A 57,671-nucleotide genomic window follows, 5' to 3' on the forward strand; every position below is an offset into this window, starting at 1 on the left:
GGGCTACCCCCGACCGGCATTCGTCAATCAGCGTATGCAAGACAAAAAGGCTGAGCACGCACAACACTGTGCAAGCTAATTTTGAGAGCAAGAGTTGGGCTGATAAATCGTTAGCCCAACCTACACTCTGATCGGCAATCTCAATAACCGATTGCACGAATCAAAAATAAAACCGACATCACCTCAAATCAACAATACGGCATACAACAAACGCCGTTGGGCTCCAGCCTGCGCTGGAGCGACGAAAATACGATTGCAGTTATCGATAAGGGGTAGTTTCTGTCAAAAATATTCTTACGCATTTTTTCCTGGCGGAACAAGAAGAGTGAGCCGCCACCAGGTTACCGTCGGCCGGCAATCGTCAATCAACGCACGCAGATTTAAAATAGAGAACGGCCAAATATCGGTTAAAAACAAAAATCACTGCCTATCATCGAAGCCCCATCCTCACCCCACCCCTCCCCTAGAAGGAGAGTGAGCTTTACGGCAACACTTTCATACCACAGCCAAGCAATCTCACAACAAATGCACATCTGCATCAGCTCAAAATGCAACCGATTGCAAGAAAGGCGCAGAAAACGTCAAAAAAACCAAAGAATCTTGCACACGCAAATTTGTGCACCACAACAAAGTACAAAGATCCGCGCAAAAATGTCGCATCAAAACTACATCCTGATAACATAGATATCAGGCAAATTCGCAAGCACAACAAATGCAAAAACCTAACCATCTCCCCATAGTACGCAAACCTTTGCCCAAAGCACGTCTGGCAGGTCAATCCGCATCAATATCAAATTACTTAAAAGAAACATAAAAGCCTGCTGCTGCACCGCATCTTTGCAATCGATTGCAAAGATTTTTATTTTGCACGATAATTCATCACACCTGCACCACAAAAGGTCACCAGCAACGTTTGCCACGGGCAAACCAGGGAATCGCAAACAAGCGCCATAGAGTACGACGGCTGTCCCCCAGCCTGCACGTCCAAAGAGCGCGGCGGAAATTGCCGGGGATTTTTTGTCACGCTGTATCAGCACACGCTGCTGCAAGCAAACAGGTAACGAGACATGGCAGCACAGCACACAAGCTGCACTGCCACACAACAATGATGAAAGCGGAGACAGCAATGAAATCATCACGCATCAAAATGACGCGCATGGCCAGCGTCATTTCCCTGGCCCTTTTGCAAATGAGCGCAGCCTGGGCACAGGACAATAGCAGCGCACAAGACAAGGACAAGAATTCCCTGAACCTGAATTCTGTCATCGTCACCGGTACACCAGTCGGCACATCGAAAATGAAGGCCAGTGTATCCATCAGTACGCTGGACTCTGACCAGATCGCCCAGTCAGCGCCGACCAATGCCGCAGAAATCCTGCGTTCCATCCCTGGTGTACGTGCTGAATCTTCGGGTGGTGAAGGCAATGCCAACCTGACGGTGCGCGGCGTGCCCATCTCTGCCGGTGGTGCGCGCTATGTGCAATTCCAGGAGGATGGCTTGCCGCTGCTGCAATTCGGCGACATCGCCTTCGTCACACCCGACATGTATCTGCGCGCCGATGGCAGCCTCAGCCACCTGGAAGTCGTGCGTGGCGGTACGGCATCCACCATGGCGACCAATTCACCCGGCGGCATCATCAACTTCATCAGCAAGAACGGCAGAGAAAAAGGCGGCAGCATAGGCATCAGCAAGGGTGTGGATTTTAGCCAGACCCGCTTTGACTTTGATTATGGTGCGGCACTGTCCGAGAAGACGCGCGCCTTCATCGCCGGCTATTATCGCAGCGGCGACAGCTCACGCCCAGCTGGCGTAACGGCAGAAGAAGGCGGCCAGTTGCGCGCCAATATCACACATGAACTCGACAATGGCTATCTGCGCCTGAGCTTCAAGCATCTGGACGACAAAACGCCGATGAACATGCCAGTGCCAGTACGCACGGTGAATGGCAATATCTCTGAACTACCAGGTATAGACCCACGCACTGCCAGTTTTTATTCGCCCTACTGGACACGCGATATTGTCCTCGACAAAAACAATAACAGGATAGCGACAAATGTGAACGACGGTCTGCATGTCGTCAATAATGCCTTTGGTGCTGAAGCATCGCTGAAACTGGGCGGCGGCTGGACACTCGATGAAAAATTCCGCAAGTCCAGTAACACCGGTCGCTTCATTTCCATCTTCCCTGCCGACGCGGGTGTCAGCGGCGCCATGGCAACGAATATGACTTACGCCACCGGCCCCAATGCAAGCAAGGCCTACACTGGTGCAGCTTTCACCGCAACCGTGTTCAATACCTCGATTGATGACCTGGGCAGCACCGTCAATGACATGAAGCTGTCACAGGTATTCAACACTGGCAGCGGCAAATTCACGACCACGGCAGGCTGGTATTCATCACTGCAAAACCTGGCTGTCACCTGGAACTTCAATCAATACCTGCTGCAAGCCAGCGGTGACAAACCTGCCCTGCTCAATTCGAATGGCACTGTCGCAGGCACACCGGGGCTGGTGGCCCAGGGTACCGATACCTGGGGTGGCTGCTGCAACCGCAACATCGATGCGCAATACAAGACCAATGCCCTGTATGCCAACCTGGGCTGGGAAAGCGGCAACTGGAACCTGGACGGCAGCCTGCGCTACGACAAGCAGGACGCCAGCGGCACCTTCAACCAGGCAGTCAACCAGAGCTACCGTGCAGCCAATACCAAATTCATCAGCTACGGTGTCAATCACACCTCGTATTCTTTTGGCGCAAACTATCGCATCGACAGCAACATCGCCGTGTTTGGCCGCGTCAGTGAAGGTATCGCCTTCAATGCCGACCGCATCATGTTTGGCAACCCGCTGGACGGTTCTACCCCGATCAGCACCAATATCGTCAAACAGACCGAGGCTGGCGTGAAGTGGAAAGCCGGCAGCTTCAGCAGTTTTGTCACGGTATTCCAGGCCAAGACAGAAGAATCCAACTTTGAAGCAACCACACAGAAATTCACTGCCAACAATTACGACGCCAAGGGTGTGGAAGTCGAAGCCAGCTATCGTTACGATGCCTTCCGTGTCAGCGGCGGCCTGACCTACACCAATGCCAGCATCACCGCAGCCAATGACAAGAGCGTGGTCGGCAAGACCCCGCGCCGCCAGGCCAGCTACACCTATCAGATTTCGCCCACCTACACCATGGGCAACGCCGTCATCGGTGGCAGTCTGATAGGCACAGGCAAGTCTTACGGTGACGACGCCAACACCCTGATCCTGCCCGCCTTCAACGTCTTGAACGCCTTCGTCAATTACAACATCAACGACCAGGTCCAGGTCTCGCTCAGCATCAACAACCTGACGAACAAGATCGGTTACACCGAAGTAGAAGGCGACGGCCACGCCGCCAGGTCCATCAATGGCCGCAGTATCAAAGCAGCACTTAAGTATAGTTTTTGATGCCTGGTTTTTTCAGTGTTTTTTAACGCGCAAATGTAAATGCTGATGGAGCGTAGCGAGCGGCGCTAGTTTGGGTTAAGAAGCGCAATCGTACTCCGGTACGATGAGCATCGCAGACCCAAAATCGCGTCGCGCAGTAGCTCCATCAGTATTTAAAAAGTCCCTGGTAGCACTTGGGCCCCTTTCATCCCCAACATGATGGGGGCCATTTTTCTTATTCAGTTTTCTAAGGCATCGCCTGCACCATGTCTGTACCGCTAAACCAACCCGCATGCCAGTCTGCACTCCTGAACGCGCTGCTTGCCGGCATCACGCCGAACTTGCATCAACGCATCACCACAAGATTTGAACAGCATTTCCCGGCACTACAACACGTACTGCAACAACTGTACGCCAGCCAGTTTGCCGACAGCAATGCATTCCAGCAATGGTTGATGAGCCTGTTGTCAGCCCTGGGTAACAGCATCACAATGCGGCCTGCCAACTTGCTGGAACTTGATCAGCAAAGAAGCCGGGACCGACAATGGTTCACCCGTCAGAACATGCTCGGCTATTGCTGTTATGCAGACCGCTTTGCCGGTGATTTAAAAGGTGTACAACAACGCATCCCCCATTTGCAGGAGCTGGGTGTCACCTATCTGCACCTGCTGCCTTTTTTAAAAGCCCGCGCAGGTGAAAACGACGGCGGCTTTGCGATAGCCGATTTTGATGCCATAGACCCGCGTCTTGGCAACATGCAGGATCTGGAAGATTTATGCGCAGCGCTGCGCCATGCAGGCATCAGCCTGTGTTCAGACTTCATCCTCAACCATGTCGCCGACGATCACCCCTGGGCACTGGCCGCCAAAAACGGCGACGCCAGCTATCGCGACTATTTCTATCATTACCCTGACCGGACAGAGCCTGACCGGTTTGAAGAACATCTGGGCCAGGTATTCCCCCTGGTTGCCCCCGGCAACTTCAGTTATGTACAGCAATTACAGGCATGGGTATGGACAACGTTTTACCCTTACCAGTGGGATCTTAACTATCGCAACCCCGCCGTCTTTGCTGACATGGCTGCTGCCCTGCTGCGGCTGGCGAACCGGGGTGTTGAAGCATTCCGCCTGGATTCGACTGCATTCCTGTGGAAAAGATCAGGCACTAAATGCATGAACCAGCCAGAAGCACACCAGATACTGCAAGCGCTGCGCTGCCTGGTTGATATTGCCGCACCCGGTGTATTGCTCAAGGCCGAAGCCATAGTGGAAACTGCCGAACTGCCTGCCTATCTGGGCACAGGCACTGAAGTACAGGAAAAGGAATGTCATCTTGCTTACCACGCCAGTCTGATGGCAGCCGCCTGGGCCGCACTGGCAGAACAGGACAGCAGTCTGGTACGCCGCGTTTGCCAGGCCACCCCTGCCTTGCCGGCGCAAGCCAGCTGGCTGACCTATGTACGCTGCCACGATGACATAGGCTGGAATGTCTTGCGACCCGAAGCTGCCCTGGAAGCCAGTGGAACAGAAGAGATACAGCATAGATTATCGGGCATATCGCGCTTCTATGGTAGCAACGACAGTTACGCGCGCGGGCAAAGTTTCCAGGCCAGTGATCCGGCTGCCGTCCATGGTACGGTGGGTATGGCATCTGCCTTGACAGGTTTTTCCAGCGCACAAACTCCGCAAGAGAAACAACTGGCCAGACAACGCCTGCTGCTGTTATACGGTCTGAGCTTTTGCTTTGGCGGCATGCCGCTGATCTATATGGGGGATGAACTGGCGCAGGGCAATGATGAAGCTTATACATGTGTCCCGGCACAGGCGGCAGACAGCCGCTGGCTGCACAGACCAGAGTGGAATGAAGACCTGTACAGCCAGCGTCATAGCTGTCTGGGTGACACCGGTGCGGTATTCAATGCGCTTTGCCACATGTTGCAGCTACGCAGGCAATTACCGCAACTGGCGGCAGATGCACCACGTCGGTTATTGCAGCCTGAACAGCCAGCCTTGCTGGCGTTTATACGCGGCACCGCTGAACAACCGCTGATGTTTATCGCCAATTTTTCCGATGAGCACATCAGCGTAGCCTTGTCCGATCTGCTGGCAGGCAGCGGCATGAAGGATTTGACGAGTATGGTCTGGCGGAATATGCTCGACAAGACCATCACTGGCCAGGCAGTGGAAGTGCCCGCCTATGGGCAACTATGGCTGATAGAGAAAACAACAATGCAAGGGACAACAGCATGAAAGACAGCAAAGCCATCGTCATCTTTGGCGAAATCCTGATCGATGAATTCCCTGACCAGGCTGTGGTTGGCGGTGCGCCCTTCAATGTCGCACGCACACTGGGCTATTTCGACTGCGCCCCGCTGATGATTTCACGGGTAGGCCAGGATGCCAATGCCGGATTGATACGCACCGACATGCAACGCTTCAAGCTCGCCACGGATGGCCTGCAGGTGGATCAACAGCACCCCACCGGCCGCGTCAGGGTGACACAACAAGATGCACATGACAAGACCAGCCATCGCTTTGAAATCCTGAACGAACAAGCCTATGATTACATAGACAGCGCACAGGCCATGCACAGCAGGTTAATGGCCTGTCCTGATCATGATACCGGTATATTCTACTTTGGCACCTTGGCGCAAAGAAGCGCATGCTCACGCCAGTGCTTGCACCATCTGCTGGAAAGCAGCAAGGCGACAAAATACCTGGATCTTAATCTGCGCGCCATGCAATACAGTCTGACGACAATAGAACAATCACTGCAATTTGCCGACATACTGAAAGTCAATGAAGAAGAATTGCAGATATTGGCAGAGCTGTACCTGGGCTTGCCAAAACAGGTCACGCCCCAGCCACTGGCGGATGCTGACATAGCATCGCATGCGGCCGCATTGATCGACATGTTTGACTTGCAGGCGGTAATCACTACCCTGGGTGAGCGTGGCTATGCCTATCTGGACAAGGCAGGTCGGTTCCTGCGCAATGCAGATGAGAAAACTGACATTGTCGTCGTCGACACCGTCGGCGGTGGCGATGCCTTCTCCGCCATCTTCTTGCTGGGCATGCAGCGTGGCTGGCCACTGACGGTCAGCCTGCAACGCGCCCACCAGTTCGCAGCGGCAATTTGCGGTGTACGCGGTGCAGTTGCCAGTGACGCCGGTTTCTATGAGCAATGGCAGGCGCGCTGGAATACAGAAACACACCGTGCCGGAGTCACCGCATGAATGCCCCCGCCCCAGCCCACACCATGCTGCACACGGCGCGCAAGCCCAGGCTGTCGTTCTGGCAAATCATCAATATGAACTTTGGCTTCTTTGGTATACAGTTCAGCTTTGGCCTGCAACAAAGCAGCATGAGCCCTATCTACGCCTATCTTGGTGCGGATGAAGCCAGCCTGCCCTACCTGTGGCTGGCCGGGCCGGTCACCGGTTTGCTGGTGCAGCCATTGATCGGTGCGATGAGCGACCGCACTGTCACCCGCTGGGGCCGCCGTACACCCTACTTTTTGATCGGCGCCATCCTGTGCAGCCTGGGTCTGCTGGCCATGCCCTTTAGTCCCACACTATGGATGGCAGCCGGTTTGCTGTGGATACTGGACGCCGCCAATAATGTGACGATGGAGCCCTACCGTGCCTTTGTCAGCGACAAGCTCGACGCCAGCCAGCATTCAACCGGTTTCCTGACGCAAAGCGCCTTCACCGGCCTGGGGCAAACCCTGGCCTACCTGACGCCATCGATCCTGGTCTTGCTGGGCATGAACAGCAATGCCGTCAACAGTCACCATATCCCGCATATCGTCATTGCGGCCTTTGTCATCGGCGCCGTGTTTTCCATCGCATCGATCTTGTGGACACTGAAAACCTCGCCAGAAATCCCACTAACGGCAGAGCAAATCGCCCACATACAAAAACAGGCGACAGGCTGGCGCGCCACGCTGGCAGAAATTGCCCTGGCCTTCAAGGAAATGCCGCCTACCATGCGCCAGTTGGCCCTGGTCAAACTGTTTCAGTGGTACGCGATGTTTTGCTACTGGCAGTACATCATGCTGTCGCTGGGCCGCACGATATTCCATACCAGCGACCCTGGTTCTGCCGGTTTTCGTGAAGCGGGTTTATTGAACGGGCAGATAGGCGCTTTCTATAACTTCATCGCCTTCATCGCCGCCTTTGCCCTGGTGCCGTACACGCGCCGTTTCGGCCCCAAAATCAGCCACGCCACCTGTCTGACACTGGCTGGCCTGTGCATGCTCGGCATACCGTCCATCCACACACCGGCCCTGCTGTTCATTCCCATGGTCGGCATCGGCCTGGCCTGGGCCAGCATCATGGGCAACCCTTACATCATGCTGGCGGGCAGCATACCGCCAGAACGCACCGGCGTGTACATGGGCATCTTCAACATGTTCATCGTCATCCCCATGATCATCCAGATTTTCACTTTGCCCCTGTACTACCATGCCTGGCTAGGTGGCAACCCGGAAAATGTGATCAGGCTGGCAGGCGGCCTGCTGATCTGCGCGGCGCTGGCGGTTGGATTAGTAAGAATACATAAAACCAATAATACCTGAGCATGCTCAACCGGGCTGAGCCACGTCAAGAGTTACTCCAGTTTTAAAAAGCAGCGCGAGTTGTGGAGATCAGGGGTGGCCGTCAATGCGTTGACGCGTGTTACGGCTTCCAAGCCTTCGTCAGTCAGGCTTCAAATTGAGCATGCCAGATCTCGATCCCGCCTTCTTTAAATGTGTACCACTGGAGTTTGGGCAGTGTCTGAATGGCTGCCTTGATTTCTGCACCTTTGGGACCAGGGACAGGAGCAACATCAAATGCATCGCCGGACATATGCCGCGAAAAGCCGCGCAGTTTGTCCTCCGCCCAGAGGGCCATGATTTTTTCAAGGCCAGCGGCTATTTGCACCGCAGTCATTGCCTCAGGATGATCGTCAACCCATTTTTGCAGGTCTGCTCGCTGAACTGTGTCCTTATAGGTCTGTTCTATCCATTTTCTATTTGCGGCGACATTCTTGGACATCGCTGATGCCTGCTGCTCAGCGCTTCTGCGTCCGCTTGTGAATCTGATATCGTTGGGAAACTGCTTAAGCAGCAACTGAGCGGCCTTTCTGGCATTCGGATTCAAATCTAGCCAGGCAACACCATCCACTGGCGCGGCCTGACCAACTGTAGTTACCTTCGTCACCATTATTGACCCCTTATTTCAATACCTGCAATGAAACCAGACGGTAAGCATTCTTCTTGTTTCTGGACGACAAATACACAAATCAGCAGAAAAGCGCAGCAGCCACAGCCGAAACTGCCCACCATGACATGCCATACTGCGCGCCACCAACGCAAACGGGCCAGCCAATGCAAAGCATGTGTTTGATTATAAAAACATTATTTCAACAAAAGATAGTCTTTTCATAACCTTAATTCAGCTCACCCCTGTTAATGTATTAAAATTGCAATAAAATAAAACAACAGCCTGCCAACATGACCAGTTTGCCTCATCGAGACCAGCCTTCTTCATGATTCAAATACAGTGGTATGGATACCAGTCATCCCGGAACGGAGAATCTGGCGCCTGCCAATGAATAGTCAATGAACAGTCAATGAGCCCTGGTGACGACAGAGATCGTATTGATACTTGGAGATGATTGCTTACAGGCAGCAAATTCCTGTTTCTTGCACAAGCTTTGCAGGCTTTTCGCGGCGTCCTTGTCACCATGGTCCCTGGCCACGCCATACCATTTCGCCGCCTCGGCCAGATTGATCTTGTAGCCGCCTAATCCACGTTCGTTGACTTGCGCAAAGTAACGTTCACCACTGGGGTCGCCATGTTTCGCACTCAATGAAAACCAGTTGGCAGCCCTGGTTTCATTTTTTTCAAAGCCATATTCGCCCCGCAAAGCGAACTGCCCCATCAGGGATTCAGAATAAGCAAACCCCTGATCGGCGGATGCCTTGATCAGGCGGGCAACATCAGCCTCGTTTCGTTTGATGGCAAAGCCATGATCTATCATGTAAGCCAGCTTGAACTGCCCCAGTGCATGCCCTTTGTCAGCCGCTTTTTTATAATGTTGCAAGGCCTCCTGGTGATCGACCTTGCCGTTAACACCATCCATGACAAGATCACCAACAATCACACTGGCTTGCAGATTGCCCAGCTCAGCGGCTCTGAGAAACCAGGCATATTGCTTCACTTTGTCAGCAGGTGCATATTTATTGTCACGATACAGCCAGCCAAGTCGATAGGCGGCCTTGTCATTGTCTGCACCTGCCACGCTTTGCAGTGAACGCACGGCCTGAGAAAATTTTTCCTTGTCTCCCTTACTCATGGACAAAAGGGTCTCTGCTTTTTGCATTCTCTGTTCCAAACTCAACATGGCATCGGGAGTATCAACAGAAAACGACATGTGGCTACCAGGTGCGAACTGACCGGGCTGATACTTTGGTGGTGATCTGTCTCTGTTGGTAAACATGCCAAACAGGACGATACAGACGATGACTATCCAATATACCGGCTTTACGCCAGTATCGACTTCTTTGGATAAAACCAGATCGTCACCGACAACATATTGCTTTTGCATTTCTTCTGCCTGCGCAAGCCACTGAACAAGATTTTCCTGACTCGTTACCATGCGTAACCAGGAAGGATAAGAACTCTGGATATGTCGCAGCAATCCCAGATTTGCTTTGAGATAATACCTGTTGGGAGAATCTCCTTTCCTGATCTTTTTCACCAGAGCCCATAGCATCGCCCGTGCTTTTTTATCCTTGCGATAAAAATCTGCTGCTTCCGTCAAGGCACGGTCAATTGCATATCCGGGGCTGCCAAGGTTAAGCAAACGCCGCCGGTCTTTTTCCCAGCCAAAGCTTTGCACTACCGTATCGAACAGCTCGCCATTGCCAGGCTGCCAGCCCTGCAACAGGTAATGCGCCAGCATGCTTTCAAAATGCAGACGTGTTTCCATGTGAAACAGGCGTGCATCGTCCAGCAGCAATATCAAGTTCTGTCCTGCAAAATCATCGTCGTCAACATGCAAACGCATGGCGTCCAGCATTTCACTGAAGATGGTTTTTGCCAGCTCTTCTGGTGTGAGTGATCTTTCAGCAATTTTTTTTACTTCCGCAACTTCAGGCTGCTGCGTTTCTGATTGCAGGGGTAGGCCAGTATCAACAACAAGTTCCGACTCTTGCTCTGGCGCACCACGACCGGTGTCATGCTCATGCGGTTCTGATGCAGGAGCATTCAATGACAAATCCTGCTGTAAAGGAGTGCCTTCAACATCTGCTGTAAGGACAGCGTCATCTTCGATCTGAACGAGTTCCTCTAATTGCAGGTGCTCCTGAAAACTGTCGCGACATCGCACCCAGGAAAGAGCGATCTCATACGAATCGCGTAAATCCTGAAACCCGGCACTATCAAGTTCCTGGTCAATTTTTTTCAGCTCCCTGGCATAGACGCGTTTGATTGCTCTTTCATCTGTATCTGCAGGCAATTCATAGTGCGTCAGAAAGCGGGGTAATTTTTGCATGAACTGCATACATTGATCTGTTTATATTCAGTGGTTGGGCAATGGAAAAACTTGTTTGCTGACACCAGCAGTTCAAGCTTTGCTTATTTCTTGCCCCTCATTTTTTGATGGCCGCCGCGAACTTAACCTGGCATTTTGTTTCATGCGCATGTTGCCAGACACGGTAAGGCACAAGTCAAAGTCAGGCGCCGCGACAAACTGTGTAATTGCCCTTTTTGCAGATAAGCTTCAACTTGTCCTGCGACGTTTTATCACCTTTCTTTGCTGCCCTGGCATACCAGGTACTGGCGCGGTCGAGATCAATGGCTTGCGTCCCAAACCCGCGTTCGTACATGGAGGCAAGCAAGCGTTGGCCCATTGTGCTATTTTGCTCAGCACTTCGCAACAGCCAGAAAGCAGCCTTATCCATATCTTTGGGTAAGCCATATTGCCCATTCAGGTAAAAATTACCCAGGTTCGCCTCAGCGTTGGCATCCTTGCTTTCAGCGGCTGACTGAATCAGGGCCAGGGCTTTCTCAGGATTTTTTTCTACACCAAGACCTTCATCGTACATGACAGCTAGTTGCACTTGCGATGGCGCATGCCCTTGTAAAGCCGCCATCTGATAAAAATGAAAGGCTTTGGCCATGTTTTTTGGCTTATCTCTTCCGTAGAAGTAATAATCTCCCAGCAAGGCCTGGGACCTGATGTTGCCCTGCTCGGCCGCGATTTCATACCATTTGTAGGCTTGAGCATGATCACTTCTTACGCCATTACCCAAATCCGTAATCCAGGCCATGTGATACGTCGCATTGGCGTAACCTTTGTCTGAAGCCAGTTTCCAATACCTGAAGGCCTCGCTGATATTGACCGGCATTCCGCCATGCCCGCTAAAATAGTCTTGCCCTTTACGAAAGAGGATATCCGCTGGCAGCAACTCATCGTTCACGCTCCAGCCTGTTTCGCCGGTGGATGTTGGTGTCACTGTTGAATTTCCTGAAAACAAGGCAACCAGGAGCATGCAGAGAAAAAAGCCCAGCAGAAATTTTTGCTTGCCTTTCGAACCAGTACCAGTCTGCTCAGACTGTTCAACATAGGCAACTTGCGGCTCGCTGATACGCACTTCTCGCTGGTGCATGGTTTCAACTACCTTATACCACTGCTCAATGTTCTGTTTATTCGACACCATCACTACCCAGGTCGGATAGAGGTCAACCATACGCTGTATCAGGCTGAAATGGACCTTAAGATAAGCGTGTTCAGGCACTGCTTCTGTACGTGCTTTTTTTAACAGCGCCCACTGCCCATCGCGGATGGTACTGCTCTTTTTATGGAATTCTGCCTGTTCAAAAAGGGCGCGGCTCAAGATATGTCCGGCTTGCCCCCAGTCCAGCAAACGCCTTCTGTCCTTCTTCCAGCCAAACTGTTCGACAGCAACGTCAAACAGTTCTCCATTGCCTGGCTGCCAGCCTTGTAGCAGGTAATATGCAATGACCTTCTCGAAATTCAGCCGCGTTTCCATGTGAATCAAGCGCTCATCGTCCAGTGTCTGCAAAAGGCGTTTGCCCGCATAGTCCTCATCATCCACATGTGCGCGCATATCCTTGAGCATTTCCTCAAACACCAGTTGCGCCATTTCTTCCGGGTCAGCTGCGGGCATGCTTTCCGGCACCGTAGTGCCATCCGTAGCGGGATGATGGCTACCCTGCTGCCCGGCTTCGGCACTGACGGCCTCGTCCATCTCAATTTCTTCCTGGGAGCCTGTCAATTCCCGCTGCTTCAACCAGGCCAGCGCTTCTTCATAATTCTGGCGCAGCTCCTGGAAACCAGTCAGATCATGTTCCTGATCTATCTTTTTCAGTTCCCTGGCATAGACGCGTTTGAGCGCACGCTCGTCCGCGTCTGCATTCAAGTCATACTGGTGAAAAAAAATTGGCAAACGCTGCATAGGATGATCAGGTATTTATTGAGGTGACGAATAAAGTGCGTTCTAAAAATTGCTGCATTCAGGCGATACCAATGACCTGCACAAATTCTTCATTTTGGCGTTGGCTTCGGTGTCGCCCAGGCTGGCAGCCTTGCGATACCATTTGCCGGCCTCATTGAGATCAACCGGGTATTTACCCAAGCCATATTCGTATACAGACGCAAGCAGACGCTGCGCCATGGTATTGTCCTGGTCCGCGCTTTTTTTCAGCCAGTACACTGCTTTTGCCACGTCTTTCGGCAAACCATGAGCACCGGTCAGGTAAAAATTGCCGAGATTGGCTTCAGCACCGGCATGATTGCTTTTAGCCGCAGACTGCAACAAGGGAAGGACTTTTTTGGGATTAGGAGCTACCCCCTGCCCCTGGTCATACATCGCCGCCAATTGTACCTGTGCACGTGGCACGCCATTCCTGGCGGCCATTTCATAGTAGCGAAATGCCTTGCCCATATTTATCACACCATGCATGCCAAAGTAATAGTAATCACCGAGACGACTTTGTGATTCCACATGTCCCTGATCGGCAGCTATTGCGTACCATTTATAGGCAAGTGTGCTATCCCGCATGCCGCCATTACCTGCATCATATGTCCAGGCCAATTTATATGACGCGGCGGCATTCCCCTTTCCGGATGCCAGTGTCCAATAATGCATAGCCTGCAGCAAATTACCCTGCTTCTCCATATACTGATTGCCAAACTCATATAATTGGCTGGCTGTCGCTTGATTAACATTCATATCCGGCACTGCCGTTTGTGCCGGTGCTGGCATCGAAAACGGTGCATTTATTGTCCCTGGGATAGAAGGACTTACAGTCTTCAATGCTGGAGAGTACCCCGTATGCGGCATTGGTTCAGTAATCGGCCGGTAGGCAGGTTTATCAGTACTTGTACTTGTCTTTGTATTTATCAGTCCGCCTAAAATCATCAGCAGCATGAAACAGCCAAAGAAGCCAGACCAGATTTTGATGTTGAAATAAGGACGCTCAGCCATCGGTACAAATGGCTCAGTGCCTGTTTGTCGATCTGCAGCCATCGCACTCTGTTGCTGAGCATCATAAACAAGGCACCAGTGTTCAAGGTTCTTGCGGCTCGATACCAAAGCGGTCCACGTCGGGTATCTTTCAATCAGGTGTAACAAGAGCGAAAAGTTCTTTTCCAGATAAAGTGGGTCGGGACTGCGCTCCTCCCTGGCTCTTCTCAGCAAATCCCATTCTGCCCCATGTGCTGCAACGTTATTTTTCTCAAATTCGGCCTGCTCCAAAAGCGCCTGGTCCAGGATGCCCCCTGCTTTTCCCAAGATGAGAAGCCGTCTTGCATCCGTTTTCCAGCCAAACAATTCCGTCGCGTTCTGGAACAATTCGCCATTACCCAACTGCCAGCCTTGTAACAGGTAAGCGGCAATAAACTGTTCAAACAACCGACGGGCATCCATATGGATCAGGCGCTCATCGTCAAGTGCTTGTGCGAAACGTATTTCTGTATAAGTTTGGTCATGCTGGCGCGCGCGCATGTCTTCAAGCATCTCTTCCAGTACTTGCTTCGCCATCACTCCAGGATCATCAGATAATGGCAGTGCTTGCCCAGACAGGATTTCATTAACAGGAGCGCCAACGTCTGCCGCAGTCGTTGCTGTGATTTCCGCAGCTTGCCTGTTCTTTTTCAAATCGATTTCTTGTTGCGCCTGCCCTACATCATCAGCAGTAAGGCTGGCATCTCTTTTCGATTGCTCGCTGGCTCTGCGCGCCAGCCAGGCCAGCGCCGCTTCGTAACTCTCACGCAATGCCTGGAAGCCGTTCAGGTCAACTTCCTGGTCGATGTTTTTCAGTTGCCGCGCATAGGTGCGCTTGACCAAACGTTCATCGGCGTCAGCAGGCAATCCGTGCTGCCGAAAAAATTGTGGGATATTCATGCGTCAATTCACGGACATCAATCACACTCTTCAATTTGGCTGCGGATCAAAATCTGAATGCAGGTGGCTGTCGCTTTCTATTGAATTGAGCATGTCTGAAAACTTGCTCCTGGCTGGATTGATGAGACGCGGATTCTGCGTCTCCAGCACTGCTTCAAACTCGGTAATCTGCATGCCAAGCCAGTTGCGCAAATCACCTCGCACCTGTTGGTAAATGCGGTCTGCCCTGGCCAGCAGGGTACGCATTTCAAGTGTATCGCGTGGATGCATCTTGATTTTTTCCAGTTCGATAAAGCGTTGCTTGATCTCGGCATCGCTGAGCATGCCGGGATTGCCCTCGATGATAAGGACATGGCTTTCCGTGCTCTTGTCGACATTGGCCCTGACTTCCAGCAATCCATTGACGTCATAGGTAAAACGTACATCTACTGCTTTTTCACCATCTTGCGGCAAGGGGACCTCCAGTTGCCCCAGCAGGATATTGTCCTTGACCAGGCGCGACTCGCCCTGATAGATACGCAGCAACACATAGGACTGGCGCGGATCAACGGCATGATAATGACCGACACGGCTGACCGGCACAGCGGTATTCCGTTCGATGACCGGCGAGAAGTGGCCATCTGAAGACTTGCCGTCGGCCAGGCGCACGCTGACAGCTACGCCGAGTGAATACGGCGCCACATCCGTCATGACGACTTCTTCCAGTGCGGCATCTTTCATCTTCAGGCCAGCCTGTACGGCTGCACCCATGGCGACCACTTCGTCAGGATTGATTTCAGCGGTGGGAAAGCGACCAAACATCATTGTCACCAGACGCCTGACGACAGGCATGCGCGTGGCGCCCCCTGCCAGCACGATGCTGTCAAGTTCATGGGCGCGGATATTGGTATCGCGCAGTGCACGTTCCACAGGCTCGCGCATGCGTTTGAGCAACGGGGCGCACAACTTATCGAGCACCTCTTCATCTATCTCCAGCAGCAGATCATTACCGTCAAGCTGTATCTGCACGCTGGCTTGCTGACCGCCCGACAGCGCTCGCTTGGCGGCCTCGGCAGAGGCACCCAGTCTTTGCATGAACATGGGGTTGTTGCGCAAGCTGCTGTCGAGTTTGTTACGCTGGAAGAACAGGTCAACGATGGCGCTGGTGACGTCTTCACCGCCCAGGTAATTGTCTCCAGCAGAGGCGCGCACTTCCATCACGCCTTCAAACAATTCCAGTATCGATACGTCAAAGGTGCCGCCACCCAGGTCAAACACCAGGAAGCGGCTTTCGCTGTCAAGCTGGTGCATGCCATAAGCCAGCGCGGCCGCGCTCGGTTCATTGAGCAGGCGCTCAACCTTCAGGCCAGCAAGAACACCAGCGGTACGGGTCGCCTTGCGCTGGGCATCAGAAAAATAGGCAGGCACGGTAATGACGGCCTCAGTCACCGGTTCCCCCAGAAAGGCTTCGGCATCGGCCTTGAGTGACTTCAATACAAAGGCAGACAGTTCTTCGGCGCGAAAATCACGCTCACCGAGCCGCACCTTCTTGTCGCTGCCCATGTAGCGCTTGAATACCGAGGCAGTACGTTCAGGATGTGTCTGCAAGCGTTCTTTAGCCGCCTTGCCGACCAGTACACTACCGTCTTCATCAAGACTGACACAGGAAGGTGTGAGCATCTCGCCCAGACCATTTGGCACAAGCTGGGATTTGCCGTCTTTCCAGACTGCAACCAGGCTATTTGTTGTTCCCAAATCAATACCGATAATCATGCTAAAACTACTCCCTGCGGACTATTCCACACTCAAGACAGACAAAGCCTCATACCATAAACCAAAATCGCCAATTTTTGCGCTTTGCAGCAAAAATAATTTCAGACAGGTTCAGGCATGAGCAATGCCCAACCCTTGAGTTGAACAAGCAGAGACAGGAATTACCTTAAAAATACCGGAAGAATAAATCAGGCAAACAGGAAAATGACTGGTTAAAGCATCCAGTCATTTTGATATGAAGAAGCTCTCAGGCGAGCATGCCCGGATTACCGCCGACACCAATCAGGCGCGGGGTATTGAGTTTGCGTGGGCTGATCTTTTTGTGCGTGCGCAACCATTGCCCCACCACATCCCAGACCGGCTCACCTTTGACGCCCTCCGCCACCGGCGCCCAGCCTGCCACCTTGTAGAGCTTGTCGGCGGCCAGGGCCTGGCCGCCCAGGCGCATGTCCTGTATGCGTTTGCCCATGGCGGCGGCCGGTTCTATCGCATACGTCAGGCCGCCTACGCGCACCATGTCGCCGCCCTGCTGGTAATACGGATCGGGATTGAACAGGTTGTCGGCCACGTCTTCCAGCACGGTCTTGATGGCAGCGCCGGTCATTTCTGTCAATGTGGTGTGCGAATAGGTGGTGGCCGTCTGGTCCATCAATTGCTCCATGGTGATGGCGCTGTTGGGCAGCAACGAGGTCCCCCAGCGGAAGCCGGGCGAGAAGGCAATCTCTGCCCCCTTGACTTCCATCAATGCATCAACGATCAACTGGTCAAAACTACCATTGAAATTGCCACGGCGGTACAGGCTGCCTTCTGTGACAGCCAGCTTTTCACTGAGCTTGTCGGCATAGGGGGCGCGTACTTTCTGTATCAGCGCCTGCATTTCTGCATCGGCGGGCAGGAAGTTGGCAAACACCGGCAAGAGGCGATACTGGAAGTTCTGTATGCGGCCTTCTTTCACATCAAAATCAAGCACACCAAGGAACTTGCCATTGCTGCCGGCATTGGTGACCAGGGTCTTGCCACCAGCATTGTCAACAATCACCGGAGCAGGCATGCCGTCATGGGTATGACCGCCAAGTATGGCATCGATGCCACGCACACGGCTGGCCATCTTCAGGTCAACATCCATGCCATTGTGCGACAGCACGACCACGACTTTGGCCCCCTTGGCACGGGCTGCATCGACGGTCTTTTGCATGTTTTCTTCCTGTATGCCAAAGGTCCAGTCGGGCACCATGTAACGCGGATTGGCAATCGGTGTATACGGGAAAGCCTGGCCGATGATAGCGACCGGCACGCCATTCATTTCTTTCATCACAAAGGCTTCGAAGACGGGATCGCCAAAATCGCTGGTCTGGATATTCTGCGCCAGAAATTCAACCTTGCCCTTGAAGTCGTTCTCAACGATTTGCTTGACGCGCTTGTCACCGAGCGTCATTTCCCAGTGCGCCGTCATGACGTTGACACCCATCTTCAGACAGGCGTCCACCATATCCTGCCCATTGGTCCACAAGGCCGTGCCCGAGCCCTGCCAGGTATCACCGCCGTCAAGCAGCAGCGCGCCAGGCCGGCTCGCCTTGATACGCTTGATCAGCGTCGCCAGATGGGCAAAACCGCCAACCTTGCCATAAGTCGCGGCTGCCTGTTCAAAATTGAGACAAGTGAAGGCATGCGCTTCCGGCGTGCCGGCCTTGATGCCAAATTGCTTGAGCAAATGTTCACCAACCAGATGCGGGCTCTTGCCGAATGCAGCACCTATGCCCAGGTTGACGCTGGGTTCACGGAAGTAAAGGGGCAACAACTGCGCGTGACAGTCAGTGAAATGCAGCAAGTGCACATTACCAAAAGCAGGCAGGTCATACAACTTGCCAGCAGCAGGATTCGCCAGCGCAGCCGCAGCATCAATCTGCATGCCGCCAGCAGCGGCGATGGCCATGACTTGCAAGAATTCTCGACGGTTGAGGGACATGATAAGGGTTCCTATGTTTTACTTTTTTGTCCCGCTTGCATGCTGTGACGCAAATAGCATGCAGACAGAGTTACTGCTTTTATCTCCTTCCCCTTCAAGCGGAAGGTTGGGATGGAAATGGGTGTTGATTGATAGATATCTATAGCTTTAAAAATCCATCGCACTTCGATAACACGCCTAACCTCCGTGGATACATGCCGGGTCTCGGCGCGGCGGCCGAAATACTTTCTTTGCTTCGCCAAAGAAAGTACTCAAAGAAAGGCGACCGCAGACTTGCCCTTCGGGTGCTTACGCTGCGCTCCAGCACAATTTGTGCTGTACAGAAAATGGTTTAAGAAGAGCCGATGTTTGAGCGTAGCGAGTTTTCGGATCTTCCCATTTTTTGTACTGCACAATCGGGAACCCCGAAGGGGCAAGACGCCTCGGTCGCCTTCTTTGGCTTACTTTTCTTGGCGAGACAAGAAAAGTGAGTAGCTGTCGGGCTACCCCCGACCGGCAATCTCAGCAAACGACTACAAGAACAAAAAACCGTCATCAACCTCAACGTCATCTCAAATCAATAATACGGCATACCACAAACGCCACCGGGCTCCAGCCTGCGCTGGAGCGACGACAATACGATTGCCGTTTATCGACAGAGAACAGTCTACTTCCCAAACATTTTTTCTTACTTTTCCCGATAAAATGCACGGAGCAGAAACAAGAAAAGTGAGCAGCTGTCGGGCTACCCCGACCAGCGATCTGACATCAACGAGCACCGGTTGAAAAGAGCACAAGTAATTTTGTGGTCCAGTGTTGGTCTGATAAAACTCTAGCCCAACCTACGCAACGGTAAATAAGATTGCCGTCACTCCACCAGCGCAAACAACTGCACCACCCTGCACTTTTCAACACTGTGCCTCCCGCTTGAGCAGCACGCCACATTCACTTGTTGACCGGCGACTCCATATCGAGCAACAAGGCCATCACATCTTTCAACTGCGCCTCAGTCAACACGCCATTGTGTCCAAAACGCGGCATCTTGGAACAGGCATTGTAGGCTTGTGCATTGTAAATCTTACCCCAGGTGTATTTCATGATCTCGGGGCTGACGCCGCGCAGCTTGCCGTACTGGTACAGCGACGGGCCGATATTGCCAAAAGAGATTTCTGTCTTGCTCATCTGGTGGCAGGCATAGCAGTTGCCGCCATTGACCGCCCCCATGGGATCGGACGATTGCATGCCACGACCGTTCTGGGCAATTTTTTCGCCATTCTTCCAGTCGCCCATGTATTGGCCGTCTGCCGGATACTTGACGGTGTTCAGTTGCGCCTGCTCCAGTTTCTTTGCCTGCGCCGGTTTCAGGCCCTGCGGGCTGGCGCTGCATTGTGACTGGGCGTCGTCCTGTTGCACCATGCGCTCCATGGTGGCGGGGCCTTTGGCCTTGAAGTCGGCTTTCATCATTTCCAGCGCGGCCTTGCCGTAATCGGGTTCTGCCGCCATTACCTGTATGCTGGCCAGCAATGACGCGAGCAATATGCCTGTAGTTAATTTCTTCATGCGATATCCTCTCAACGTTTCAGGGCTGGTGCATTCATGACCGCACCTTCGGCAGACTTGGCCAGGAACATGGTCAGTGCCGTAATACTGTCTGAAGCATAGTCAGGCACAGGGAAGCGTTGCTGGCGGAAGCAGTCATTGAGCCTGTGCTGCATGGTCCTGACTTCACCCTGCGACACGCGGTAGGCGGGCCAGGTGGAATAGGCAGCCTGGGCATTGGCCTTGTTGTTCAGATTGGGCAAGTCTTGCAGACGTATGCGCTGACCGTCGGTGGAATGGCAGGATGCGCAGGCAAAATCATGTGAACCGGCGCGGTAATAGAAAATCTTCTTGCCGATTTCATACGCCTGTTTTTCCGCCGGATGTTTGGTGCTGACAGCCAGCTTAATGCCACGTGATTCTGCCGTCAGGAATGACACCATGGCTTCGATGTCGGAAGGGTTACCGGCCGAGCCAAATGGTGTCTTGCTGGCCTGCTCACGCGTCAAGCCTTGCAGGTTCATACGGCAATACATCAGCCTTTGCTCCAGGTCCATGACCTTGTTGGCGTCCTTGAAGTAACGCGGCAATTCTGCATACGCCCCCTTGGTCACGCCCGGCCCTTTGCCCAGGTCGCACTGTTCCAGCGACTGCTGGCTGGGGCCGGCCTTTTTCTTCCACAACTCCTGGCCGCGCATTTCCCATAATTCGGCAGGGTTGCCGTCGGCCAGCATTTCGCGATACTTGGCAATCTCATCGGTGGACGATGTGGTCGCCTGTGCCTGCACCAGGGCAGGTGTGGCGAGTACCGCAACCAGCGGGACCGTCATCATCAGGGTCTTCAAAGCAAAACTTGCCATGGCTTATGTCCTTATCAGGCTATCAGGGCTTCATCACTGCGTTGATCACCTTTGCTGTCGACCCAGGTGACGGATACTTTATCGCCCTTGACACCGCCCTTGAACTTGAAGGACAGAAAAGGGTCTTTGGACACTGAAGGACCAAACTGTGCATCGAGCACCAGCTTGTCTTTCCATTTTGCCTGCAGGGTCTTGATGAAATGGGCAGGCACGACCTTGCCTTCCAGGTCCTTGCGCTGACCGGTTTCCATGTCATGACGCATCAATACTTTTACTTCAACCACTTCACCCGTCACCGCTGCACGAATACGCATAGGCTCGCCCATGATGTCTCCCTCTTTTTAATTGCCTGTAACAATACTGTTAATTGATATAAATTGCACTTGATTTAAGGATTTAAGCTTCAATCATCCGCATTCATTATGCGCTAAAGAAATCTGGCTGCCATATCAGATCATACCTACCCGAAAAACGGCTTTACCGGAATGCAGAGCAAGGCGCAAAGCACAGCAATACACTTGTATTGCGCGCATTTGCAACGCAGCTATGCGCCCGGCAAATACGTTTTTTTAACCGCCGCAACCGCCCAGGGTCACCTTGATCTCTTTCGACGCCACCAGCCATTTGCCGTCAGCCTTGACCAGGGCGTGCACATTGGAAGTTTCGCCAACCTTGACGCGGGTGGTGACCGCAGGCTCCGTCCCTTCAGGGATGCCAAAACCGGCCGACATGGCGTTAGGATTTTTTTCGATCAGGATAGCGATGTATTCTGTATTGGCAGCCTTGCTGCTGACAGTGACGGGGACAACCGCACCGTTTTCGGCGATGTCGGCAGCGCTGATGCTGATGTCGGCACTGACTGCCGGGCTGCCTGCGCCCAGTGCAGCAAATGCGTCTTGCAGGTTCTTGGCTTCAAAGGCCTTGTTGTTCCACTCTGCCGCAAAAACATCAGACGGTTTGAGCAGACCAGCAGCAAAGGCCAGGCCGAATACCGTGGAAATGCGTAAAAAATCACGGCGCTGCTGCACCTGGTTACTGCTTGCTATTGCCTGCTCCATTACTGTCTCCTGAGATTACACATTAACATGACATGCCAGCATGACCTGATCATGAACAAAAACCGTTTTTTCTGGCAATTGGATAAGATTAACGCAAATTTGTTCCAGTGAATCAATATCCTCTTGCCCTCTTACAAGTTATACATCGTGAAATAATATTCACTTATCCTGCTTCAATATCCAGCCCACCATGGACTTCAGCTCAGCATCCTTGATGGTCGGTTGCGGCGGCATGGGTATCTCACCCCACACACCACTGCCACCACTCCTGATCTTTTTGCTCAGGATATTTTCCGCATCGGCATTGCCCTGGTATTTTGCCGCAATCTGCGCAAAACCGGGGCCGACCACTTTATCTTTCATGCCATGACAGGCGACGCAGGCATACTGCTTGAGCAGTTTCAGACTGTCATCAGCCGGCTGGCTGACCTTGATGACGGCTGCCTTGTTGAGGTCCACACCGCGTACGGCGCCAACTGTACGGTTCTGTTCCACCGGGTTGCCATTGGCGCTGCGGGCAGCAGGCGGCAATTCTGAAGTGATCCTGACTTCTTTTGCGCAGTCCTTCATGCAGGCGGCATTCTTCACATCGGGCTTGCCCTTGATGTCCCACAGGCCGTGCTTCTCGCTCATGCCCAGGCGGTTGGGCATGCGCTTTTGCACCTCGGCGATGTTTTCATCCGACATGACAAAATCATCAGCAACGATACCGCCCATGTTGAGGATATAGGCGGTGACGGCATACACCTCATCGGTCGTCAGGGTCTTAGGCGCATTCCAGGGCATGGCGCGGTTGATATAGTCCCACAGGGTGGACACGGTCGCCACCTTCATCAGGGTAGTACGTTGCGGCTGACTGTTGCCACTCAATGCCGCCACCCGGCCATTCTTGACATCATCCTTGGTGGTGCCACCGACAATCGGTGTAAACACCTGGTTCGATTCACCAAAGGTGCCATGACAGGAAGCGCACTTGCCGTCCCAGACCTGCTGGCCCTGGTCGACGCTGCCACGTCCCTTGGGCAAACCCTTGAAGTCGGGCCGCACATCGATGTCCCAGGCCGCCACTTCTTTGGGTGTCGCGGCGCGGCCGATGTTGGTATAGTCGGCTGCACTGGCAATGCAGGCAACACCGGCTGACAAGCCAAAACCAGTCAGCATAAGGGCCAATAAAGATTGACGTAACTCAGGCCACTTGTACATTGCTGACCTCGCCATCTTCATTGATCTTCCAGGACTGGATTGCATTATTGTGATAAATCGATTTGGTGCCACGCACTTCGCGCAGCTGGTTGATTTTGGGTTGCACATAGCCGGTTTCATCGATGGCGCGCGACTGCAATATGGCCGGTGAACCATCCCAGTTCCAGTCGATATTGAAACGGGTCAGGCACTTGCCCAGCACCGGGCCTTCCAGCCTGGCAGTGCGCCAGCTGCGGCCGCCATCGGCAGACACATCAACGCGCTTGACCTTGCCACGTCCCGACCAGGCCAGTCCGGTGATGTTATGAAAGCCTTTTTCCAGCAGCATCTGCCCGCCGGACGGCGTGGTGATAACAGATTTGCATTCCTGTATCGAGGTGTATTGCCTGTGCATGCCGTCCGGTTGCAAGTCGATATAGTGAATCGCTTCATCCTTGGTGGCCCACGGCTTGTCGCCGACTTCGATGCGACGCAGCCACTTGACCCAGGACACACCCTGCACGCCGGGCACCACCAGGCGCAGCGGGTAACCATTCTCAGGCCGCAGCATTTCGCCATTCATGCCATAGGCAACGATGACATCATCCATGGCGCGGGCAATATCGATGGTGCGCGTCATGGCGGAACCATCACCGCCTTCCGCCAGGACAAATTTGGCTTTCTTGCGGTCGATGCCGCAATCGTCGAGCAGGACGGACAAAGGCACACCGGTGAATTCGCAGCAGCTGAGCATGCCATGTGTGTACTGCACCGTCGGTACGGCGACATTGCCCCACTCGGTGGCGCTGTTGGCACCGCATTCGATGAAATGCATGCGTGATACCGAAGGCAGGCGCATCAGGTCATCCATGGTGTAGACCTTGGCTTCGCGCACCAGGCCATTGATCATGAAGCGATGCTGTTGCGGATCGATATCTATCCAGCCCTGATGGTGGCGTTCAAAATGCAGGCCGCTGGGTGTAATGATGCCAAACAGACCCTGCAGCGGCGCAAAGGCCACTGATGCCTGCGGCACCCGCGTCAGGCCGGGGGACTGGCGGCGTTGCAGGTTGCTTTCATATTTCGAAGGCTGGCCGTAAGGCTGCATGGCGACCGGGTTACCGAGCGACTTGGCCTGGTCCTGCAGGTTCAGTATCAGCGGATCGCCCTCGCCTGCCACCGGTGCAGAAGGTCTGGCCATTGCGGCACCAGAGGCCAACGCCGCCGTTGCTGCCGCAAAGCTCTTGCGCAAAAAACCACGACGCTCATCATTCAAACCTTGTTCGGTGATCGCCTGGCGCAAAGGGGCGTCCAAAAAATTCTCGGGTGCACGACGCAAAAGACCGGATTTTTTTATCTGGATAGACATGAGACTGAAACTTTCCAATGAGATACTGGGTCCATGCAATAGCAGCATGTCGTCGCTTGCAACAGCATAGTTTATTTCATAAGAACCTGTATCCGGTCTTAGTGCGCGAGCGCGATCAGAAACAGGCTCCAAGCATAATTTAACTGATCTGTCTTTGATCAGGAACAATAATACTATTTGCGCATATAATCAAATAAGAAAAGAGAAAAGGCAAATACTTTCTTTTGTGCAACGCACAAAACCTGTCTGGCAGTCAAAATTTCGACCAACCTGTCTGTTCATGCTAGATTCTGGCATCCTGTTCAAACATGCCGTTTCATCAAGATGATCCAGAAAAAAACGCTCCCTCGTTCACTCGCCTTCTCACCCGTCGCCCTCCTTATCTTCATCCTGATTTTGACGGGCTGGACAATCTCTGCCCTGTATTTCGGACAATCCTTTTTTGCCTCCCAAAAATCCCTGCGCCTGCCACAGCTGGGTGCAGCAACGGGTGCACTGTTTGTCACGCATGAGTGGTGGCGGCTGCTGGTCTCGCAATTTTTGCATGTGCATTTTTTGCATATGCTGTTCAACGCCGCCAGCATATTGGTGCTCGCCAGCAGTCTCGAACGTGCGCGCGGCGGGCTGGCGCTGATCATCATCTACCTGATCGGTGGCCTGGCAGGCCAGACTGCCAGCGTCTGGCAATACCCTGAGCTGGTGACCGACGGTGCCTCACAAGCCCTGATGGCCTTGTGCGCAGCCATGCTGATATTGCTGCCTAAAAGCAGGGTGACCTGGTTTGCCGGTCTGGTCATCGTCATCCAGGCAGCGCTCGATATCCATGCCATTGCCGGTATCAAGGCCGGACATCTGTATGGTTTCTTGGCAGGCTTATTGGTCAGTCTGGGTTTGTGGCTCGCATTGCGGCGAAAAGACCAGAAAAGCGAACAAGCTCAATCACATTGAATTTGTCTTCAAACCAAACCTGTCCAGCATGAATTCAATAAAAGCAGACAGCTTGGGCGTAGGCTGCCTGTCACGCGGATAGAGCAGATGCATGGGGCGCGGCGCAGGCACGTAGGCTTCCATCAGCGGCACCAGGCGACCGGCTGCCACCTCACCGGCGAGCAGCAATTCTGATTGCATGACGATGCCAAAACCGGCAACAGCGGCGCTCTTCAATGCCTGGCCATTATTGGAGCGCAAGCGGCTGACGGGGATATCACTGGTCTCTTCCGTCAATCGCCAGCGCACATGTTTGTTCCAGTGTAAAAAATCCAGGCATTCATGGGCTATCAGATCTGCCGGGACGCGCGGTATGCCCTTGCGTTGCAGGTAAGAAGGCGCGGCGCAGATCATCATGCGGTAAGCCTGCAGGGGGCGTGCAATCAGGCTGGAATCTTCCAGCTTGCCTATGCGGATGGCGGCGTCAAAGCCGTCTTCCACCATGTCGACCAGCCTGTCATTGAGATCAAGATCAGCCCGCATTTCGGGATAGGTCGCCAGAAAATCGACCATCGCAGGGGCCAGCAGTTCACTGCCAAAGGTGACGGGTGAAGTGATCTTCAGCAAACCACGCGCGCCGCCACGCAGGCGGGCAGCGCCGGATTCTGCATCACGTATCTGCGCCAGGATGGCCTTGCACTGATCTGCGTATTGCAAACCCAGCTCAGTCAGGCTCTGCCGCCGCGTGGTACGTACCAGCAGGCGTGCGCCAAGCAGTTCTTCCAGATAGGCGATATGCTTGCCCACCATGACGGCAGAGATATTGCACAGGTCCGCCGCTGCCGTGAAACTGCCGACGTCAACCACGGTGACAAAGACTTCCATGCTGCGCAGTTTATCCATCTTCGCCTTATTATTAATCAACAGTTAGCAATATGCGAAATATTACTGCATTTATCTGACTTTAGAAATCAAGGATACTTAATCTCATGCACACGAAGTGCACACTTTCCCGTTACCGCACAAGCCAGACAGCTTGCGCTACTTTAAAAGGATGCAAACATGAAACTCATCATCATCGGTGCCAATGGCACAGTAGGCAGCGCCATCAGCAATGAACTCGGCGCCCGCCATGAACTCATCCGTGTCGGCAAAACCAGTGGCGATATCCAGCTTGATATCAGCGACAGCGCACAGATACGCGCGCTGTTTGCCCGCACCGGCAAGGTCGATGGTGTGGTGGTGGCAGCTGGGTCCGTTCATTTTGGCGCATTGACGGAGATGGAAGAACAGCATTTCCATATCGGCCTCAACAGCAAGCTGATGGGCCAGGTGAATGTGGCGCACATTGGCCAGTCCTACCTCAATGATGGCGGTTCCATCACCCTGACCAGCGGCGTGGTCGGTGATGCACCGATACGTGCCGGCGCCAGCGCCGCCATGGTCAACAGTGCACTGGAAGGCTTTGTCCGTGGCGCGGCCATCGAATTGCCACGCGGCCTGCGCATCAATGTCGTCAGCCCCGGCCTGCTGGAAGAGTCGGTAAACAAATACGGGGACTTGTTCCTGGGTTTTGAAGCCGTCTCTTCACGCCGCGTCGCCCTCGCTTATGCGCGCAGCGTGGATGGACCAGAAACCGGGCAGATCTACAAAGTGCGCTAAACATCGTACGCTGAACGTAGTTCGCCAACTTCAAGACAGGCCAGACACTCCTGGCCTGTTCAGCAATTCTTGTATTTGCGCGCCTTGCAGGCCGCAGCCATCTGGCCTGCCGCAACAAGCTGCTCATGCGTCAGTTTTGCCGACATGTCGTCAGCACGCTTTTGTGCGGCAAGCAGGGCCAGGTTGGCAGCCAGGCTGTACCACATATGGGCCTGCACCATGTCGGCAGCAACACCCGTACCGGTCTCATACAGATTGCCCATGTTGAGCATGGCGGCCGGGTAAGCCTGCTCGGCAGCCTTGCGGTAAAGCTGCAAGGCAAGTGCTGCGTCTTTTTCCACGCCCTGGCCGTTTTCATATTTGCCGCCCAAATAATTCTGCGCACTAGCATAGCCTTGTGCAGCGGACAGCTTGAGCCATTTCAGGGCCTGAGCACTGTCCTGATCGATGCCAAGACCACGGTCATAGCGTGTACCCAGGTTGTACTGGGCGACAGCACTTCCCTGGCCTGCCGCCAGGGCATACCATTTATTGGCTTCTTCCTGGTCCATTTTGACGCCCCGGCCCGCGCCATACATGACACCCAGGTTCACCTGGGCATGGACCATGCCCTGATCAGCAGCGGACCTGTACCATTTTGCCGCCAGTGCCTCGCTCTTGTCGACGCCCTTGCCATCCACATATTGCAAGGCCAGGCTGTATTGCGCATCGGCATAATTGCGCAAGGCAGCCTGGGTATACCATTTGACAGCCTCGGTAAAATCCTGGTCCACGCCCTGGCCATCCCTGTACATGCTGCCCAATGCATGCTGGGCGGCGGCGCTGCCTTTGGCAGCGGCTTTCCTGAACAGCTCCAGGGCCTTCTCTTCGTCCTTTTCAAGGCCATTACCGTTCAGATAGGCGTAGCCCAGACCGACGTGCGCATTCAGGTTGCCTTGCGCCATTGCCAGGCGGTACAGACGGACTGCCTCCACCGGGTCACGCTCAATACCGTCGCCGCGCATGATGTGCAACGCCAGGTTGTTCTGGCCCATGGACTCCCCCTTGGCCGCGGCGCTTTTATACCATTTGAGCCCCTCTGCCACATCCTTATCCACACCCTGGCCGTGGACATAGCTATAGCCAAGCGCTACCTGTGCTGCTGTATTACCCTGTTCGGCGGCCAGGCGAAACCATTTCACGGCTTGCCCCAGGTCCTTGGCGACGCCTGTGCCGCTGACAAGCGCCCTGCCATAGGCCAGCTGTGACGCCGGATCGCCGTTGGTGGCCTTCTCCAGCAGATCGGCTGGCATGGGGCGGACTTCCGAAACCACGGAAATGGTCGGCGCCAGGACAGGCTTCTCCGCGGCAGGCGTTGCTTTTGCCGTGCTGGCCTGCGCAAATGCCTGCAATGACACTGAGGTCAGCAGGCTCATCAATAAAATGGAATGCTTCATCTTGTACTCATATTCATCATGTCAGGAGGCGGCTTTTCGCCGACTTCATGCGCAGTTTGCGTAACTGTTTTGCCTGCACTCTTTGGCCTGCGCATCTGCCTTGGTAGTCTGCTGTCGATTCAGTTTTTTGGCCAGGCGATTCTTGTTTTTCAAGGCATCTGTGTGAGACGACTGGGCCGCCAGGGCAAACCACATATAGGCAACAGCCGCATCACGCTTAACACCCTGCCCGGCCTCATGGGCCAGACCAAGATTGAACATGGCATCGGCATCTGCCTTTGCGGCCGCCTGTTTGAACAGTTTGATCGCCTGCACCTGGTCTGCCGCCACACCCTCGCCCCTGCTATAGCGCAGTGCGAGATTATTTTGCGCGGCGGCATTGTCCTGCTCCGCTGCGCGCCTGAACCATTTAACGGCAGCTTCATAATCCTGCTTGATACCCTGGCCGTTGGCATAGCGAAGACCCAGGCTGTTTTGCGCACCGGCATGATTTTTATCAGCGGCAAGCCTGCTCCACTTCACGGCCTCAGCAAAGTCCTGACTTGCGCCACGGCCTTGCGCATACATCAGTCCCAGGTTGTACTGGGCCTGGGTATTGCCCTGCTCACCGGCGGCCAGGTACCACTTGAACGCCTCAGCCTCATCACGAGCCTGCCCCCTGCCTTCCATCAGCATGCCAGCCAGGTTGATCTGTGCGCTGACATTGCCTTTGGCGGCAGCCAGCCTGTAAAGTTTGAGTGCTTCGGCATCATTGGCAGGCAGGCCACGCCCCTGTTCATACATGGCGCCCAGACTGGCCTGCGCCAGCGTGTCACCTTTGGCGGCTGCCAGACGATACCATTTCAATGCTTCGGTCAGGTTCTCGGCAACGCCTACGCCTGTAGCATAAATACGGCCCAGGTTGGATTGCGCAGCGGCATTGCCCGAGGTGGCCGCCAGGCGATACCAGCGCAACGCATCCTCATCATCCTTGATCACACCCAGCCCCTTGGCATAGGCATAAGCCAGCGCCATTTGCGCCTGCGCATGGCTCTGCTCTGCCGCCAGGCGGAACCATGTTACGGCCTCACCAAAGTTCTGCCTCACCCCCAACGCCTGCTTGTGCATCAGGCCAATCTGGTATTGTGCCTCGGCATGCCCCTGCTCGGCAGCCAGCTTGTAGTTGCGCATGGCTTCAGCATAATCCTGCCTGACGCCTGTTCCATCCCTGTAAAGATTGGCCAGGCTGAAATAGGCAACCACATTCTTTTGCGCTGCGGCCTTGCGATACCAGGTCAGCGCATAGTTAACGTTCTTTTCCACTCCCCGGCCTTCGACAAACATCATGCCCAGGTTGGCCTGGGCACTGGCGTTGCCTTGTGCGGCAGCTTCCTTGATCCATTTGGCGGCCAAAGTGACATCGACCGGCACACCATTGCCGTTCAGGTACATCAAGCCAAGATTACTTTGTCCCAGCGCATCGCCCGCGCTGGCCGCCATGTTGAACCACTTGAAGGCTTCGGCATAATCCTGGTCAACTTCTTCACCGGCAAAATACAGTGAACCCAGCGAATTCTGCGCCCTGGCATTCCCCTTCTCGGCACTGCTCCGCAAGGCTTTGAGGGCATTTTCCCTGTTCTCATTCTTGGGAAGTATCTTTTGAAAGTCGATGCCGGATATCGTATTATCCGGCCTTGCCTGCGCACAGGCAGACTGGAGCAGCATCAGTACCGATGCCGCCAGCAAAATGTGTTTCATATTGTGTGATGTGAAATAAGTGGGCACCGCCAGTGCACATGCCCCTATTATGCGCGATAGCCCGCCCGCAGGCAAACCCGGTAAAGTCACAGTTGCCGGGCAAGCAGCCTATTTTGGCACAGCTACCTCAACCTCACCACTTGGGCGCGATCTGTTCCCCCGGCAGGATATCGTAAGGATAAGCCCAGCCGGGAATAGCGCGCAGACGGTCCAGCCAGGCGGCGATGTGGGGGTATTTGCTGGTGAAGGGATAAGCGCTTTCGTTTTCGGGATAGAACAGGTAGCCGCTCAGCGAAAAATCGGCAATGGTCGGCCCATCGCCCACCATGTATTGCCGTGTCGCCAGGTGTTTATCGACGATGCCAAAGGCATTGTCGATGCGGCCCAGCAGCCATGCCTGCACGGCCGGATCAGGTGCAGCGGGGCCAAAGGATTTGTTGAAGCGGTAGCTGGCAAAATAACTGGTGAATTTGTGGTTGTCGAACAGCAGCCAGCGCAGCACTTCGAGTTTTTCATCTTCATTCTTGCCGCCAAAAGCGCCATGTTTGCTGGCCAGGTAGCTGAGAATGACACCGGATTGCGTGAGCCTGCGTTCGCCGTCTTCGAGTATTGGTACTTCGCCCATTTCATTGGCCTGCTCGCGCCACTCAGGGTTGCGGGTTTCGCCCTGGAACATGTTCACATAGACAGATTCAAAAGGCTGGTTCAGCACACGCAGCATGAATGCCACCTTATACGCATTTCCGGACTGGCACAGGCTATACAGTTTATACATGACGCTTCCCCTTAGAAAATGAAATGGAAAAGCATCATAGCAACAAACCCGAGCACACGCTCAGACCCCAGTGTCAGCCATCGTCTTGAGAAACGCCTCGGTCTGCACATCTGCCGGATAAAACAGTTCCACGCATAGCTCGTGCAGGGTGATGTCGCGCGGGCTGCCGAAGGTGGTCAGGGTGGTGAACAGTGATAATGCCTGTCCGTGCAATTCCATCACGCAGGGTACTAGCAGAGCTGGTTCGCCATTTCCGCCATGGCTGCTGTTTTTCAGGGTTTGCACATTCGGGTAGGCGTGGATTTCTTCCACCAGGGCCATGATGGCGTCATCGCGGGCATTGAGCATCTGCCTTTGCAATATCTGCAGCAGGTAATTGCCCCACTCTTCAAAGTTTTTGGTGTGCGCGGCAAAACCCTGCGGGTGCAGGCTGGCGCGGAAGATGTTGAGGGGTGCTGCCAGCAACTCTGGCGGCAGCAGGCTCATCAGCCTGGCGGCGGCCTGGTTATGCAGGACTACGTTCCAGTGGCGGTCCAGGGCGACACCGGGGTAAGGGTCGTGGGTGTCGAGCAGGCGCTGCACGGCGGCACGCACCTGCACCATGTGGACAGAATCAAGCCCCTGCTCGGTGTAACGCGGCGCATAGCCGGCGGCTAGCAGCCAGGTGTTACGGGTACGCAGGGGTACGTCCAGCCGGGCGGCTATCTGCATCAACAATTCTGCGCTCGGCTTGGAACGGCCGGTTTCAACAAAGCTCAGGTGACGTGGTGAGATGTCAAGGTCCAGCGCCAGGTCCATCTGGCTTTGCCGGCGCAGGCTGCGCCATTCGCGTATGAGTGTACCGATGCCGGCTTGTGATGGGGCGGCTGGTGCTGCAGCCTCGCGATTGCTGAGGATAGTGAGGGTATGGCTCAATTGCGTGCTCCTGTAGATTGGCGATGTCATGGCGGGCGATAGCAATCGCCATATTCAAGCACATTATGGCCAGGTCCGTGTTGTGCCACCATTACCTCTGAGGTAATCGACTTGCTGCAAATGTGGAGCGAAACTGCAATCCCCACAACTGATTTGGAGAATGATCATGAATACCGCTACGACCGCTGTCAACACCGCTGCTCCTGCTTTTCCTCTCAGGAAAATCCTCTTGCTGGATGCCGCCACCTGCCTGCTGATGGGCTTGCTGTTGCTGGTGGCGGCTGATTTTCTGTCACCCATCCTGGGCTTGCCGGCCAACTTCCTGCTGGGTGCCGGCGCCAGCCTGATCCCCTGCTTTGCCCTGCTCTGGTTCATCAGCATCACCGGCAGCAAGACTAATCCACCGGCGGCCCTGGTGTGGCTGGTGATCTTCCTCAACGCAGACTGGGTCATCGCCAGCATATTGACGATGGAACTATGGTTTGAACCCAGCGCCCTGGGCATCGCCTTTATCGTCGCACAGGCGCTGACTGTGGTGGGCTTTATTGTGCTTGAATACCGTGGTCTGCGTGCACATGGGTGATGTCAGCCGGTGATGGCAAGGGGGCGCCATGTCTCTTGCCCTCTTCTACTGACCTCGTGCACAGACTGAAGCAAAGTATGGCATCATACTTGCCGCATTCACAAGAGCCCATGCCCGCAGATGAAACTAGCCGCCCTCAAAAAACACCTCGCCAGCTTTGCCGGCGCGCAGGAAAAACTGCATGCAGCACCCAGCAATGTGCTGGTGTATAGCGTGGGCGAGAAATTTTTTGCCTACTTCAAGACCAGCGAGCCGGAGCAATGGCGCTTCAGCATACGGGTGACGCCGGACCGTTTTCTGGAACTGACAGACACACCCGGCGTCAAACCGGCACGCTACATGGGCCGCTTTCACTGGGTGACCATCGTCCAGGTAGAAAAATTTCCCGATGACTATCTGCGCGAGCTGATCGACTATTCCTACCAGAAAGCCTTGTCAAGCCTGACCAGGAAAAAACGCGATGAGATCCTGACGGCAAGCGGCAAACCCTGACATCGTTTGCCTGTCTGAAACAACTGAGCATAAGCGTACGGCCTGCGAAGAAACACTTTACTTATACAAGGGCAGGTTCATGCTCACAGGCCGTATGTCAAGACGCAGGCTATGCACGGTGTAGCTTTCTGCACCGGATGCGCCAGAATAATAGCCCTGGCTTTCTGCCACTTTGCTGAAGCTGAATTCAAAACCCAGCTCAGGCTGCGCGTCCATGCCAAAAGCGAGACCGATTGCGCGTTCCTGCTTGCCATCCATCAAATGGAACATCAGGTCTGTAAGGACAGTATTAGCCAGGATATCAGGATAAAAACGCTGATCGCTCTGGTAAGCCTGGGTTTGACTGAGCTTGCCTGCCAGCTTGTCCGCTGCAGGCGTCAGCACCTTGCTGCGGAGGTTAAAACGATCGCCCCGGTCAAGATAGCTGATACGGGCATTGCTGATGTTGAAGTTCTTTTGCTTGTCATCTGTTGTCGCCTGGCTCAGGTCAAACAGGATAGCCCCCTTGTAACCGATCACTTCGACCTCGCCCTGGTTATTGACCACCATGGCGGTATTTTCATCGACACCCAGACCGAGCCTGTAATTCTTTTTCAGCATGACCGGCAACATGCGGGCGAAGCGGCCACGGATGATCAGGTGCTGGTCGATGAATACATCGGGGCCGATAAAGCCCAGGCCTGCCGCAATCTCCTTGCCGTCAGTGACGCCAAGCTTCAATGTAGGCAGCACAGGTTTGGCGTCATAAAACATGGTCGTGCTCATGATCGCTGCACCGGCGCTGCTGCCAGCGATGACGCCGCCGCGCTGATACAGCGCCCAGATCGCGTCCAGCATCGCCGTTCTGCTGCCATCAGGCCGGACCAGCGCCTCTATGATACGGCCCTGGTCACCACCGGTAAAATACACGCCGCTGGCATCTTTCAGCTTATCCAGCCATGCAGCATTGCTGACAATATCTTCTGGTTTGAATTGCGCATGCTTGACCGACAGGGGAATTAAAAAAGCCTGGGCCCCGTTCTGGTTCAGGGATTCCACTGCAAATGCCCCGGATTTTTCCGGGCTTCCCGCTGCCGCCGGGATGACGGCAATCTTCGCCCCCTTGCCACCTGCCTGTTGTACGATGCGTTGCCAGACCCCGGCATTATCCATACGCAAGGCGCCGCCTATAATGACGAGCGAACCTGTTGATTGTTGCGGGGAGGTGTCTTCTGCGTGAGAATTCATGGGTACTTGCCAGAGTAATATAGTCAGACAGCTTAGCAGACTACGTAATAGCGACCTGGTATTTTTCAGAGAAACTATCATTATTTTCATCCTGATTTTTTTATATTGTAAGCGATTCAATTCACTGCTACGGGCAGGAGTTTAAAAAAAGGGGACAAGCATCAGTCTTGTCCCCGAACGCGCTGCTTTGGAAGTGATTATTGATATTGCTTATTTAAAAGCATAGTTACCAGATATGTAGAAGAAGCGGCCACGCGGGTCGGTATAGCTGGGGTCGTAACCAGCGATGAAGCTATAGACCTGGTTAGAACGCGGTGGATTGCTGTCCAGCAGGTTCTTGATGCCGGCACGCAGGGTAAATGCCCTGCTGAATTTGTAGCTGCCACTTGCATCCCACAAAACATAGGCGGGCACATCGCGGGTACTGCCATCTGCCAGAGGGTTCTGGTCATGATAGCCCTGATAGTAAGTCTGCTGCAGCGTTGCTCCCCATGGGCCGCGGTCAAAGTCAAATGTCAGGGTATGCCTCCAGCGCTGTACGACCTGGGTGTCGGTATAGATGCCTACACCATTCACTTCCGGGCTGGCTGCGGTGTTGCGCGTCTTGTAGTCGATGACATAAGTACCGTTCAGGCTGACATTGAATTTACCGAGGCTGTTTTCTGGCAGCTTCCAGTTGACGTTGACATCGACACCTGAGGTTTTCAGCGAACCGATATTTTTCACCCTACCATCAACTGACAGGATAGGGCCGGGGATGCCGGGCAGGCTGGGGTCAGCCGCGCCACGTATCGCATAACCAGGATTGGATTTGGGGTCACTGAAGTAAGCGCCTTCATTGGCGAGCAAGGTGTCCGACTTTTCTATGCGCCAGTAGTCGAGAGATGCCGTCAGGCTGCGGCTGGGTTCAATGACGATGCCGGCAGAAAACTGCTTCGACGTTTCTGGCTTCAGGTTGGCCGTACCACCCTTGATCAGGTCCGGCTGTAAGCCGCAATAGTCGGGGTTCTTGGTATTGTCTATATTGCCTGTCTTGATACAGCCCAACGGGTCATTATAGATGCCGCTGGTCTGGCCTGTGCGTGCCGGTTCATTGATGTCCGCCAGACTGGGGGCGCGAAAACCTGCACTGTAAGAACTACGCACCACGACTTCTTTGGCAGGTGTCCAGCGCAGACCAAATTTTGGATTGGTGGTGCTGCCTACATCATTGTAGCTGTCATGACGCAAGGCAGCCTGGGCTTCGAGATTGCTGAGTATGGGTAAATTCAATTCGGCAAACAGCGCTTTGACAGTACGGCTGCCGCCATAAGCCGTCGCCGCACCATCGCCGCGTATCTCGCCAGCGGCCAGCAAGGCGGAAGGAGTGAACTCCAGTTTTTCACGACGGTACTCAGCACCAATCGCCAGACCGGCATTACCGCCCCCCATGGCAAATAACTCGCGTGAAGCCTTGATGTCAAAGGCGTCGGTGGTAGCTCTGGACTGGCGCGCAGCATCGCTGATTTTTGCTGCATTCAGCAGATTCGTACCTTCGGTTCCCGATGGACCAAAAGGATTGATTTTTCCAGTCAGGAAGGCACTGTCAAATGCCGACGTCCTGACATAGCCATCGACATACTTATCATCCACCTTACTGACACTATGATTCAAGGCAGTATCATAATCCCAGCCGGCAATCGTGCCTTTGGCACCAACTATAAGGCGCTGCGCAAGCGCACTCACTTCATTAGTGCGCGGGCCCGCCGCACTGAGGCGCAGGCCGACACGCAAAGGTGTCTTGTTGGTAGCAATGAGGTCATTCGGATAGTAAGCACCCGTCACCGGGTAATTGAGATTACTGACCGTCAGCGGGCTGATGCGGTAAGTGGTTTTGGTGTCGCTATGCAGTATTTCTGCAAACAGGGTGTTGTCCGCATCAATGGCAAACTGGGCACGGCCCAGCAGGGAGGCGCGCTGGGATTCTGGGAAAATCTCAGTATCATGCATGTAGTCATACAGACAGGCTTTACTGCCGACAAAACTATCTGCCGCAAACACCGTGGCGGGTGGGTTGCAATTTGGCGCGCTGGGGTTCAGGCGCGAACCGGTAGCTCCACCGCTGGCCGTGGTACGGCGTACATTCGCCGGAAAAGTGTTGGAGCTGCCTACATCGAGATTGATGTCCGGCTGATAGGCTGATCCTATCCATGAACGCTGGGTCGAGCGCAAGCTACCGGTGTTCTGGAAATTCGCTACCCCCATGAGGTTGTACCGGTCCTGACTCAGGCTGCCTATGCCACCCGACAGGCTGATGATTTTTTTGTCTGCACCGCCGTGCTGGGTATTGCCGATATAGGCAGATACTTCACTCCCCTGGTAATCCGGGCGTGTAATGAAGTTGATGACGCCGCCTATGGCATCTGCGCCATAGATGGCAGATGCTCCATCTTTCAGTACTTCAACGCGTTGTATGGCGGCAGAAGGAATGGAATTCAAATCCACACCAGAAGATGTGCCAGGTGAGGCAAAATTGGCGAGGCGACGACCATTGAGCAGGATCAGGGTTGACGACACGCCTATGCCACGCAGGTTGGCGCCATTGAAACCGCGCTGCGTACCACCATTATCGCTGAAGCTGGCGCCATCGGTCAGGCCCGCCGTGCTGGCAGATACCTTGCTCAATAATTCAGCAGCTGTGGTGACGCCTGATTTTTCTATCGATTCGCGACTGATTATTTGCACAGGCAAGGCAGTCTCTGCATCAATACGCTTGATCGATGAACCGGTAATTTCCACACGCTGTGGTTTGCCGGGGTCATTGTCAGTCTGCGCCCATGTGCTTTGCGTACTCATCCCCAACATCGCCATGACGCTCAATGCAGACCAGGTTGCGACAGCCAGTTTCTTGGGTATGGGCTGACGTATTTGCTTTTTCGTTGCCATTGCCTTGCTCTCCTCAGGTTTTACAGAAATTTTAAAAAAAGCATCCCCCTCAGTCACTCCGGAGAGTGACCGTGATTCGCTTATTTTGTTTATTTACTTCTTGGGTTTATTGTTATCCGGCTGTGTATATTTGACGTTGTTGTCAACGCTATGCAAAAAGGCTGATATGGCTTCGGTCAGGCGCATGGCCTTTTCCACATTCTTTTTATTCGACACCATCATGCTACTGACCAGGGCTTCGATCACTGCAATCGCTGCACTGGCACTGCTGGGCAAGACACCATGGGTGCTCGGTGCCAGCAACAGGTAATTACCCAGTTGGGCGATCGGTGAGGCGGGTGAATCGGTGATGGTGACGATGCACGCTCCGTGATCACGCACGAACTGTGTGAGCTTGATGACATCGAGCGCATAGCGCGGGAAAGAAATAACGATGAGCACATCTTTGTCAGTAATATTTGCCAGATGACCAGCCGCCACTTCAGTGCCGCCATAACCGACCACTTCCACCACATGAGAGCAGAAGGGCTGCAAATGCAGCGCCAGCATGCCAGCCAGATGTGCACTAAGGCCAAAACCCATGACATACACAGTATTGGCCTTGGCGATGTGGCCGACGATCTGGTGCAGACTCTGCTCGGGCATGCCCTGGTTTGCCGCATCGATATTGGCAGCGGCAAATTGCATGCTGGTGTGGGCGGGTGACGGTGCGCTCTTCCTGGCTTCTATGGTGTTGCGCAGCTTCTCTACCGGCTGAAAAACTGCCTGCACCACTTCCGCGATCTGGTTTCGCAAACCGGCATAGTTATTAAAACCCATGTCACGCGCAAAACGGCTGATCGTGGCTGTTGACACATCACATTGTTCGGCCAGGTCTTCTATACCCAATGCCGTCACCTTGACCTGATTGCGCAAGAGAAAATTGGCAATGCGCTTATAGGATGCCGATCCCTCCTGCAAAACCAGCATCAGTGATTCACCCAGCGTGGATTTGGCAAAGACCATTTCTGGCGAGGCAGAGTCAACAGGGGTATTTAATTTCTTCATATGCATCAATCAGTAAAGCATTCAATAAAACTTTTTTCGATGAATGAACTGTAGACCTGTTTAAAAATATTTTCAATACTATTTGTCGTTTTATTTTCATAAATGTAGAATATGTAAAAAATCATTCATTACTTGCACAGAGTACAGATGCGGCGAAGTGTTGTTTTTGTGCTCCTGCGCAAGCGATCGCCAGAACAGTGTCCGGTTGAATTTTGAGTGATCCTGGCAACATTCATGTAAATTCAGAATCGGCTTTCGATTTTGCTCCCCTCATTACCATCGAAGAAAAGAGTTTTTTATGCAGATAAAACGTCATGCCTTGCCAGATATCAGTAGCGGTACAGTGCGCGAATTGCACAGTTTTCATTACGGCACCCCTGGTCTTGGACGCAAGGTGTATATACAGTCGTCTTTGCATGCAGATGAAATACCCGGCATGCTTGTCAATCATTACCTGCGCGAGATGCTGGAGCAGTATGAAAACAGGGCGGCGATTGCCGCTGAAATCGTGCTGGTTCCTGTAGCGAACCCCATAGGGCTGGCACAAGAAGTACAGGGCATGGCTTTTGGCCGCTTTGACCTGGCGACTGGCATCAATTTCAACCGTGGCTATCGTCACCTGACACCACGCATATTGCCTTTGCTGGAAGACAGACTGGGTGCAGATGCAAAAGAAAATGTGAAACTGATACGCCAGCAGGCATTGGCCGTGCTACAGGCATGGCAGCCAGAAACGGCAACAGAGCAGCAAAAAAAAATCCTGCAAACCCTGGCAGTAGATGCAGACCTTGTGCTGGACCTGCATTGTGACAACCAGGCCGTCATGCATTTATATACTGGCACGCCGCTGGCACAAGACTGTATGCCGCTGGCCGCTTACCTCGGTGCGCAAGCAGTGCTGGTATCTGTCCTGTCGGGTGATGATCCATTTGATGAATCCTGTTCGCGGCACTGGTGGGAACTGGCGCAGCACTTTGGTCAGACGACGCCTGTCCCAAACGCCTGCCTGGCGATCACTATCGAATTGCGTGGCGAAACTGAAGTCAGTCATGAACTGGCCCGGGCAGATGCCTCATCCATCATTCATTTTCTCCAGCATGCAGGCTACCTCAGGGGGAAGGCTCCCTCTTTGCCTGCTGCCGTATGTCAGCCTACTCCACTCGAAGGTGTGGAACCCTTGCGGGCCCCGCATGCCGGCATACTTGTATTCACCAAAGCGGCTGGTGAACACGTTGAGGCGGGTGAACGTGTGGCAGACATTGTTGATCCCGTCAGTGCGCAGGTGACACCAGTATTGGCGACCGTATCAGGCATTCTGTTTGCGCGTGTCGCCCGACGCTATGCCACACATGGCATGCGTATCGCCAAGATCGCCGGCCCTGTTGCCTATCGCAGCGGTAATTTACTGTCTTTATGACCAGGAGTGCGTCATGCTGAAACAAATCAGATTGCCAAATACCTTTGTCTTGCTGTTTTCATTGCTGGCGTTGATTGCATTTGCCACCTGGCTGGTTCCAGGCGGCAAATATGATACCCACTTAGTCAATGGCAAGACACTGATAGATCCAGCCAGTTTCCATTACATCACCAGCAATCCACAAGGTGCTGTGGCCCTGATGATGGCGCCGATCAAGGGCTTTGTTGAGGCAGCATTGATCATCGGTTTTGTACTCATCGTTGGTGGTGCTTTTGCGGTCTTGCAAAAGACCGAGGCGATTGATGCCATGATCAAGTCCGTGGCCAGGGCGCATACACATTCCCGTGTCGTCAGGGCCGGCATTATTCCCTTATTTGTCGCCCTGTTTTCCCTGGGCGGGGCAACCTTTGGCATGGCAGAAGAAGCCATACCTTTTGTCATGATTTTTATCCCGCTGGCGCTGGCACTTGGCTATGACTCAGTGGTGGGCGTGTCTATCCCATTTATCGGATCGCAAGTCGGCTTTGCTGCGGCATTTTTGAACCCCTTCAATGTAGGTATTGCCCAGGGTATTGCTGGTGTGCCGCTATTTTCCGGCATAGGTTTCCGACTTGTTTCATGGTTGCTGGCGACACTGCTCACTATCGCTTTTCTTAGCTGGTATGCCGCACGCATCAAGAGCAATCCCTTGCTTAGTCCTACATTTGAGATTGATGAGGATAAACGAAAAAATCTCAAAATCGATGAATTCACCAGTTTTACTGGCATGACGTCGACGCACAAAACCGTGCTCTTGATGTTTCTGTTGACGCTGATCGCCATGGTGGCAGGCGTGGTCAAATATAGCTGGTATATAGAAGAAATAGCAGCACTATTCCTGGTCATGGCTATCCTCGTGGGTGTAGTGGGCAAGCTCAATGCCGACAGCTTTGTAGAAGCCTTCATGCAAGGCGCCAAAGACCTGGTGACCACCGCCCTGGTGATTGCCCTGGCGCGTGGCACCATGATACTGGCACGTGATGCCAACATCATCGATACCATGTTGAATTTCCTGATGCCTTTCGTGCAGTCCTCACATCCCGTCTTCGCGGCACACAAGATGTTTGTGATCCAGTCTGTCATCAACTTCTTCATTCATTCCGGCAGTGGGCAGGCAGCATTGACCATGCCCATCATGGCCCCCCTGTCCGATTTGGTTGGGGTAACCCGGCAGACTGCAATACTGGCGTTTCAGTTTGGTGAATTGACGACGCCGATGATACCGACATCCGGCATTACGGTTGGCGTGCTGGCGCTGGCACGCATACCGTGGGCGACATGGGCGAAGTGGATGGTACCCTTGCAGTTGCTGTACTTCATGCTCGCACTGGGTTTGCTGTCATTGTCTTGCATGATCAGTTGGTAAGGCAGGCAGTGAAAATTATTTATTTTCATCTGCCAGCAATTGCTCCAGCCGCTTGGGGTAATTATTGAGGAAGTCACGGGTCACAGCAAAGTGTTCCGTGTCTTCATAACTGGTTTCGGTGATGCCGCTGCCATCAAACTGGTAGATTTTCGCATGCGGGTATGACAACAGTATCGGTGAATGCGTGGCGATGATGAATTGCGAGCCGTCCTGCGCCAGTTGATGGATGGCATTGAGGGCGGCAAGTTGACGGTTAGGTGACAGCGCTGCTTCAGGTTCATCCATCAGGTAGAGGCCATTGCCTTCCAGCTTGTTCGTCAGCAGCGCCATGAAAGATTCGCCGTGCGAGCGCGTATGCAGCGAACCGCCATAACCTCCCAGATAGCCAACCTCATCCATGTAGGTGGCGACGTTGAAGAAACTCTCTGCCCGCAAAAAGTAACCATCGCGCGGCTTCTTGAAACTTTTGGACAGTCTCAGATTCTGGTGCAGCGACGATACTGATTCTGTGGTGCGGTAAGCGACATTTTTCGTGCCGCCTTCCTGACCGTAACCGAGGGCCATGGCGATGGCTTCAAGCACTGTCGATTTACCGGCGCCGTTTTCGCCGACGAAAAAGGTCACGTCGGCATGAAAGTCCAGCGTATCCAGTTCCCTGACTGCCGGGATATGGTAAGGGTAGCTGTCAAAATCGATGACAGCATCGTCACGCAGGCTGATGCGTTGCAGGTAGGGTTTGGCGGACAGGCTCACGGTCAGTCGGGCGTTTTTTTGGACAGGGCAATGAATATGCCACATGCTGCCACGAAACTCTAGCTGTTTTTCCGGCGACACCCAATAGCCGGTCAGGACAACATACGACGCCGGCCATTTTCACTATGTGACAATGACCGAAGTGAAAAAACCTATGACTCTCTGCGCCAACTGATCGCATGTTTCAGTCAGAAAACGCCGCCAGGGCTCAACAGAAAAAGCGTGATGAAATTGTTGACTGGAACCGGTTCTGTGATGCCAACATGCCGGTCCGTTGTGTAGTCGGCCCTTGCAGGCCCAAGCCTGGGCCTCGATATCCGCTGGGTGATTCGGTTTTACTTGTCTACTTCCCTGGTCAACATTTCCCAGGAAGGTTGTGAAGTACCATCGGTACTTGCCGTCACCTTGCCTGCATTGAATTTCAGCGCAGTTTCAGCAGTTTTGCTGAATTCGATGGACTTGACCTTGCACATGGCTTTTTTTGTTGCGGCATCGGAGCAATAAGATCCGACGTTGTCCTTGATCGTTGATGCAAAATACTTGATCTTGAACATGTCGTCTTTTGACTGAAAGCTGTCTTGTTTTACGTCAAATTTTACGTCACAACCGCAAGATTTCTTGAATGCAGCTGTTGCTTCCTTGACGGCAGGTTCTACCTCCGCTGCCATGAAATCACGTTCAGCTTTACCAGCCCATGCAGCAAGCGGCAAACACAATAGAATGCCAGCCAATTTAAAAATTTTCATACTGATCCCTCGTTGGTGAATGATATGCCGTCACACCAGTAAAGTTATCCGCAGATGGGCAGAAAACCATCGTTGAGGATTCGTTTTTAAACTGCTGTCAGACATGATGTGAGGCTTGACATCTTAAGCAATGCAGCGGCTTGAAAGATATAAATGCTGTAACAATCTGTTTTGTTACTCAAGGGAAGGAAGAGGCCTGCAGTTTTCTGCCGGACAAAAAAAACAATCCGAAATTCGCTATCAGTCGGAAAGAGTGGATGCAATTTTGCAGGCCGGAGCATGACCAGGCAGGGCTTCTCCATTCAAATGCCGGTAAGATGTGGCAACAACTAAAATCAGCAAAAATCAGCAAGTAAGCAGGTAAACTTCCGTGCTGTCTGGTTTTTCAGGGAATTTTATTACTGTGAAAATTCCCTTACAACACCGGTAACAGCCTTCGTCACAGTCTGTTACATCATTCGTGTATTGACGGTGACTCCGTCATTCGCATTCTCATTATTCTCATGTCGGCGACACCTGCCTGCGCAGCCGACGGTCGCACCACCAGCCATACATGACCCGCAGGTTAAGCAGCGTCAGCAGGCTCCAGCAGGCCGTGGCGATCAGCCCGCCGGTTTCCGGATTACCCCACAAGAACACCCAGATGAACAGGGCAAATGCAGCGGGCAGGGCAGCTACCGTCGTGCTGATGATTTGCGTCTTTTCTTTTGCCGCCAACAAGGCGGTGGGTAAAAAGAAGGTCAGGGCCAACAACAGCAAGTCCTTCAGGCCCGACGGCAATTCATCTGTCTGCAATTGCTTCCAGGCCTGCTCTGTCAGTTTATAGGGATAGAGGTAACCATCAACATAGGTGTCTGTCCCCTGTTTTTTTACCTGCGCCGTGACGGCAGCCTGCTCAGGTGCACGTTTCTCTTTGGCAGACTCACATCTGGACAAAGGCAAGACAAAACACAGTAAAAGCAGAACAGAAGCGACCTTCCTGATCAATTGCTGATAATTCATGCGCATTCACTTCATGCATGGATTTCAGGGCTTGATGTAGGCATAACCTTGCTGCTGGCGTCTGATCAACTGCGATACACCGGCCTCGACATAACCAAGATTGTCGAGCATGTCGGCCTTGCTGATCTTTTGTGCACGCATGGTGTTTTCACAGATGACCACTTGCGCCCCCTGCTTGATCACTTCATCAATGCGGCTCGCCGATGGTGACTCCAGCTTGAACATGTCTATACCGGGGCCGTAGGCAACGATTTCAACATCGACGTTATCCCTGCCCAGGTCCTTGATGACGTTCTTGACGTTATTCAAGGTCAGGTCCCATTTCTTGCTGTCACTGTCACTAACCTGGAAGACAACCCTGGATTTTTTAACCACCTGCGCCTTTGCATCCTGCTGCGCCATGACGCCAGCCGGCGCCATCATGGCCGCCAGCCCCAAGCCCAGCGCCAGTGCGGACAGACGGACATAGTGTGAAAACTGTCTCATTGCTTTTCTCCAAATTGATACGTTGTCGTGTCTCTCCCTTAACAATAGCAGATTTATAGCCTTTCTGATCTTGAAAGCACGAGTCATCATCTTCGACACCTTGCAAAAAGGCTAAGCTGCTTGTAAGAAATGTTAAAAATGATTGCATGCAACTTCGCTTCTGGATTAGAGTTATCGTTTCCGCAAGTCAGCACGCGCCGTATCGGAATGCTTTCCATTACTAAAATTGCGGGCATGCTTGCGGTCCTGCATAAAATTTATGCAACACAGATGACCAACAGCTTCCTGGACTACGCCTATGAAAAGAATTTTCTCGATTGCAGTTTGTGCCCTGGCCGTCATGTCAGCCCAGACCCAGGCGCAAAATACATTCAGCCTGTATGTCAGTGAAGGTACATCGGGTGGTCTTGACGCCGCCCAGGTGCTTGATAAATATTCCGGCCTGGCAGAAGTGATGAGCAAGGCTCTTGGTAAAAAAGTTAATGTGGTAGTCGCACGTGAATTTGCCCAGCTTGAAGAAGGCATGAAGTCAGGCAAGATGGATTTTGTGATTGCCCGCCCCAGTGATTATCCGGCGCGCGGCGTGCGTGACTACAAATATCAACTGGTGTCGACATCAAAACCCGACGGTCAGTGCCTGCTCATTGTTCCCAAGGCTTCGCCACTGAAAAATATCAGCGACGTCAAAGGCAAACGGATTACCCTGCCCGAAAAAATCTCTTACATGTCGAAATTCTGCTCGGCAGAATTGACACATAATGGTTTCAACCTGGCGACAGAAAAAGTCCAGTACACGAAAGAACAGGGTGCAGTCCTGTTCTATCTCGATAACCAGCTCTCCGATGTCGGTGGCGTTGCTTCGTATTCGGGCGTAGCCAAGAACCTGGAAAAAACCGGCCAGCGTGTCATCCACAGCAGTCAGCCCCAGCCTTACCAGCCTCTGATCGCCCATCCCAAAATCACAACCGCACAAATCCAGGCGCTGAAAAAAGAACTGGGACAACTCGATGAAACGGAATCGGGCAAGGTCATTCTCAAACAGTTGGGCATCAAGGAATTCGATACCGGCAACAATGAACAGCGCCTGCGTGATTTGTTGAAGTGGCTGGGCTGAGATAGCCGATTTGGAAGAACCCGATTGATCTGGTTGCCGCACCACGGTTACCAAACCAGATTTACCAAACCACATGAGACAATAAACGGGCAAAAAGCTCACAACAAACGGACACAAAAAAGACAAAACCTGCACGATGCAGGTTTTGTCGTCATACTGCTACAGTCCACCAGCTACGGCAGCCGCCTGTCAGAAAAACCACAGACAGCGTCACTGCATCAGCGATATTCCAGCGCCACTTCCCTAGCCATTGGCACTGTCGACATCGGCACTGCTGACATCGGCACTGATGGCAGTGTCGGGACAGTCAGTATCTTCTGCGGAATGCGCCGCACAGCCAGTGTGCGCGGTTCTGCGCGTTCCACCACAATATTCCAGCGACGCAAGTAATTCGTCACCGAACGTATATGTATGCGCACGCCGATCTGTTCGTTGATCAGTTGGGCTACGGCCGGACGACTCCACTCAGGGAAATCGAGGTTCAACTCTTGCGGCGTCTTTTCACGTATCAGGTCCTGTATCTGCGCTTCCTGTTCCTGGCTGAGGGAGCGCCCTTCACCGGCGCGGCGACCACGCCTGTGTGGCAGGATGGCATCTGCCCCCTCGGCCTGGTAACGGGCGATGATCATGCAGACTGCCGTGTAGCTGAGTCCCAGGTCACGGGCGATATGTACCTTCTTGGTACCACACTGATGCGCCAGCACAACCTGGCGTCGCCGTTCATATTGCTCCAGCGCACTCAGGCTGCGCGCATCTTCTTTTTCTGTTGTTCGTGGCACCTGTATTGGCTGGGCTGCCTGAATTGCCTGAATTTCCTGTACTGCCAGTATTTGAGTTTCCATGGTCATATTCATCCCGCATTTTGTAGGCTGACATCGTCAGCAGGTTGATGTGGTGAATATAGGCCATTTACGGGCTTTCGTGCCCCATACTAAAGTATGATCGCAGCCCGCCAGGCCGGGATTCTCTCAATTGCCCGTACAGGCAAACCAGCAATGACTGCCTGGCATTACCTTTGGCGCAGACAGACAAAACGGATGACGGCCTTGTCTGCGCCGGCAATTGCAATAGCACCAGCAGCAACACTGCCAGGCCAAAAATAAGCGGACGCATGACAATCTTCGTCCTGCGCTCAGACGGCACGACCAGCAGGAAAGACCGCTGTTGCCCGCACCAGCCGCTGCCAACGCCACTGCGCCACCAGGACCGTTCCCGCAAGCAAGCCGCCGCAGATCATCCCTGCCGTGAACTGCGGATAATTGATATGCAGGCCTATCAACAACAGGGCCAGCACCAGTGGCAGACAGAATGCCGTCAGCAGGGCCGTTTCATATTGACTCTTCATGGCAGCACTGTTCTTGAGTATCATCACCGCCAAAGGCAAGAGGCAAAAACAGGCGATCAGGCAATTTCCCGTCATCTGGCTGCTGAATGGCGACCAGTACAGCACAGCAACAGTCACTGCCAGCGTTGCCAGCCACAAACCGAGGAACTGACGCAACAAAAAAGACATCAGCGTGCGCGTCTGCTGCTGCGGATCTGGCAAGACCGGCACCAGGCATAACAGGGCCTGTTCTACCCTGGTCTGATAAAGCGAAGCCCTGGTGGTACTGACGAAAATGAATGGCAGCATGAGAAAAGCCATCAAGGTCACAAAATAAGGCATGCTCTGGTCATCTGCGCCACCCTTCCCTTTCTGATCCAGGAAGAACAGAAAGTACAGGATCAGAACCGGTATCATGACGCCGACCATCAGAAAACTGTTCAGCCAGTGCACCTGCGGACCAAGGGCAAAAGGCAGCAATCCGGCGAGCTGATCCCGCGATTTTTCTGCCACCGCCATACCACGCCGCCAAAAATAATTGTACAGATTAAAACCTTGCCAGATCTTTTGCCCTGGCTGCATGTTGTCACCGCTGAGCTGGCCGCGCATCTTGTGCAGGGCTTTCTGATGTTCGAAATGAGCATCGCCATGCAAACCAAACGCCCATGACAACACGGCCGCAATCAGGGCCAGGCCCAGCATGGCAACCAGAACAGGCGAAGTCCACAAAGCCAGACTCTGCCACTTCAGATATTCGTCCACCATCGGGCTGGCAGGCAGGAACAATGCCAGCAGCGTCAACAGCCATTTGCTGCGCAGCGAAGCAACATAGGCAAGCAATACCAGCACACTCAAAAACCAGGTCCTGGCAGAAAAACCGTCATTGCCAAAACTGAAGGCAAAGGCTATTGCCAGAGGCAATAGTACGCAGGGCAAGGCCAGGGCAGCAAGCATGCGTGATTTGATACCAGGCACCAGCCCGGCGTTGGCGGGGGAATGCTGCAAGAGCATCATGGGCACCAGTGTCACGAACCAGACAAGCAGCAACAAACTCAGTGAAGCGGCCAGACCAATGACCAGCGCCAGCGGCAATTTGTCCCACTGGTTCTTGATTGCCATGATGGGTAGAAAGATCGCAGGCGGTGTCAACAGCACCAGACTCAGTGCTATCCACAGGCTTTTACGGCTGGCCGAATTAATGCGCGCAAAAATCGGCTGCATCCATATATCAAAAATTGTTTTTATCATCTCAGTGTCCTCGACTGCAAAGCTGATACAGGTATCTGTAGAACAGGTGTAAGCAAAATCACTCGGTCATTTCTATGAACAGATCTTCCAGCCCCAGTTTTTCCAGACGCAGGTCCTGGCGCTCCTGTAACTGATGCAATTGTTCTTCACTGAATTGCGCCAGCATCTTGTGTTTGTCGGCAGAGTTCTTTTGTGCCGGACGGTGCAGGGTTTTCACCGGCTGCAATTGATTCAGCACTTCTGGCCTGGCGCTGACACGTACCGTACTGTCCATCATTTCATCAAGCGCTTGCTGATGGGTGATGCGGCCCTGGTTCAGGAAGGCGACATCCATGGCAACCCTTTCCAGGTCAGACAGGATGTGGGTGGAGAAGACAATGGTTGTCTGTTTTTCGATAACGTTGTCGATCAGCTCGCACAGGAATGCGCGACGTCCTGCCGGGTCCAGGCTCGATACCGGCTCATCCAGGATCAGCAATTCAGGTTCATGCGCCAGAGCGCGGATGATGGACAATCGCTGCTTTTGTCCTACCGACAGTTTGCTGATGGCTTTGTCGAACGGCAGTTCCCAGGCCTGCATGAGTGCATGCACCTTGCCATCATTCCAGCGTGGGTACAGATGACGGAAATAAGCCAGCATCTGTCTGGCCGTCAGCTAGTCAAACAGTTCGCTGCGTTGTGGCACATAACCGATTTTTTCACGTGTCTGCACGCTGAGCTTGCCCGCTACTTCACCATACATGACAGTCGTACCACCATCTATGTCGCGCAAACCCAGCAGGCACTCTATCAATGTCGACTTGCCCGCCCCATTGCGGCCCAAGAGGCCGACAATGCTGCCGGGGGTGATTTGCCAGTTCAAGTCCTTAAGTACTGACTGTCCATCAAAAGACTTGTTCAGGCCAGTAATGTGTACAGGGACTTGTGTTGCTGATTGCGTTTGCATGCTTATTTTCCTTTAAGAATACTGGTCAGCAGTGTGATCACTGCCCTGGGTTCCAATTCCAGCTGGCGCGCTTCGAGCGCGATGCGTTCCAGGCCCGGACGCAACAACTCCAGCCGGCTCTCCAGATCAGAACTGCCTTGCGCCTGGGAGGCGACCTCCATACCCAGTCCGCGGCGTCTTACCAGCAAGCCCTCTGCTTCAAGCATGCTGTAGGCCTTGGACACCGTCATGGGGTTCACGCCCAGGGCACTGGCGACTTCACGTACCGATGGCATGGCGTCGCCCGCTGCAACCTGCCGGCCGGCCAGCAAGCGGCGCAGCTGCTCTATCAGTTGCCGGTAAATAGGCTCACTGGTCCCGGTATTGACCTGGAAAAGATCGGGACTCAATTGCCGCTGATTTTCCGGTGGACTCATCGTATGCATTCCATCGTTACCTCCTTTTGGTCAACTAATACACTTAACGCAACGTGTATTAATATAGTAATACACTAAAATTACGATAACAAGCTTTTTGTCAAAAAATCTGCGGGACCCGTTTTTTGCAACACAGGATAAAATACTGGCAACAGGCGTCATGACAAGTCGGGGACTATTGAAAGAGCATGCAAACAAATATCAGCGAAGAAAGCGCAGCCGTGCAACATGCCGCCGCAATGCTGTGGCAGCGTCGCATCAACGGCACCCAGGGGTCTGGCTTGCCTGACCGTTGCCGTCCCACGTCATTGCCGGCAGCGTTTGCCATCCAGTGCGAACTGAGCCGTCTGAATCCACAAAAAATCGCTGCATGGAAATGCGGCATGCCGGCCGAAGACAAATGGGTGCTGGCCCCCATTTATGCAGAAACTGTGCATGATGCAGACAGCCACCACCTTCATCCCGTCTTCAGCAGAAACGGCAAGCTGAAAATAGAGCCCGAATTTGCCTATGTGATGGCACGGAGCCTGCCTGCGCGCCTGACGCCCTACACCATTGCCGAAGTGGACGACGCCGTAGCCTGCACCCGCCTTGCGCTGGAACTGATTGATACACGCTATGCACAGCCTGAACAGCGCAGTTTCCTCGAGCACCTGGCAGATGGCTTGTTCAATCAGGGTTTGTTACTGGGCCCGGTCTTTGATGACACGGCAGACATCGCCGATGGTGTGCCCATTGAGCTTGCACAGGATCAGGTGACCGTCAAATCCACAGGCTGGCACCCCGCCGGCAATCCACGTCTGCCCCTGTATTGGCTGGCTGAGTTTTTGCGCAGCCAGGGCATGGGGCTGGAGGCTGGTCAGGCTATTATTACCGGTTCGTTTGCCGGCAGCCCAGAGGTCAATATCCATACTCCGGTAGAAGTCAGCTTCGGTCATCTGGGCAAGATACGGGCCGGATTTGAAAGCAGATAAGATCGCGGCAATGACAGTCATATCCATCACGCCACCAGCACCGGCGCCGCGCGGTCTGCCAGAAGTTGTGGGCCTGTTCAGTCCGCGCATCACCTTGCAAACCCTCCACCGAGGCGACGGTTTGCTTGGCATGAAACCGAGTGGTGATTTCGGGCCACGCGGCGGCAGCGTCACCGTGGCCGAGATAGACTGGCTTTATCAAACGGAATGCGGCCTGCGCTGGCAGACTCCGGCCCCAACGGCACTGCTCAACCGCCGCCCGCATTCCACCCAGTTGCTGCATGATGCACAGGGCAAACCCGTCAGCCTCTTGCGTGACCTGGGGGCCGAAGCCGATGCCCTCGACAAGGTCTGGGACATCAGTCTGCAACCCTTGCCTGCTGCGAGCCTGCAATGGCGCACAGCCGATAATGCAGCCAGTTTCGGCCCTTTATGGAGCCTGGTGCAAGAAGGATTTTTTGCCGATTTCTGGGCTGATCAGTTACCGCTCTTGCAGCAGCTCGGCTGGCAGATCGTGGTGCGGCCCGGCTTTGCCCATGAGAGCGTGCCTGTCGATGCCTGGCATCTGATCATTGCCGAAGACAGTGGTGAAATCCTGGGCCGTCAGGTGGCAGCACGCATGCGCGGTCGAGAAGAAATCATACAGCCGCTGGGCCTGCCCGCGCGTGAAGGCTCATGGATGTTGAGCCTGGGCATAGAAATCGAAGGCGAGATGCTGGACCTGGTGCCCATGCTGGCCAACCTGCTCAAGCGCGACGCGCGCTGGCTCAATGCCAGGCAGGTCAGGCAGATTGACGACATGGCCGTGATACAGTTGCGCGCCCCTGGCGGCAGGCGTATTGATGCGCTGGCAGCGCCGCTGAAAGCCATCGTTATGCACATGCTCGACATGCTGACCGACAGGCCGGAAACCGCCAGCCCGATACCATTGTCCGGCTGGGACAACCACCGGCTAGAAGCATTACGCCTGAGCCTGCTTGACACCCAGGCGACACGTGCCGGTGTACATGGTGGCTGGCAATTGCAGGGCGACGCCGGTCTGCGTCAGCTGGCAAAACGTTTGCAGGCAGCTGGTGAACCGCGCGCCAATGCCGCACCGGCAGGCCTGGGCATCAGCTTGCGTCCCTACCAGCTGCATGGCGTGGCCTGGCTGCAATACTTGCGTGAGCAACACCTGGCCGGCATACTGGCCGACGACATGGGCCTGGGCAAGACCGCGCAAGTCCTCACCCATCTGCTGATAGAAAAGCAGCAAGGCCGGCTCGACAGACCCGCCCTGATCGTGCTGCCGACTTCTCTGCTGTTCAACTGGCAGGCTGAAGCCCAACGCATCACACCTGAGCTGCACCTGCTGAGCCTGCAAGGGCCGGACCGGGCCGACCTGTTTGCGGCGATTGCACAAGCCGATATGGTGCTGACCAGTTACCCCTTGTTGTGGCGCGACCTCGATGTGCTGGCGGCACGGCAGTTCCACATGTTGATCCTGGATGAGGCGCAGACCGTCAAGAATGCAGCGAGCCGCAGCGCCGATGCCGTGCGCCGCATACAAGCCAGACACAGGCTCTGCATGACAGGCACGCCGCTGGAAAACAATCTCGGTGAATTGTGGACGCAGTTTGATTTTCTGATGCCGGGCTTTCTGGGTGACATGCGCAGCTTTGCACGGCTGTGGCGCAAACCCATCGAAGTCAATGGGGAAACCCTGCGGGCGCAATTACTGGCGCAAAAAGTACGCCCCTTCATCCTGCGGCGGCGCAAGGATGACGTAGCCAGCGAGTTGCCACCACGCACCGAAGTCATCAAGCGCTTGCGCCTGCAAGGTAAACAGCGTGAATTGTATGAAAGCGTGCGTGTCGCCGCCGATGAGCAGGTACGCCGCATCCTGCAGCGCAAGGGTTTTGACGGTGCGCAGATCAGCATACTCGATGCCTTGCTGAAACTGCGCCAGGTCTGCTGCGACCCGCACTTACTCAAAGGCAAGCAAACCCCGCCCGACATGGAAAGGGCCAAGCTTGACATGCTGGCAGACATGTTGCCGCCGCTGGTGGCAGAAGGACGCCGTGTGCTGGTGTTTTCGCAATTCACGGAAATGCTGGAACTGATCGCCGCCTGCCTGGACGAGCTTGATCTGCCCTACCTGATGCTGACCGGCAAAACCCCGGCCGCTCAACGCGGCAAGGTGGTCAGGCAATTCCAGAGTGGTGATGCGCCAATCATGCTGATCAGCCTGAAAGCCGGCGGTGTAGGCCTGAACCTGACTGCTGCCGACACCGTCATCCACACTGACCCCTGGTGGAACCCGGCAGTGGAAGAGCAAGCCAATGCCCGCGCCCACCGCATAGGGCAGGACAAGGCTGTCTTCATCTACAAATTATTGATAGAAGGCAGCATAGAAGAACGCATCCTGCAGTTGCAGGCACGCAAGTCTGCGCTGGCCGAAGGCGTATTGGGTAGTGACACCGCCTTGGCCAGCAAATTCAGCAATGCCGACCTGCAAGCCCTGCTGGCCCCACTGGCCCTACCAAGCACATGCCTGCCTGTCGCATAAGTCAGACACGCTGCTACACAGCACAATACACAGCACAATAAATGATGTAAATTTCTATTAATTTTGTTAATTTGTTTCTTCTGTTCATTGACAAAAAAACATAGATAGCACATCTTGGTAGAGATATAGATACGAACATGGTAGTCTTTTTATTGCCGAAAAGAAATATCATGACTGCTTGACTGCTTGCCTGCATGAAACCAGGGTGAATGGCTTGTATTTTCTTTCATCTGAGTAAAGCAGACATTCATGCGATCGTACAGTAAGCGGCAATAATCAAGTCCGCCACGAATCTGACACAGGGTTATCTGACATGACAACACCTCGCAATCGTTATATCGCAATCGTCACGGCGATGTACCTGCTGTTTGCGTTGACCTGGATATTGCTATCAGACAGCCTGCTGACCAGCCTTGCCGATAAGCAAGCTATTGCCTGGCTGTCAACGATCAAAGGCGTGTTTTTTGTCCTGACCAGCGCCACCCTGTTTTTTATCGCCCTGAGGGCGGTGCCGCCACAAGATTCCGGCAAGCGCGATATATTGAGCAACTCCCTGCTCGACGCCTTCCTGCCATACACCAAAGTACGCTGGCCGGTGTATGTGGCGGCCATCGTCCTTCCCTTGTCTGTGTTGTTTTTACGTCAGGCCATGGCGCCGGCATTTGATAACCGTCCCATGCTGATCATGTTTGTGTTGCCCATCGCGATCAGCGCCATGCTCGGTGGCCTGGGGCCTGGACTGCTGTCAACGCTGGTGGCCGTGCTTGGACTGTCCTATCTGGTGATCCCGCCTTTGTATAGTTTCTTCATCAAAAATAATCAGGATATTTTGCAGATCGGTTTTTTGATTGTCGACGGTGTCGCTGTCAGCATCCTGAGTGAGGCGTTGCGGCAATCGATGATCCGGGTGCAAAACAGCCGCAACCTGCTTGACGCGATTATCAGCAGCACCTCTGACGCCATCGTCGTCAAAGACCTGGCCGGGCGCTATGTGCTGGCCAATGAAGCAGCGGTCAGATTCGCTAACAAACCCATCGAACAAATCATCGGTCATGACGATGCCGCACTGTTCCCGCCGTCATCAGCGCACAGGATACAGCAGACTGACCGGGCCATCATCTCCAGCGGCCAGATGCAGACACATGACGAACACATAGAAACCTTCGATGGCCGCAATCTGGTTTTCCTGGTGACCAAAGGCCCCCTGGTTGATAAGGATAATCATGTGCAAGGTATGTTCAGTATTTCGCGCGATATCACAGAACGTCAGGTGGCCGAGGCAGCCCTGCAGGAAAGTGAAGCAGCGATGAAGGTCGCTCAGCGCCTGGCCAACGTCGGCAGCTGGAACTGGGATATACGCACCGGCATACATACCTGGTCAGAAGAAATCTACCTGATCTATGGCCGGGACCCTGCCCTGCCGCCTGCTGCCTATCCTGAAGTAAAGCAATACTTCACACCCGAGAGTTGGGAAAAACTTGCGGCCGTAGTTGACCAGGCGATAAAGACATTTTCTCCTTACACCTGCGATGCCGAGGTGGTCAGGCCTGACGGCAGCCATCGCTGGATCATCGCCCGTGGCGAAGCCTTGCAGGATGAAGAGGGCAAGCTGATCAAACTGCATGGCAGCGTGCAGGATATTACCGAACGCAAGAACGCAGCAATGCAGTTGCAGGCCAGCGAAGAGCGCCTGCAAATGGCCATTGAAGCCTCCAGCGAGGGCTTGTGGGACTGGGACCTGACGACAGACAAGGTATATCGCTCACACCATTACTACGAAATGAGCGGCTACGCAGAAAGTGAAACCAGCAAGGACTTTGACTTTTTCAACCGCATCATCCATCCCGACGACCTGCCTGTGGCCTTGCAGAACATTGAAAACCACAAATTACAACTGACCCCCAATATCGATTATGAATTCCGTCTGCGGACCAAACAGGGCGAGACAAAATGGATGCACTCGCGCGGCAAGATCGTCAGCCGCGATGCACAGGGCACCCCCCTGCGAGCAATTGGAACAATTGCCGACATCACCGAGAAAAAACTGATCTCCGCCGAACTGCTGGAAAGAGAGCAAAGGCTGGAACGTGTCATGCTCGGTTCTGACGTTGGCTATTGGGACTGGGATCTGAGTACTGATACATTCAAGGTCAGCGCCCGCTGGGAAACCATGCTGGGCTATGAGCCGGGTGAAATGGATGTGCGGCCGGAAACCTGGGCAGATCACATCCACCCCGACGACCTCAAGCAGGTTTCCGCTTCATTGGACCGTCACATACAGGGGCTGACAGCAAGTCATGAACAGGAAATGCGCCTGCGCACCAAGTCCGGCGAATGGCGCTGGGTTCTGACACGTGGCGCAATCGTTGCCTGGGACGAACATGGCAAACCGCTCATCATGTCCGGCACCCACACTGACATCACCGAACGCAAGACCCTGGAAATAACGCAGAAGGAAGCCGCCACGGTGTTTTCCAGCAGTTTTGAAGGCATCATGGTGGTCAGCCCCCAGGGCCTGATCACCAAGATCAACCCGGCCTTCACCCGCATCACCGGCTATACCGAGAAAGAAGTCTGCGGGAAATCAACGAAAATTCTGGCCTCTGGCCGCCATAACGTCAGCTTTTATGCAGAGATGTGGGAGCAATTGCGGGAAGATGATTTCTGGCGTGGCGAAGTATGGAACAAGCGCAAGAACGATGAAATCTTTCCTGAACTCCTGTCCATTTCCACCGTGCGCGATGCCCGCGGTGAAATCCTGCATTACGTAGGTATATTCACCGATATCAGCGAACTAAAGACGCACGAGGCAGAGCTCGACCGCATGGCGCACTATGACCCACTGACTGGCGCAGCCAACCGCCGTCTGCTGGCAGACCGGCTGAGCCAGGCAGTCAACCGCGCCAACCGTACCGGCAAGTCACTAGCGGTATGCTTTATCGACCTCGACGGTTTCAAGGAAATCAATGATAAATATGGCCATGCCGCCGGCGACCGGCTACTGATCGGTATCACTGAAAACCTCAAGCATGTACTGCGCGCCGACGACACCCTGGCCAGGCTGGGCGGCGACGAATTTGCCATCCTGCTGTCCGATATCAATTCCGCAGAAGAAAGCGCGGCGATACTTGATCGCGTGCTGTTCGGCGTCAATAAACCTGTACTGCTGGAAGCCATGACCTTATCTGTCACGGCCAGCATAGGCGTAAGCCTCTTCCCCGATGACAATGTCGACGCCGACACCCTGCTGCGCCACGCTGACCATGCCATGTACATGGCAAAAGAAGCCGGCAAGAACCGCTATCACCTGTTCGACCCCGAGAGCGACCGGCGCGCCCAGCACCGCCGGCAAACCCTGGAAAGACTGGAAATCGCACTGGACCATGAAGAGTTTGTGCTGTTCTACCAGCCCAAGGTGGATCTCATCACCGGCGAAATCATCGGTGCTGAAGCACTGATACGCTGGCAGCACCCCAATCGAGGCATACTGTCACCTGCAGAATTCCTGCCCTATATCTACGGCAGCCGCATGGAAAAACCACTGGGCGAATGGGTCATCAAGGCTGCGTTGCAACAGGCTTATCACTGGCAGCTGCGTGGTATCGCCATCCGTGTCAGCGCCAATATCAGCGCCCATCACCTGCTTGCCACTGATTTTTGCGATTACCTGCAGGCTGCACTGCGTGCGTTTCCCTACTTCCAGGCCAGCAATTTTGAACTGGAAGTGCTGGAAACCGCCGCCATTGCCGATATGGAGCAGGCTGTCACCATACTCAACCGCTGCCGCCAGATGGGCATCCATTTCTCATTGGATGACTTTGGTACAGGCTATTCTTCCCTGACCTATCTGCGCAAACTGCCGGTCAATACCCTGAAGATAGATCAAAGCTTTGTACGCGACATGCTCAATGACGTCGAAGACATGGACATCGTCGAAGGCGTGATACGCCTGGCCGGTGCCTTTAACCGCCAGGTCATTGCCGAAGGAGTGGAAACCATGGAACATGGCGCCAAATTGCTGGAGCTCGGCTGCCGGCTGGCCCAGGGTTATGGCATCGCCCGCCCCATGCCGCCTGACCAGTTCATCGAGTGGTCAGCATGCTGGAAAACAGAAGCGCGCTGGCGCGACCTGCGCGGCAAGCCCGCTTTGCAAGTCTTGCGCTGACTGCGCCGACAACGGAGTCAGTCCGCGCATTTCACAGACGACCGGTTTTACTTTTTACGGAACACCAGGTCCCACACACCATGGCCCAGGCGCAGGCCACGGTTTTCAAATTTGGTGACAGGGCGGTAATCGGGGCGGGGCGCGTAGCCGTCTGCCGTATTTTCCAGTGCTGGCTCTGCACCCAATACTTCCAGCATCTGCACCGCATAGTCTTCCCAGTCAGTTGCACAATGCAGGTAACCACCAGGTGCCAGACGCGAGGCCAGCAAGGCCACCAGCGGGCCTTGTATCAGGCGGCGCTTGTTATGACGGGCCTTGTGCCAGGGGTCGGGGAAAAACACGTGTATGCCATGCAAAGACACAGGTGCGATCATATTCGTCAGCACTTCAAAAGCATCATGCTGGATGATGCGCTGGTTCTGCAAACCCATTTCATCCGTCAATTTGAGCAGGCTGCCCACACCAGGCGTATGTACTTCCACACCAATGAAGTTTTTCTCCGGCATGCCGGCCGAAATCTTGGCGCTGGTTTCGCCCATGCCAAAACCAATTTCAAACACTGTCGGTGCGTTGCGGCCAAACGCAGCATCCACATCCAGCAGCGTTTTTTGGTAAGGAATACAAAAGCGCGGGCTTAAAGTTTCTATCGCCCTGGCCTGTGCATCAGACAAGCGCCCAGCGCGGGTGACAAAGCTACGGATGCGGCGCTCGGTAGGATCATAAAACAGCGGCTTGGCGCCATCGGCAGGTTTGGAATCAGACATACAGGAAATCAACAAAGAGGGGGAGTTACAGGCGCGAAATAAAAGCCAACGACTTCAGGGTCAATGCATCACCACCAATCATTGGCAAAACCCGTC

The 57,671-nt window shown here is 53.9% G+C and carries 44 protein-coding genes and 1 pseudogene; 14 read left to right on the forward strand and 31 right to left on the reverse strand.

The features are described 5' to 3' along the window. Window positions 1–722: 722 nt before the first annotated feature. Window positions 723–1,136: a hypothetical protein gene (locus tag LZ463_RS26015; protein WP_241459233.1), complete on the reverse strand. Its 414-nt coding sequence runs from the start codon at window positions 1,134–1,136 to the stop codon at window positions 723–725. Between LZ463_RS26015 and LZ463_RS26020 the strand changes: the two genes are divergently transcribed. From LZ463_RS26020 to LZ463_RS26035, 4 genes are all read left to right on the forward strand, one after another. Beyond that, window positions 1,127–3,439, forward strand: coding sequence for a TonB-dependent receptor (locus tag LZ463_RS26020; RefSeq protein WP_241459234.1), 2,313 nt, complete (start codon window positions 1,127–1,129; stop codon window positions 3,437–3,439). The genes LZ463_RS26015 and LZ463_RS26020 overlap by 10 nt on opposite strands. 245 nt (window positions 3,440–3,684) lie before the next feature. Continuing rightward, window positions 3,685–5,667 carry an alpha-amylase family glycosyl hydrolase gene (locus tag LZ463_RS26025; protein ID WP_241459235.1) on the forward strand — a complete coding sequence of 661 codons (1,983 nt, stop codon included), beginning with the start codon at window positions 3,685–3,687 and terminating at the stop codon, window positions 5,665–5,667. Then, window positions 5,664–6,653 carry a PfkB family carbohydrate kinase gene (locus LZ463_RS26030; protein ID WP_241459236.1) on the forward strand — a complete coding sequence of 330 codons (990 nt, stop codon included), beginning with the start codon at window positions 5,664–5,666 and terminating at the stop codon, window positions 6,651–6,653. The genes LZ463_RS26025 and LZ463_RS26030 overlap by 4 nt, the downstream gene beginning before the upstream one ends. Beyond that, on the forward strand, window positions 6,650–7,996 hold the full coding sequence (locus tag LZ463_RS26035; protein ID WP_241459237.1) for an MFS transporter: 1,347 nt from the start codon (window positions 6,650–6,652) through the stop codon (window positions 7,994–7,996). Before LZ463_RS26030 ends, LZ463_RS26035 begins: the two co-directional genes overlap by 4 nt. Before the next feature lie 124 nt (window positions 7,997–8,120). Here LZ463_RS26035 and LZ463_RS26040 read toward each other — a convergent pair whose 3' ends face one another. The 12 genes from LZ463_RS26040 to soxC all read right to left on the reverse strand — a co-directional run bounded on the left by LZ463_RS26040 (window position 8,121) and on the right by soxC (window position 24,541). Further along, window positions 8,121–8,585: a hypothetical protein gene (locus LZ463_RS26040; RefSeq protein ID WP_241459238.1), complete on the reverse strand. Its 465-nt coding sequence runs from the start codon at window positions 8,583–8,585 to the stop codon at window positions 8,121–8,123. A gap of 445 nt (window positions 8,586–9,030) precedes the next feature. Continuing rightward, window positions 9,031–10,959 carry a tetratricopeptide repeat protein gene (locus LZ463_RS26045; RefSeq protein WP_241459239.1) on the reverse strand — a complete coding sequence of 643 codons (1,929 nt, stop codon included), beginning with the start codon at window positions 10,957–10,959 and terminating at the stop codon, window positions 9,031–9,033. Window positions 10,960–11,140: 181 nt separating this feature from the next. Further along, window positions 11,141–12,886 (reverse strand): tetratricopeptide repeat protein, encoded by a 1,746-nt coding sequence (locus LZ463_RS26050; protein ID WP_241459240.1) that lies wholly within the window; start codon window positions 12,884–12,886, stop codon window positions 11,141–11,143. A 42-nt stretch (window positions 12,887–12,928) separates the two neighbouring features. Next, window positions 12,929–14,836: a tetratricopeptide repeat protein gene (locus LZ463_RS26055; RefSeq protein WP_241459241.1), complete on the reverse strand. Its 1,908-nt coding sequence runs from the start codon at window positions 14,834–14,836 to the stop codon at window positions 12,929–12,931. Between the two features lie 30 nt (window positions 14,837–14,866). Further along, on the reverse strand, window positions 14,867–16,588 hold the full coding sequence (locus LZ463_RS26060; RefSeq protein ID WP_241459242.1) for a molecular chaperone HscC: 1,722 nt from the start codon (window positions 16,586–16,588) through the stop codon (window positions 14,867–14,869). A 247-nt stretch (window positions 16,589–16,835) separates the two neighbouring features. Further along, a complete protein-coding gene (gene soxB / locus LZ463_RS26065) occupies window positions 16,836–18,554 on the reverse strand; it encodes a thiosulfohydrolase SoxB (RefSeq protein WP_241459243.1) in 1,719 nt (572 codons plus the stop codon). A gap of 924 nt (window positions 18,555–19,478) precedes the next feature. Then, complete coding sequence (soxX, locus tag LZ463_RS26070) at window positions 19,479–20,036, reverse strand: sulfur oxidation c-type cytochrome SoxX (protein WP_489686155.1); 558 nt, start codon at window positions 20,034–20,036, stop codon at window positions 19,479–19,481. A 68-nt stretch (window positions 20,037–20,104) separates the two neighbouring features. Continuing rightward, on the reverse strand, window positions 20,105–20,932 hold the full coding sequence (gene soxA, locus LZ463_RS26075) for a sulfur oxidation c-type cytochrome SoxA (protein ID WP_241459245.1): 828 nt from the start codon (window positions 20,930–20,932) through the stop codon (window positions 20,105–20,107). A gap of 14 nt (window positions 20,933–20,946) precedes the next feature. Continuing rightward, window positions 20,947–21,258 carry a thiosulfate oxidation carrier complex protein SoxZ gene (soxZ, locus tag LZ463_RS26080; protein ID WP_241459246.1) on the reverse strand — a complete coding sequence of 104 codons (312 nt, stop codon included), beginning with the start codon at window positions 21,256–21,258 and terminating at the stop codon, window positions 20,947–20,949. Between the two features lie 243 nt (window positions 21,259–21,501). Continuing rightward, complete coding sequence (soxY, locus tag LZ463_RS26085; protein WP_241459247.1) at window positions 21,502–21,990, reverse strand: thiosulfate oxidation carrier protein SoxY; 489 nt, start codon at window positions 21,988–21,990, stop codon at window positions 21,502–21,504. Between the two features lie 159 nt (window positions 21,991–22,149). Further along, on the reverse strand, window positions 22,150–23,193 hold the full coding sequence (locus tag LZ463_RS26090; protein WP_241459248.1) for a c-type cytochrome: 1,044 nt from the start codon (window positions 23,191–23,193) through the stop codon (window positions 22,150–22,152). Further along, window positions 23,177–24,541 (reverse strand): sulfite dehydrogenase, encoded by a 1,365-nt coding sequence (gene soxC, locus LZ463_RS26095; RefSeq protein WP_241459249.1) that lies wholly within the window; start codon window positions 24,539–24,541, stop codon window positions 23,177–23,179. Before soxC ends, LZ463_RS26090 begins: the two co-directional genes overlap by 17 nt. Window positions 24,542–24,865: 324 nt before the next feature. Between soxC and LZ463_RS26100 the strand changes: the two genes are divergently transcribed. After that, on the forward strand, window positions 24,866–25,489 hold the full coding sequence (locus tag LZ463_RS26100; protein WP_241459250.1) for a rhomboid family intramembrane serine protease: 624 nt from the start codon (window positions 24,866–24,868) through the stop codon (window positions 25,487–25,489). Here LZ463_RS26100 and LZ463_RS26105 read toward each other — a convergent pair. Continuing rightward, entirely contained in the window at window positions 25,481–26,371 is an 891-nt protein-coding gene (locus LZ463_RS26105; RefSeq protein ID WP_241459251.1) for a LysR family transcriptional regulator, read from the reverse strand. The genes LZ463_RS26100 and LZ463_RS26105 overlap by 9 nt on opposite strands. Before the next feature lie 159 nt (window positions 26,372–26,530). On the opposite strand from LZ463_RS26105, the gene LZ463_RS26110 reads away from it, so the two are divergent. After that, entirely contained in the window at window positions 26,531–27,130 is a 600-nt protein-coding gene (locus LZ463_RS26110; RefSeq protein ID WP_241459252.1) for a short chain dehydrogenase, read from the forward strand. 59 nt (window positions 27,131–27,189) lie between these two features. On the opposite strand, the gene LZ463_RS26115 is transcribed toward LZ463_RS26110, so the two are convergent. The 4 genes from LZ463_RS26115 to LZ463_RS26130 all read right to left on the reverse strand — a co-directional run bounded on the left by LZ463_RS26115 (window position 27,190) and on the right by LZ463_RS26130 (window position 31,993). Beyond that, window positions 27,190–28,566, reverse strand: a complete 1,377-nt coding sequence (locus tag LZ463_RS26115) for a tetratricopeptide repeat protein (protein WP_241459253.1) — start codon at window positions 28,564–28,566, stop codon at window positions 27,190–27,192. Between the two features lie 45 nt (window positions 28,567–28,611). Further along, complete coding sequence (locus LZ463_RS26120; RefSeq protein WP_241459254.1) at window positions 28,612–30,303, reverse strand: tetratricopeptide repeat protein; 1,692 nt, start codon at window positions 30,301–30,303, stop codon at window positions 28,612–28,614. Window positions 30,304–30,436: 133 nt separating this feature from the next. Continuing rightward, a complete protein-coding gene (locus tag LZ463_RS26125; protein ID WP_241459255.1) occupies window positions 30,437–31,078 on the reverse strand; it encodes a glutathione S-transferase family protein in 642 nt (213 codons plus the stop codon). 60 nt (window positions 31,079–31,138) lie between these two features. After that, a complete protein-coding gene (locus LZ463_RS26130; RefSeq protein ID WP_241459256.1) occupies window positions 31,139–31,993 on the reverse strand; it encodes a helix-turn-helix domain-containing protein in 855 nt (284 codons plus the stop codon). 166 nt (window positions 31,994–32,159) lie between these two features. Between LZ463_RS26130 and LZ463_RS26135 the strand changes: the two genes are divergently transcribed. Both LZ463_RS26135 and LZ463_RS26140 read left to right on the forward strand, forming a co-directional pair. After that, the gene (locus LZ463_RS26135) at window positions 32,160–32,576 is read left to right on the forward strand and encodes a hypothetical protein (RefSeq protein ID WP_241459257.1); all 417 of its coding nucleotides are present in this window, start codon (window positions 32,160–32,162) and stop codon (window positions 32,574–32,576) included. Between the two features lie 120 nt (window positions 32,577–32,696). Continuing rightward, window positions 32,697–33,068 (forward strand): MmcQ/YjbR family DNA-binding protein, encoded by a 372-nt coding sequence (locus LZ463_RS26140; protein WP_241459258.1) that lies wholly within the window; start codon window positions 32,697–32,699, stop codon window positions 33,066–33,068. Window positions 33,069–33,125: 57 nt separating this feature from the next. Here the strand turns inward: LZ463_RS26140 and LZ463_RS26145 are convergent, their stop codons facing one another. The 3 genes from LZ463_RS26145 to LZ463_RS26155 all read right to left on the reverse strand — a co-directional run bounded on the left by LZ463_RS26145 (window position 33,126) and on the right by LZ463_RS26155 (window position 38,267). Next, window positions 33,126–34,295: a cyanophycinase gene (locus LZ463_RS26145; RefSeq protein WP_241459259.1), complete on the reverse strand. Its 1,170-nt coding sequence runs from the start codon at window positions 34,293–34,295 to the stop codon at window positions 33,126–33,128. Window positions 34,296–34,505: 210 nt separating this feature from the next. Beyond that, window positions 34,506–37,220, reverse strand: a complete 2,715-nt coding sequence (locus LZ463_RS26150; protein ID WP_241459260.1) for a TonB-dependent receptor — start codon at window positions 37,218–37,220, stop codon at window positions 34,506–34,508. A 93-nt stretch (window positions 37,221–37,313) separates the two neighbouring features. Beyond that, on the reverse strand, window positions 37,314–38,267 hold the full coding sequence (locus tag LZ463_RS26155; protein WP_241459261.1) for a MurR/RpiR family transcriptional regulator: 954 nt from the start codon (window positions 38,265–38,267) through the stop codon (window positions 37,314–37,316). Window positions 38,268–38,565: 298 nt separating this feature from the next. Here LZ463_RS26155 and LZ463_RS26160 point away from each other — a divergent pair, with 298 nt between their 5' ends. Then, a complete protein-coding gene (locus tag LZ463_RS26160; RefSeq protein ID WP_241459262.1) occupies window positions 38,566–39,684 on the forward strand; it encodes a succinylglutamate desuccinylase/aspartoacylase family protein in 1,119 nt (372 codons plus the stop codon). Between the two features lie 13 nt (window positions 39,685–39,697). Next, entirely contained in the window at window positions 39,698–41,089 is a 1,392-nt protein-coding gene (locus LZ463_RS26165) for a YfcC family protein (protein ID WP_241459263.1), read from the forward strand. Between the two features lie 15 nt (window positions 41,090–41,104). Here the strand turns inward: LZ463_RS26165 and LZ463_RS26170 are convergent, their stop codons facing one another. The 4 genes from LZ463_RS26170 to LZ463_RS26185 form a co-directional block, all read right to left on the reverse strand. Continuing rightward, a complete protein-coding gene (locus tag LZ463_RS26170; RefSeq protein ID WP_241459264.1) occupies window positions 41,105–41,887 on the reverse strand; it encodes an AAA family ATPase in 783 nt (260 codons plus the stop codon). A gap of 290 nt (window positions 41,888–42,177) precedes the next feature. Then, window positions 42,178–42,588, reverse strand: coding sequence for a hypothetical protein (locus tag LZ463_RS26175; RefSeq protein ID WP_241459265.1), 411 nt, complete (start codon window positions 42,586–42,588; stop codon window positions 42,178–42,180). Between the two features lie 501 nt (window positions 42,589–43,089). After that, window positions 43,090–43,596 (reverse strand): hypothetical protein, encoded by a 507-nt coding sequence (locus LZ463_RS26180; RefSeq protein WP_241459266.1) that lies wholly within the window; start codon window positions 43,594–43,596, stop codon window positions 43,090–43,092. A gap of 18 nt (window positions 43,597–43,614) precedes the next feature. Beyond that, window positions 43,615–44,076 carry a DsrE family protein gene (locus LZ463_RS26185; RefSeq protein WP_241459267.1) on the reverse strand — a complete coding sequence of 154 codons (462 nt, stop codon included), beginning with the start codon at window positions 44,074–44,076 and terminating at the stop codon, window positions 43,615–43,617. A 298-nt stretch (window positions 44,077–44,374) separates the two neighbouring features. Here LZ463_RS26185 and LZ463_RS26190 point away from each other — a divergent pair, with 298 nt between their 5' ends. Next, window positions 44,375–45,190, forward strand: coding sequence for a phosphate/phosphite/phosphonate ABC transporter substrate-binding protein (locus LZ463_RS26190; RefSeq protein WP_241459268.1), 816 nt, complete (start codon window positions 44,375–44,377; stop codon window positions 45,188–45,190). A 218-nt stretch (window positions 45,191–45,408) separates the two neighbouring features. Here the strand turns inward: LZ463_RS26190 and LZ463_RS26195 are convergent, their stop codons facing one another. The 5 genes and pseudogenes from LZ463_RS26195 to LZ463_RS26215 all read right to left on the reverse strand — a co-directional run bounded on the left by LZ463_RS26195 (window position 45,409) and on the right by LZ463_RS26215 (window position 49,124). Further along, window positions 45,409–46,032, reverse strand: a complete 624-nt coding sequence (locus LZ463_RS26195; RefSeq protein WP_241459269.1) for a helix-turn-helix domain-containing protein — start codon at window positions 46,030–46,032, stop codon at window positions 45,409–45,411. Between the two features lie 67 nt (window positions 46,033–46,099). Continuing rightward, the gene (locus tag LZ463_RS26200) at window positions 46,100–46,303 is read right to left on the reverse strand and encodes a hypothetical protein (protein WP_241459270.1); all 204 of its coding nucleotides are present in this window, start codon (window positions 46,301–46,303) and stop codon (window positions 46,100–46,102) included. Between the two features lie 19 nt (window positions 46,304–46,322). Then, window positions 46,323–47,762 (reverse strand): hypothetical protein, encoded by a 1,440-nt coding sequence (locus LZ463_RS26205; protein ID WP_241459271.1) that lies wholly within the window; start codon window positions 47,760–47,762, stop codon window positions 46,323–46,325. A 58-nt stretch (window positions 47,763–47,820) separates the two neighbouring features. After that, window positions 47,821–48,708: pseudogene (locus LZ463_RS26210) on the reverse strand (ABC transporter ATP-binding protein). A gap of 2 nt (window positions 48,709–48,710) precedes the next feature. Then, on the reverse strand, window positions 48,711–49,124 hold the full coding sequence (locus tag LZ463_RS26215; RefSeq protein WP_241459272.1) for a GntR family transcriptional regulator: 414 nt from the start codon (window positions 49,122–49,124) through the stop codon (window positions 48,711–48,713). 188 nt (window positions 49,125–49,312) lie between these two features. Here LZ463_RS26215 and LZ463_RS26220 point away from each other — a divergent pair, with 188 nt between their 5' ends. From LZ463_RS26220 to LZ463_RS26230, 3 genes are all read left to right on the forward strand, one after another. Next, on the forward strand, window positions 49,313–50,098 hold the full coding sequence (locus LZ463_RS26220; RefSeq protein ID WP_241459273.1) for a fumarylacetoacetate hydrolase family protein: 786 nt from the start codon (window positions 49,313–49,315) through the stop codon (window positions 50,096–50,098). A 10-nt stretch (window positions 50,099–50,108) separates the two neighbouring features. Continuing rightward, on the forward strand, window positions 50,109–52,646 hold the full coding sequence (locus LZ463_RS26225; protein ID WP_241459274.1) for a DEAD/DEAH box helicase: 2,538 nt from the start codon (window positions 50,109–50,111) through the stop codon (window positions 52,644–52,646). Window positions 52,647–52,959: 313 nt separating this feature from the next. Further along, the gene (locus LZ463_RS26230) at window positions 52,960–56,811 is read left to right on the forward strand and encodes a PAS domain S-box protein (protein ID WP_241459275.1); all 3,852 of its coding nucleotides are present in this window, start codon (window positions 52,960–52,962) and stop codon (window positions 56,809–56,811) included. 47 nt (window positions 56,812–56,858) lie between these two features. On the opposite strand, the gene trmB is transcribed toward LZ463_RS26230, so the two are convergent. Further along, window positions 56,859–57,575 (reverse strand): tRNA (guanosine(46)-N7)-methyltransferase TrmB, encoded by a 717-nt coding sequence (trmB, locus tag LZ463_RS26235; protein ID WP_241459276.1) that lies wholly within the window; start codon window positions 57,573–57,575, stop codon window positions 56,859–56,861. Window positions 57,576–57,671: the final 96 nt, after the last annotated feature.

Origin of the sequence: Undibacterium paludis, from assembly GCF_022568815.1 — a bacterium.
GTDB lineage: Bacteria > Pseudomonadota > Gammaproteobacteria > Burkholderiales > Burkholderiaceae_D > Undibacterium.

What these genes read in the sequence shown, in the direction of transcription:
- LZ463_RS26020 (WP_241459234.1), top strand. Translation starts at nt 1,127, where the DNA reads ATGAAATCATCACGCATCAAAATGACGCGCATGGCCAGCGTCATTTCC.
- LZ463_RS26015 (WP_241459233.1), bottom strand. Translation starts at nt 1,136, where the DNA reads ATGATTTCATTGCTGTCTCCGCTTTCATCATTGTTGTGTGGCAGTGCA.
- LZ463_RS26025 (WP_241459235.1), top strand. Translation starts at nt 3,685, where the DNA reads ATGTCTGTACCGCTAAACCAACCCGCATGCCAGTCTGCACTCCTGAAC.
- LZ463_RS26030 (WP_241459236.1), top strand. Translation starts at nt 5,664, where the DNA reads ATGAAAGACAGCAAAGCCATCGTCATCTTTGGCGAAATCCTGATCGAT.
- LZ463_RS26035 (WP_241459237.1), top strand. Translation starts at nt 6,650, where the DNA reads ATGAATGCCCCCGCCCCAGCCCACACCATGCTGCACACGGCGCGCAAG.
- LZ463_RS26045 (WP_241459239.1), bottom strand. Translation starts at nt 10,959, where the DNA reads ATGCAAAAATTACCCCGCTTTCTGACGCACTATGAATTGCCTGCAGAT.
- LZ463_RS26050 (WP_241459240.1), bottom strand. Translation starts at nt 12,886, where the DNA reads ATGCAGCGTTTGCCAATTTTTTTTCACCAGTATGACTTGAATGCAGAC.
- LZ463_RS26055 (WP_241459241.1), bottom strand. Translation starts at nt 14,836, where the DNA reads ATGAATATCCCACAATTTTTTCGGCAGCACGGATTGCCTGCTGACGCC.
- LZ463_RS26060 (WP_241459242.1), bottom strand. Translation starts at nt 16,588, where the DNA reads ATGATTATCGGTATTGATTTGGGAACAACAAATAGCCTGGTTGCAGTC.
- soxB (WP_241459243.1), bottom strand. Translation starts at nt 18,554, where the DNA reads ATGTCCCTCAACCGTCGAGAATTCTTGCAAGTCATGGCCATCGCCGCT.
- soxX (WP_489686155.1), bottom strand. Translation starts at nt 20,036, where the DNA reads ATGGCGGCAGAACCCGATTACGGCAAGGCCGCGCTGGAAATGATGAAA.
- soxA (WP_241459245.1), bottom strand. Translation starts at nt 20,932, where the DNA reads ATGGCAAGTTTTGCTTTGAAGACCCTGATGATGACGGTCCCGCTGGTT.
- soxZ (WP_241459246.1), bottom strand. Translation starts at nt 21,258, where the DNA reads ATGGGCGAGCCTATGCGTATTCGTGCAGCGGTGACGGGTGAAGTGGTT.
- soxY (WP_241459247.1), bottom strand. Translation starts at nt 21,990, where the DNA reads ATGGAGCAGGCAATAGCAAGCAGTAACCAGGTGCAGCAGCGCCGTGAT.
- LZ463_RS26090 (WP_241459248.1), bottom strand. Translation starts at nt 23,193, where the DNA reads ATGTACAAGTGGCCTGAGTTACGTCAATCTTTATTGGCCCTTATGCTG.
- soxC (WP_241459249.1), bottom strand. Translation starts at nt 24,541, where the DNA reads ATGTCTATCCAGATAAAAAAATCCGGTCTTTTGCGTCGTGCACCCGAG.
- LZ463_RS26100 (WP_241459250.1), top strand. Translation starts at nt 24,866, where the DNA reads ATGATCCAGAAAAAAACGCTCCCTCGTTCACTCGCCTTCTCACCCGTC.
- LZ463_RS26105 (WP_241459251.1), bottom strand. Translation starts at nt 26,371, where the DNA reads ATGGATAAACTGCGCAGCATGGAAGTCTTTGTCACCGTGGTTGACGTC.
- LZ463_RS26110 (WP_241459252.1), top strand. Translation starts at nt 26,531, where the DNA reads ATGAAACTCATCATCATCGGTGCCAATGGCACAGTAGGCAGCGCCATC.
- LZ463_RS26115 (WP_241459253.1), bottom strand. Translation starts at nt 28,566, where the DNA reads ATGAAGCATTCCATTTTATTGATGAGCCTGCTGACCTCAGTGTCATTG.
- LZ463_RS26120 (WP_241459254.1), bottom strand. Translation starts at nt 30,303, where the DNA reads ATGAAACACATTTTGCTGGCGGCATCGGTACTGATGCTGCTCCAGTCT.
- LZ463_RS26125 (WP_241459255.1), bottom strand. Translation starts at nt 31,078, where the DNA reads ATGTATAAACTGTATAGCCTGTGCCAGTCCGGAAATGCGTATAAGGTG.
- LZ463_RS26135 (WP_241459257.1), top strand. Translation starts at nt 32,160, where the DNA reads ATGAATACCGCTACGACCGCTGTCAACACCGCTGCTCCTGCTTTTCCT.
- LZ463_RS26140 (WP_241459258.1), top strand. Translation starts at nt 32,697, where the DNA reads ATGAAACTAGCCGCCCTCAAAAAACACCTCGCCAGCTTTGCCGGCGCG.
- LZ463_RS26145 (WP_241459259.1), bottom strand. Translation starts at nt 34,295, where the DNA reads ATGAATTCTCACGCAGAAGACACCTCCCCGCAACAATCAACAGGTTCG.
- LZ463_RS26150 (WP_241459260.1), bottom strand. Translation starts at nt 37,220, where the DNA reads ATGGCAACGAAAAAGCAAATACGTCAGCCCATACCCAAGAAACTGGCT.
- LZ463_RS26155 (WP_241459261.1), bottom strand. Translation starts at nt 38,267, where the DNA reads ATGAAGAAATTAAATACCCCTGTTGACTCTGCCTCGCCAGAAATGGTC.
- LZ463_RS26160 (WP_241459262.1), top strand. Translation starts at nt 38,566, where the DNA reads ATGCAGATAAAACGTCATGCCTTGCCAGATATCAGTAGCGGTACAGTG.
- LZ463_RS26165 (WP_241459263.1), top strand. Translation starts at nt 39,698, where the DNA reads ATGCTGAAACAAATCAGATTGCCAAATACCTTTGTCTTGCTGTTTTCA.
- LZ463_RS26170 (WP_241459264.1), bottom strand. Translation starts at nt 41,887, where the DNA reads ATGTGGCATATTCATTGCCCTGTCCAAAAAAACGCCCGACTGACCGTG.
- LZ463_RS26175 (WP_241459265.1), bottom strand. Translation starts at nt 42,588, where the DNA reads ATGAAAATTTTTAAATTGGCTGGCATTCTATTGTGTTTGCCGCTTGCT.
- LZ463_RS26180 (WP_241459266.1), bottom strand. Translation starts at nt 43,596, where the DNA reads ATGCGCATGAATTATCAGCAATTGATCAGGAAGGTCGCTTCTGTTCTG.
- LZ463_RS26185 (WP_241459267.1), bottom strand. Translation starts at nt 44,076, where the DNA reads ATGAGACAGTTTTCACACTATGTCCGTCTGTCCGCACTGGCGCTGGGC.
- LZ463_RS26190 (WP_241459268.1), top strand. Translation starts at nt 44,375, where the DNA reads ATGAAAAGAATTTTCTCGATTGCAGTTTGTGCCCTGGCCGTCATGTCA.
- LZ463_RS26195 (WP_241459269.1), bottom strand. Translation starts at nt 46,032, where the DNA reads ATGGAAACTCAAATACTGGCAGTACAGGAAATTCAGGCAATTCAGGCA.
- LZ463_RS26200 (WP_241459270.1), bottom strand. Translation starts at nt 46,303, where the DNA reads ATGCGTCCGCTTATTTTTGGCCTGGCAGTGTTGCTGCTGGTGCTATTG.
- LZ463_RS26205 (WP_241459271.1), bottom strand. Translation starts at nt 47,762, where the DNA reads ATGATAAAAACAATTTTTGATATATGGATGCAGCCGATTTTTGCGCGC.
- LZ463_RS26215 (WP_241459272.1), bottom strand. Translation starts at nt 49,124, where the DNA reads ATGAGTCCACCGGAAAATCAGCGGCAATTGAGTCCCGATCTTTTCCAG.
- LZ463_RS26220 (WP_241459273.1), top strand. Translation starts at nt 49,313, where the DNA reads ATGCAAACAAATATCAGCGAAGAAAGCGCAGCCGTGCAACATGCCGCC.
- LZ463_RS26225 (WP_241459274.1), top strand. Translation starts at nt 50,109, where the DNA reads ATGACAGTCATATCCATCACGCCACCAGCACCGGCGCCGCGCGGTCTG.
- LZ463_RS26230 (WP_241459275.1), top strand. Translation starts at nt 52,960, where the DNA reads ATGACAACACCTCGCAATCGTTATATCGCAATCGTCACGGCGATGTAC.
- trmB (WP_241459276.1), bottom strand. Translation starts at nt 57,575, where the DNA reads ATGTCTGATTCCAAACCTGCCGATGGCGCCAAGCCGCTGTTTTATGAT.